A 57,671-nucleotide genomic window follows, 5' to 3' on the forward strand; every position below is an offset into this window, starting at 1 on the left:
CATCGGAAGAGAACCGAAAAATTGCAGAAGATTATTATGAACTCTTTTTAGCTACTACATCTTTACAGTTTGTGAAACGTTCCGCTCCGCAGAAAGCATTGGACAAGGTCAATAAACGGATAAAAGAAAAGCAATTCCGGAAATTGTATCTCTTTGTTCAAAGGGTTGCCGTCATCTTGCTGTTGCCTTTACTCGGTTTGTCTGGTTTTCTGCTGTTACAACCCAGGGAGGAAGTGCCTGTTTTTTACCTGGAAACCCGTATGACACCGGGAATGATCGGTTCGACCATATTGCCCGACGGCACAAAAGTATGGCTTAACTCCTCTTCTTATCTTAAATACCCAAACACATTTTCCGGTAATACCCGTGAAGTAACGCTCGACGGTGAAGCCTATTTCGAAGTAATAGGCAACGCCGAAAAGCCTTTTATTGTCCATTCGGGAAATTCTTCCGTCAATGTATTAGGTACCAAATTCAATATGGACGCTTACAGTAGCAACGGTTTTATAGCAACAACACTTATCGAGGGGTCCATCGAATTCTGTTACCCAAACGAAAACAACCTGTCGCACACTATAAAAATAGAACCTAACGAACAGGTTCGTTACGATAAGGAAACCATGCAGACCGAAGTCTGCGAAGCATATGTACCCAAAGATATTGCCTGGAAGAATGGTCAGATTATTTTAAAAGAGACTCCCCTCTCCGAGATCTTATGGATACTGAGCAAACGGTTTAACGTAGAGTTCATAATACAAAACCCCGCTTTTTATAAATATTCTTTCACCGGTGTTTTCACCAATCAGCAGATCGAACGTGTGCTGGAGCATTTCAAACGATCATCCGNACTATAAAAATAGAACCTAACGAACAGGTTCGTTACGATAAGGAAACCATGCAGACCGAAGTCTGCGAAGCATATGTACCCAAAGATATTGCCTGGAAGAATGGTCAGATTATTTTAAAAGAGACTCCCCTCTCCGAGATCTTATGGATACTGAGCAAACGGTTTAACGTAGAGTTCATAATACAAAACCCCGCTTTTTATAAATATTCTTTCACCGGTGTTTTCACCAATCAGCAGTTCGAACGTGTGCTGGAGCATTTCAAACGATCATCCGGCATACGATATAAAATGGATTACCAGCTCGATCAAGATGGAGAAATCATCAAAAGCCGGGTAGAACTATATTAATAATGTCTAACCTTAAAATCAAAAAGCTATCATGAGAATAAGAGATCCTTAAAACAAAAAACACACGAATAAATACGCCAATATTTATCCGTGTGGAAAAAAACGACTGCTTGTTGACAGCAAGCCATCATTATTGTTTACCTTTAAAACACTATAAATCTATGCGAAAAAGAAGTAATATCCAAACGAAAACACTTTTACGTATGAAAATAACTGCATTATTGCTAATCGCGACACTCACAGTAGTTAACGCGGCAAATACGTATAGCCAGACAATCACATTGTCTGTTGAAGCAAAGAATCAAAGCATTCAGACGATTTTGGAACAGATTGAATCCCAGTCGGATTTCAATTTCTTCTACAATACAAAGCAAGTGAATACGAATAAGCTGGTATCTATCCGTGCCAATCAAAAAAACGTATTCGAAGTATTGGAGGATCTATTCAAGAATACGGATATAAAATATGAAGTACTGGATAAGAATATTATCCTGACTCTAAAAAAAGAAACTGCATCCGACGCAGCTCCAGCCATCAATCAGGAGGGAAAAAGTGTCAACGGTGTGGTAGTAGACCAGAACGGCGAACCGGTTATCGGTGCTAATGTAATGGTGAAAGGTACAACAACGGGGTCTATCACAAGCGTAAACGGCGACTTCATTATCAGCAATGTACCTCAATCCGCTACCCTGGTTATCTCTTATATCGGTTATATAACAAAAGAAGTACCAGTCGGACAACAGCAATCGTTGAGGATCGTCCTGGCAGAAGACCTGCAGACACTGGACGAAGTAGTCGTTGTCGGTTACGGTACGATGAAAAAAAGCGATATCACGGGGGCTATCTCGTCCGTGAGCGAAGAGAAAATCGCTCGTCAAGCTGTGGCCAATGTTTCTAGTGCATTGCAAGGCCTGGCTACCGGTGTATCCGTTACTTCCAGTTCCGGATCTCCGGGTTCTGCCGCCACGATCCGTATCAGAGGTGTCGGTACGGTAAACGATGCGGAACCATTGTTCGTCGTGGACGGAATGCCCGTGACGGATATAAACTACCTGAACACGTCAGATATACAGTCTATGGAAGTGCTTAAAGATGCTTCCGCTTCCGCTATTTACGGTTCCCGTGGCGCGAACGGCGTCATCCTTATCACAACGAAAAAAGGAGCCGTAGGAAAAACCACTGTCACATTCGATGCATATTGGTCAATGAACAAGATATTGAATAACATCGATTTGATGTCAGGTCCGGAATGGTATGACTATCAGGAGCAGTTGAACGGCGTAAGGAGCGTTCCCATCGACTTAAGCCTTGTCGATCGTAACGTTTCCACCAACTGGATGGACGAGATCACGCATACAGCCTTTATGCATAACTACAGTGTCGGCATAAGCGGTGGTAAAGAGAACGACTATAAATTTAACCTGGGCTTGAATTATATCAATCAGGACGGTACGATCAAGAAATCCAACTATGAACGGTTCAGTGTCCGTCAAAGTACGGAAAAAACAGTGATTAAAGATCATTTGGTAGTGGGTACCAACGCATCGATCGCAAGATCTACCGATGCGAGTATTAACGAGCGCAACAGTAGCGATGTGTACGACGCCGATTATGGTGTCGTAAGTAACGCACTCCGCCTGGCCCCGGTAACTCCTGCCCAAAACGCGGACGGTTCGTATGGTTACTCTCCATATATAGACTACTATAACCCGTTGGCGAGCATCATGTATCGGGACAATAAACGAGAGAGACTTGCTTTCATCGGCAATATGTATGGTGAATGGCAGATTATAAAAGGATTGAAGTTCAAGAGCAGCTTCGGAGCGGAAATCAGAAGAGTCGACAATAAAACTTTCTCTCCTGTTTATCAGGTATCTTCTAGCCAGAAAAATTTAGAAAGCAGTTTATCGAAGTCGCAGACCAAAGGCTACTACTATACGTTCGAGAATACCCTTTCGTATGATAAGCAGTTTGCCGAAAAACACTCCATATCCGCTATCGTGGGGTATACCAACGAATGGGGTAAGCGGGAAAGCCTGAGTGTAAACGCGAGAGATCTTATCGGTGAGTCGGATAACCTGCACTATGTAGACGCTACACTGGATAAGAACAAAACCACGGCAAGCAATAGCGCTACCGAATATGGTCTGATGTCTTATCTGGGTCGCTTACACTACGATTACGATAACAAATACCTTGTCACAGCCACTTTCCGTCGAGACGGTTCCTCTAAATTCTCTTCCCAAAACCGCTGGGGTAACTTCCCCTCGTTCGCTTTGGGTTGGAGAATAGATAACGAAAAGTTCTTCCAGAGTCTGAACGCAAATTGGGTTTCTTCCTTGAAACTTCGTGCGGGCTGGGGACAGATCGGAAACCAGAATATCACCAATTATGTGGATCGCAGCTTGCTTTCATTGAACACATCATACGGTGCTTTATTCGGAGCGAGGGAGAATGAGACCTTGTATCAGGGGATTGCCGTGGCAAGATTGGGTAATTCGGATATCAAATGGGAAACCACGGAATCCCTTAATATCGGTCTTGACGCGAGCTTCTTTAACAGCCGGATGATTTTCAGCTTCGAGTATTATTACAAGACAACGAAGGACATGTTGCTCGCAGCTCCTATGCCTATCTATATGGGATATGCGAATAATACCTACACCAATATCGGTGAGGCAAACAACCGCGGTATCGAGTTGAATCTCGAATGGAGAGACAAGACCGAAAGCGGCTTCGAATACAGCGTGGGAATGAATATGTCGACCATACGCAACCGAATGACGAAACTGAACGGCGGTACGCCTATTTCCGACGGACCATTCCGAAACGGCACCATGTACCTCACCTACACGAATGAAGGTATGCCTATCGGCGCATTCTGGGGCTATAAGACAAATGGGCTTATCCAGACACAGGAGCAGTTGGATGCCGTTAAGCGGGCAGATTTCCAGCCTAATGCCGAATTAGGTGATGTATTGTTTGTAGACACGAACGGCGACGGTAAGTTAGACTCGAGCGACAGATGCATGATCGGTAATCCTATTCCGGATATCATATACGGTATCAATGTGGGTATGGCGTGGAAAGGCTTCGACCTCAATTTGCAGTTTGGCGGAACGATCGGTAATGAGATATTTAACGCGATGCGTTATTACACCTACTTCCCGAACGATATAACAAACAAGGATAGAGCGTTAATGAATTATTGGACGCCAACCAATACAAATACGAATATCCCTCGCCTGACGTCTACGGACTCAAACGATAACGACCGTTTCTCAGACATGTACGTGGAAAACGGCACTTATTTCCGATTGAGAAACGCCCAGCTGGGTTATACCCTACCCGCTTCTCTCACGCAGAAGATAAAACTACAAAAGGTACGTTTTTATGTAAGCGGTCAGAACCTGTTTACAATATCCGGTTACTCGGGTATGGATCCGGAAGTGGGTCAGTCCAGTTCTTTATCCAGAGGTATAGATTACGGTATCTATCCTCAGAACCGTTCATTCACCGGAGGTCTTAATGTTACATTCTAAATTTATAATGTTATGCTTAAAAACAAATATATCATAGGAATCGCACTCGCGATTTTAACAGGATTCAACAGTTGCGCGGATTTGGATTTGGCACCATTAGGTAGCCCGGAAGCTGGAAAGCTGACAGAAGAACGACAAGCATTCTTGCGTTTGACAGCTGTCTATTCCGGCATGAAAGATTTCCGTTACACATGGTCGATGCAATGTTTCGGAGACGTATTGTCGAACGACGCAACCTATAGCGGTTCTTCAAACGACGCTCAAACCTTTACATTGCTGGAGAATTATCAGTATCAGGCAGATCATACTGAGATTTTGAACAAATACCGGTATTCTTACCAGTGTATCAATAAAGCCAATTTATTTATACAGGACATGGAAACGGCCGACGATGCCATTTTCTCGACGTACAATAAAGAACAGATGATCGGTGAGGCCAAGTTTATCCGTGCCTATACCTATTTCGAACTCGTGAAAACATTTGGCGGTGTTCCTTGTTATACGGGAGTCCTGGATCTTGCCCATGAAAGACTCGGACGTTCGACTGTCGAGGAAGTATATGCTGTTATCGAGCAAGACTTGAACGATGCGGTTAGTGCTTTACCTAAGAAAAGTGAGATAACGAACTACGAAACAACCTATGCGGGAAGAATCACCAAAGGTGCGGCCATTGCCATGCAAACGCGTGTTTACCTGTATGCGAAAAAATACGATGAGGTAAAAAAGGCATTCGAGAATTTCCAAAAGGAATGCGGTAGCGAATATAGCTTAGTGAGCCCGGAAGAATACGCCTGGCAATTCTCCCTGAAGGGGGAACACTGTATCTCGTCTATCCTGGAAATAAATATGTATAATTCTCCAACTCAAAGTGGATACGGTGTAAATAACGGTAACCGTCACGTATTGATGTCCATGCCCCGAAATATGACTAACGGCTTCGGTTGCGCACAGCCTACTCAAGCTTTGGCGGACGCTTATGACGCGGAGGGGGATATCATACGAAAGAATACGACACTACTTTCCACGAAAGAGGCCATAGAGATCGAGACTGCGGCTAAAGGCAAGGTGGACCCCATTACAGACGACCGAACCGGCTGGTACAATCGCAAATTGTATCTTGCGCCCGGGGAAAGAGAGGAGAACAGGGGGAATAACCAACCAACAAACCTCAGGCTTATCCGCCTTGCAGAGGTATATTTGAACTATGCCGAGGCTTGTTATTTCAGCGGCGATATCGCTAATGCGCAAAAGTATCTGAACGAGGTAAGAAGTCATGTCAACCTGGCTCCTAAAAACAATGCAGGAGAGCAATTGTTTGAAGACATCATGAACGAACGTCATCTGGAGTTAGGATTGGAAGGTTTCCGGTTCTTTGACGTGGTACGTGTAGGATGGGGCGAGAAAGTCTTTAACGGAACCAAGAAAGCAGAATTTGGAGCTAAGACTCCTTTCAAAGCTGGTGCGGAAGTATTGCCCATACCTCAAACCGAGATTGACATTAGTGGAGGTTTAATAAAGAATTAATAAAGAAACAACAACTTACATAAATCATAACAGCATGAAAAGAAATCTATTATTGCTCGGTATCTGTCTCCTGGCCGTATCGTTCGTCGGAGAAGCCTTTGGACAGAAGAAAAAACCTCGTATCGGTATTGCCGGTATACAGATAGAAAACAGCGTGTTCGTCCCGAACAGGCAGCCGCTCGTAGGACATCCCGTAAGAATGCCGGACTATCTCAGTTCTGACTCCGCAATGGGACAGGCGGCCACTTGGCTTCCCACTCAAATTGGCTACGGCGGAGGAAGAGGCCCCGTGACAAAAGAGTCGTACGATGCATTTGTGGAAAAATCATTGGAGATGATCAAGGCCAATATGCCATACGATGCTTTCTGGTTTTATAACCACGGAGCTTGTAGCGTGGAAGGCGTGGCCGATCCTGAAGGTGAATTTATGGAAAAAGTACGCAGCCTTATCGGAAACGATGTCCTTGTCACGACAACGATGGATCTTCACGGCAACGCCTCCTGGCTGGTAGCCCTCAACAGCGACCTCATCACTACATACCGCAAGGCTCCCCACGATGATTCCCGCGAATCTCACCGTCGGGGCGTGGTCAACCTTCTCGAACGTATTGAATCAGGAAAAGGACGTCCGGCATACAAGGCATGGGTTGCTGTTCCTGTCCTGGTATCCGGCGAATGGTCGAGTACCCGCGTCGAGCCTGCGAAATCGCTGTACGCATTGGTTCCCGAGGTTGAAGCCATGCCCGGAGTGATAGATGCAGGTATATGGATCGGTTATGTTTGGGGAGACAACCCACGGAACCAGGGAGTCGTAATGGTTTACGGTGATAATGAAGAACAGGTAAAAGCCGGAGCGAAGAAACTCGCCCAAAAATTCTGGGATATCCGTAAGCAATTCTCGTTGGAGGCACCGGGATATTCGCTCGAAGAATGTATCGATTTGGCTGTAGCGAGTAAAAAGAAGCCTTTCTTTATCAGTGACATGGGAGATAATCCCGGCGGAGGAGGCTCAGGTGAGGTCACCTGGACTCTGGCGAGACTCTTGAAGCGTCCGGAATTCCAGACCGATAAAGGAAAGAGCGTTCTTTATTGTTCCATCCCGGGAGAAGAGGTGGTCGAGCAGGCACGTAAGGTAGGCGTAGGCGGACACGTAGAAGGCATGGTAGGTGCCATGGTAGATAATTCTTACGAAGGTCCCGTGAAATTGTCAGGTACCGTGGTTTATGTCAGCCCGGAAGAAGACAAGAGTGCGGAGTCCTGGAGACGTAAAAGGGATATCGCTATCGTAAAAACCGGAAGCATTTATGTGGTAGTAGGTACATCATCTCCCACTCCAAACCTGGAAGGTTCAGGAATCGATCCGAAGGAAATGGATATTGTAATGGTTAAACAAGGTTACCTTGTAAACCAATGGTACAATATACAAGCAGATTGGGTGATGGCCTTTACGCGCGGCGGAGTGGATCAGGACTTCAAGAAGCTTCCATATAAGAATATCGTGAGACCAATGTTTCCGATCGATCCTGACATGGCAGATCCGGAGTTGAGCGTTATCATGGTTCCTTCTGCTAAGCATTTCTATGGTAGATAAAGTATCAATATAGAAAAAGGTGAGCTTCAAATAGGAGCAATATTTGAGTCTTTTATGAGGCTCCGCCTCATGCCGCAGGCTCTCTTTTACCGTCTGCTTCAGCTGACGGATAGATGCTCCGGCTCTGCCGGATTCCTCTGTGGGTTTTAACCCCTTTGAATATATAAAGACTGTCTTGTTTTAAGGAGGCTGAAGCCCACAGAGGGAGAGGCTTTGCCTCCTGTCTTTTACATCCGTCGGTTAAAACCGACGGCAAAATAAAGCCTGCGGCACAAGGCGTTGCCTTGTAAAGAAAGATAGCTTATATCTGATAATAAATGAAGCATTCATATCTGGTGCATACTGAACCAAACAAAAAAAGGGACTGACTAACTCGAAATTGTTAGACAGTCCCTTTTTATTTTAGAATAACTTTCGGACTTATTTTACTTTACATTATATCCCGAAACAACGACCCTCGGTGTATTTCCCCGGGTATCTTCGTCTTTCCAATGGAAACGTACTTCTTTCTTTTCTCCGGGGAGAAGAGCGAAATAGTTGTCGGAATAGAAGATAGGCAGGAACTGCAGGCCATCTGTACCGCCAACCACATTAATGCGGATCATCAGAGCCGGAGTAGACGTCGTATTCTCGATAGTAGCTGTTGCCGTCCAGTTTCCGTCTGTTTCCTTATTGATTACAACATCCGATTTCAGGTCAACCTTCGGCAGGTTACGCAACTCCTGATAATTGTTTTCTTCCAGGCTTCTGTGATAGAAGTTATCAGAAACAATGCTACCGTTTTCAGACAAAGTCATTTTGATGAAATGAACCTTCGACAAGCCGGCCGGAAATTCCAGTTTGATACATTTGTTAGTCGTATCTTCGTTGCTGTCGATCGTCACCTCTTTCTCCCAGGCTACGGAAGCATCCATATTCAATACCTGCACTTTTGCCGTCAGACCTTTATGCGCACCGGCACTGTAATTGACCACTTCCACTTCGTCGGTTGCCGGATTCCACTGGATATGCAGCGGCTCGGAAGCCTTCTTGATAGCGAAGTAGGCAGCTGTCGGTTCGAAATAATAATCGTATGTCTGCCACACCATAGAAGGCCAGCAGGAATGACTCATCCACATCAGCAACCCTTTACGGTTCAGGCTGCGGGACTCGAACAAGCTGCGGTGACCGTCATAGTTCACCCACTGGGCCAATTCGGAAAATTCTTTGGCACTCCGGGGTTCGCCGTATCCCTTCGCGATGATCTCGTTGAAAGAAGTGGCACCCTGTGCTCCCTCGCGAGTATAGTCGTGCATACCCCACTGGTTGTCCTGCGGCCAAAGACCTTCCGGAGAGAAGGTACGGAGCATGCTTTCATACGTCAACACATTCGGCATACCGCGTTCGCTATGGAACTTATCATTGCCGGTCTTCAAGGTGAAGTATTCTTTTGCAGGAAGCATACGGTACGGGCCATGTCCGCTTACCACATCGTCGGCCGAGCTCGATATGTAATGTATACCGGAATGCTCGTCCTTGACAATCCGACGCAATGCCTTGTCGATCTGTTCAGGCGGGAAACCTTCGTTACGTCCGCAATAGATACCGATGGATGCATGGCTGCGGATACGTCTCACATAATCTTCCGCATTGGCGATAAACATTTCCGGATAATACGGATCAGGTCCGTCAGCCGGGTTCGCCAACCAGAAGTCCTGCCAGATCATGATACCGTGACGGTCGCAAGCCTCATACAGTTCCTCGTCGCCGATCATACCCACCCAGTTACGCATGATCGTAAAGTTCATATCGGCATGGTAAGCCACGGCGATATCATACTCACGGGCACGATAGTTCAGGTTAGACTCGCTGAAACCCCAGTTACCGCCACGTCCGATGAAACGACGACCGTTCACGAACAGGCTCAGGATCTGATTATCTTCATTGAAAGTCATCTGACGGATACCGACCTTGAAGTCTTTGGCATCCGACACCTTATCGTCTATCTTAAAGGTAAAGTTGGCATCATACAGGTTCGGTTCGCCATATCCTTTCGGCCACCACAAACGCGGGTTCTGCATATTCAGCTGCGGGAAATCCTTGGCGTCGAAAACGACCGCTTTCTCTTCCCCGGCAGCCAGCTCAACCGGTTGCCGGAACGTGATATCGCCCACTTTACCTTCCAACATTCCTTTTACGGCATTGGCGTCGTGGTTCTTCACGATCACTTCCGCCGTCAGTGTGGCAGAGGTCGTATCGGGCAATGGCAAAACAGACTGTACAAGCGGGTCGGCTACCGTCACCTTTCCGGTGGTCGTCAGGAACACATCGTTCCAGATACCGATATTACGTCCGCGCATCGTCGGGATCCAGTCCCAACCGATCGTAGCATGGAAGGTCGGATTGTCAGCCCCCAGGATACCCCCGTTAAAGTCTGTGCTCTGTGCATTCTTTTCTTTGATCGCACCGATATGTTCGTTCTTGATAATCTCTACGGCAACTACGTTCTTACCCGCAACGACCACATCCGTCACATCGAACTTGCCACGCATAAAAGCACCCTCAATACGGCCTATCTTCCGGCCGTTCACGTAGACGTTCGCTTTCCAGTTGATACCGTCGAAATTGAGGAACAGACGCTCCTGCTTAAAGTTTTCCGGCATTTCAAATTCGTCCCGATACCAGAAGTCGGAGTTGAAGAACGACTCGGATATCTGCAACTGGTTGTCGGCATAGTTCGGATCGGCGACAGCCCCGATATTCTTGTAACTGCTCAGGACAGTACCCGGTACAGTGGCAACGATCCAGTTTTCCGGCTGAAAATCCGGAGTAGATATCTTTTCACCTGCGACAGTCACTTCGGAAGCCCGTTGAAGTTTCCAATTACCTCCCGACAGGTTGATATTCCCTTGCGATACGGCCGGAGCGGCAACAGGTTGGGGAACCAATCCGCCTTTACCCATCACTTCCAGTTCGCTCAGGATATAACGGCTGTCGTTAGCCGGCTGTTGCATCAGGATACGTACGTAACGTGCTTTCTTGCTGCCACCCAACGCTATTTCATCTTTCAGGCTCTCGCCGCCGGGCAGTTCGGCTGCATCCGTCCACTGAACGGCATCATCGGAAACCTGTACTTTACCTTTAACGGCTTTATTGATCCAATGCAAGATAACCTTGTCAAATTCCGAGCGGCTACCCAGATCCACATACAACCATTCTTCCCCAGTCGTTGCACTCATCCAGGAACTGTTGAAGAACTGGGAAGGTTTCATTTCCACCAGACCGCCTTTATTATAAAAATCGGCAGCCATCAGCACCCAGCTGTGGGCTCCCGGCATCTTCAACGAAACACGGTAGTTGGAATAGGTAGCCTCCTTATCGAACGAAATCGTTTCATTCAGCTTGCGAACCGGCATGGAGATCTGTTCGGTCTGTTTGTTCGGGTCGGTGACCGGCACACGGAAACGTACTGCTTCACCCGGCAATCCTTTGCCGCTCAATCGTCCTACCTCCGTCCAGTTTTGTCCATCGTCGGAACCTTCGCAAATGATATCGAAACCGTCTTTTGCCAATTTATCGTCGTAAACGAGATTTCCTACCAACGACAATTTATCAACTGAACGGCTGTAATTCTTCAGCGCAAACTGAAACCAGGTATCGGCTCCTTCGAAGGTATTCCGTGAGTACGGGCCCTCGTCAATCATCCATTCGCGTTCACGCCGAGGAACTTCGCCAGCCGGAGTGGAGAGGATCAGATACTGCGGTTGCCCGTCGGTCACGATACCGTCGGTCGCCAACTGGGCCGTCAGATTATAATCGTGACTGGATGAGTTGAATGCCGAACGCCGGAGGGCGATATTCCGGTATGTACCCCGGTCAGGAACCAATTCCGGAGAAAAATCTTCCTTCGGATTACCGGGATACTGACCGATACCACGTGAATAATAGTCCGATCGCTCGAATGATTTGTCTGTCGCACCTGCTCCGCTGCATCCCCAGAGCAACAATGAGGCTACCATTACGCCACAAAGAGTGAGGGTACGAGAAACTGCTTGCTGTTCATTACATTTTTTCATTTATGAGAGTCTACTTAATTTGTATTTTTTGAATGATTCAATCCTTTCTGAAAAGAAGGCCAGGCAAATATACGCAAAAACTCCAAATTTTCACGCTAATGCCAATAAGTTAAGTGATAAGGAGGTAATGTGGTAATTATAGAAAAAGGTGAATCTATTTAGCGACGTTAATGCCCTGGAAGGGCTAACTGTGAATAACCCCCGGGACATAGACAACGACACTACATTCATATCTGATAAAAAGTGAATCTGTATCATTATTTTCCTTTACATGATAAAAATAGCATTAAAACCATTCACCGTTCACCTGTAATAATATAACATCATGTAAAACAGTGTGTAAGGTATCGCATTTCAGGGTGAATGGTTGCTCGAAAAGGTGAAGGGTTTATATAAACCCTTCACCTTCATCTTTTAAGGATTACTTATTATTACTACTTATGCTATTGAACACTAAGTGGAAAGTCAGGAGTAATTAAGCCGGATCTTATAGTTTGTTTGCTTAATGACCTGTGTCGGCAAGCTTACTGAGCATTGTCGTTAAGCTTTGCGACCTACGTCGTTAAGCTTAGCGATAGAGGTCCCTGGATTTATAAGTAATAACTAAAGGGTTAGTTTATAATAGGTTTGATGGTAATGGATCATGATAGGGGAGATACTTTTTAGTTGTCGGATAAATGGTTTCATAAGAAGGTGAAGGATATATTCCTTAATTTCGTTAGTGTATATCAATAGACAGAAAGAATTGAGTCTCGAATATAGAAAAAGGTGAGCTTCAAGTAGGAGCAATATTTGAGCCTTTTTTGCCGTCGGTTTTTAACCGACGATAGATTAAATGCTCCGGCTTTGCCGGATTCCTCTGTGGGTTTTAACCCCGTTAGACATATAATGGCAGTCCCTGTTTTAAAGGGGCTTAAGTCCACAAAGGAAGAGGCTTTGCCTCCTGTATTTTATATCCGTCAGCTGAAGCAAACGGCAAAAGAGAGCCTGCGGCATGAGGCTCCGCCTCATAAAAAAGGCTCAGTTTTTTCTAACAGCGAAACCCCGGCGGAGTGAACCGTCGGGGCTTGTTTTTGTCTGTTGTTGCTCTTCACAGAGATCGAACAGAAGAACTTTATTTCATTACTTTAGTATTAATACTGACCGCTTATTCGCCCTCGCGGGGTACTTAGTTCGATATCACCACGCAGTCAATTTAAATTTATTGATTATAATAGTTTCTTATTTTACGATTGCTTTTACAGCAACTTCACCTTCTACGGCAACAACTACTACACCTTGAGGTGCAGCGATTTCAGCGTTATCAGAAGAAATTACTGTATTAGCGATTGTCTGGCCAAGAATATTGCTGATAGCAACAGTCTTACCCTGAGCACCCTTGATAACGATCTTACCATCACCTGCAACTATCGATACTTCAGATGTAGAGACACCTTCGTTACCAACAGGAGATTCTGCTGCTTCAAGAGTAAATGACAATCCTGAATACGGAGAAATACCAGCCAAAGTCAATACACCATTTTCCTGAGCCAGGTATTTGCCGGATTTTGTATGCTGAATTTTATATTCACCCTTAGTAGATGTTACAGCAAATGCAAATATTGAATAGTTATCAGCGAATTTCAAAGTATCATTCTTTGCTCCATAAACCACCAGTGAATCCAAATCCTGACCATATTGTTTAGCTTTGATAAAGTTTACAGTAGAACCATCCTTACTTGACATGTAGAACAATTCGTCGTTAGCGATTTCTTCTTCAGTAAGTTTACCTGTCTGAGCTGTTGCAATATAGAATTCCGGTTTTTCTTCATTCTTCATAGAAGCAGTATCCAGATACATAGAGAAGTTTTCTTTAGTGAATGCATCTGCCGCTTTCAACTCTGTTTCTGCTTTCAAGACTCCACGCAACTGGCTGTCCATAGAGATTGCTAATGTCGGGTTGGCAGCAGAAGCAATTCTCTTATTAGCTGGTTTGTCAGATACATTTACGAATGCAGCGTCATCAGGCAATTCAACAGTGAAATACCCCATTGGAGCAGAAGTAAAATCAGTAACGATAATAGCAGAACCTGAACCAGCAACATTGATCTGGCCCATATAAGTACTGTCCACTTTGTAACAACTAAAGTTGCTGCCGACCAATGTCGTATCCGCAGGAATTAACTGATACTGTTTCTCGGTAGCTGTTGCTCTGAACAATATAGCTACTGCAATAGAGTCTTTATTCGATTTCCAGAATTCAGGTTTATCTTTATATGCATCCGGTTTGTTTGTTGTCTTGTCAAAGTCTACCAGTTCTCTCATGCCAAACGTTTTTGCTGTTCTATCATAAGCGAAAACAACATTTTCGTTTCCGGCAAGAGTCAGATAATATGCATTACGTTTCAATTCCTGGTTACCGTATGCTTTAGCATCATACTTTTTATCAGCACCTGACACACCGGTAACAGCTGTTCTTACATTGAACTCGACAGCATCCTGGGCATCAGCATCAGCAATCGACAACTTGGAATCACCTACAACATACAAATTATCACCACCAAATGTAGTGTTAAACTTCAGTTTAACAGCATAGTTCGCAACCTGATCATCAGTAAAGCTCAAATAACCAACTTTTTCATCGTCTGCCTTAACATCCATCTTTTTGATCAGATAAATATCGTCCGATCCGGATACCTTATATTCTCCATCCTTATCCGTTGCATAAATATAACTCTTTGCAACATCAGCAAACGGATTCAATCCATTTTCACGGTTAGCGATTTTATAGTATCCGCTTCTGCCTTTAATCGTAAATTGAGTAGCAGGAACCAATTCGCTTGCAACATTAGCAGTGTAGTCACATTTAACTTTTGTACCTGCAACATTCATATCAACCAAAATAGCTTCAGCAAACTTACCGTCTTTTTTCTGGATAGAATAGATACCGTCTTCTAATGTAGCCAGTTTACCCTGTGCAAAAGAAACATTTGCATACGTATCGGCTACAGCCTTAGCCAAGCTTGTTGAATCTACAATAGTGAATAAACCGGGATTACCTGTACCTGTTCTGGCAATTGCAAAGTAACCGATCGAGTCTTTATCTGTAGGGAATGCTTCCAAGTCTGAATAAGCCTTTCCCGCTTTCAACTCTCCAATAGTAGGAATCGAGTCGACCTTAACAGTTAAAACATCACCACCTGCTTTACTTACATTCTTATAAATATAGAAACGATAGTTAGCTGCGGCACGACCTGCAGCCACTTTGTCTGCCATATTAATAGAACCAGCAGTAGTACCAGTAGATTCTAGAATACTTGTTGCAGCTTCCTCAAAGTCCCAAACTTTACTGCTTGTGATGTCGGCAGTAGATGAAGTCCATTTACAAACAACAGAGTCTGCACTGATTTTCAGACCACGGCCACCAATAGAATCATTGAAAGCTGTACCGGTATTGAATACAGTATCTACAACAAGGAATACATTCTTATTCTGAAGTTCCTTACCATTCTTATCAACCTGTTTCTTATCAGCTGATCCATAAGCCTTTTTAGCTCCGTTTACACGCAAATAAACTCCTTTATCAACAGCTGACGCTCCATCGATCAAAGCCGGATAAGCAGTCAAAGTTGAACCATTGATATAATCAGCACTGCCGTCTGTAACCTGATCCAGGATATTCAGTTTGAAAGAACCGTTGCCGATCGCATTCAGTTCTTCAGCAGTCATGATTTTCTGTTCTGGCGTGAACAGATTTACAGCATTGTAACTTTTACCTGATTCCCATTTTACAAATTCAGCTTTAGTTCCGGCTGTAGAAGAAATATTCAGCACATACTTTACCTTGTCTGCATCGTAGCAAACCAAGTTTTTAGAATCATCTGCACCTTCAAATGTAAAAGAAGAAATAGCACCTTCTGTTGTTTCTGAAACAAGTTCTGCTGTAGCTTTGTCCTTGTTGTATTTAACAGCCAAAACAGCTCCGGTCAACTTGTTTGTAAACTTGAAAGATTTCACATTGTTCGTAATCACAATAGTAGGTTCCCACAAGGCAGAGTCCGTAGAAGTAACATACACGCTAGGATCAGTAGTTGACGATGCAATAGAGCGTGTCTCCAAATAAACTTTTTTATCATCGGTTCTGAATGACAAATAATTATCAGTAGAACCTAAATGATAATAGTTACCTTCTGCAGCCTTTTCCACAGAAACAGTTGCCGCCTTTACATCCTCAAAATGAAAAGCATTAGTGCTCTGGGCCATTGCTGTAGAAGAAAGTCCACCGGCTACCAAGGTGATAGCCATAAGAGTAGAAAATTTCTTGTTCATAATCTTTAATTTAATATTAATAATAGTGTTACTTAAAAGTCTTTTATTCAAAAGCAGGAATTTTAACCAAAGTCAAATGACTAGCTAAAACGTTCCTTTTTTCTAGTCATGCTTTTGGAGGGTATTTGACTTTATGCAAAAAAGAGACTATTTCATACAAACTTTGCTATACAGTTGATAAGAAAGCATATAGATTGGAAAAAATAATTTCTAAAAGAATTGCAGATTAAAAATTATGATATAACTTTGTTGACTAGAAAAAAGGAACGTTAAAATTAGTCACTCCATTTAGACCTATTACCCTTTATTATTCAACATATATACATTCTATTTACTTCTATTTAAATGACTTTAAAAACAAAAAGATCATATGTAATGTACGCATACGTACATTAGTTTTATTAGTTACTCACGACCAAAAAATCAAGAGATTTCACCCAAAAGGCAATTTAAGGAATAAAAAAAGGGTGATCCCTTTTAGAAAGGAACCACCCCGGAAAGATATTTGATATATTATCTTCTTACTGTAAGTCGGCCGCAGCAAGGATCTGGTCGACAGCCTGTATCAAGCCATCCGAGTTCTTACCGCCTGCTGTTGCGAAGTGAGCCTGGCCACCGCCACCACCCTGGATCAGCTTAGCTGCATCTTTCACCAATTTGCTTGCATCCAATCCGTCGGCTACCAGCGGTTCGCTCAGCATAACCATCAGCGCACATTTGGAACCGTCTTTTATACCGGCAACAAAGAACACTTTTTCATCCGTACAGCTTTCGCCCTTGATCTGGAATGCCAGGTCTTTGATGGCATCCACATTGGCTTCACCACGGAAGACAACCACTTTCACACCGTGGCGTACCACAGCTTTAGCGATCAGGTCTTTCTTCATGGAAGCTACTTTCTCTTTAATGTAGTCGCCTACCTGCTTTTTCAGTTCGGCATTCTCTTCAATAGACTTGCGGATGGTCTGAGCCAGGTTAGGCACGTTGTTGAACATAGCACGCAATTCGCGGAAAGAATCTTGCAGATGGTAGGTATATTCTTCAGCAGCTTCAGCCGTCACCGCTTCGATACGGCGAACACCTGCAGCAATCGAACTTTCTGCCACTACGCGTAAGGAGCCGATCATACCGGTTGCCGGGATATGCGTACCACCGCACAACTCGATAGAAGAACCGTATTTAACCACACGGACTTCTTCGCCGTACTTTTCACCGAACAGCGCCATAGCACCCAGGGCTTGTGCCTGAGCGATCGGCATATTGCGGTGTTCTTCCAATGGGAAGTTGGCACGGATCTTTTCGCTTACCAGCTTTTCTACCCGACGGATCTCTTCGTCGGTCACTTTCTGGAAGTGAGAGAAGTCGAAACGAAGAGCTTCGGGAGAAACGAAAGAACCTTTCTGTTCGACATGTGTACCCAGCACTTCACGCAAAGCTTCGTGCAATAAGTGGGTAGCCGAGTGGTTACATTCGCACTGGATACGTTTCTTTTCGTTAATCTTAGCAGTGAAAGTGGCCGTTACATCTTTCGGTAAACGAGTTACGAAATGTACCGGCAGGTTGTTTTCACGTTTGGTATCTACCACGTCCAGCTTTTCATCGTCAGCGATCAGCCATCCGGTATCACCTACCTGTCCACCCATTTCTGCGTAGAACGGAGTCTGATCCAGAACGACCTGGAAGAGTTCTTTATTCTTTTGTTTGATCTTACGGTAACGCAGGATCTCGGCTTCGCATTCGAACAGGTCGTAACCTACGAATTTGGCTTCACCTTCTTTCAGAACTACCCAGTCGCCGGTTTCGATAGCGGCAGCGTTGCGGGCACGTTCTTTCTGCTTCTGCATTTCAGCATTAAACTCTTCGATGTTTGCTTCCATGCCGTTTTCACGCAGGATCAGTTCAGTCAGGTCCAACGGGAATCCGAAAGTATCATATAATGTAAAGGCATCCACACCACTGATTACAGTCTTGCCTTCCGCCTTTGTTTCTTCCATCTTCTTATCCAATAGACGGATACCGGTTTCCAATGTACGCAGGAACGATTCCTCTTCTTCTTTGATTACCTTTTCGATCAATGTCTTCTGGGCAACCAGTTCGGGATAGGCATCTCCCATCGTTTCGATCAATACAGGAAGCAAAGCATACATAAAGGCTTCGCGGCGTCCGAGGAACGTATAACCGTAACGAACGGCACGACGCAGGATACGACGGATCACATAACCGGCTTTTGCATTCGATGGCAACTGACCGTCCGTGATAGAGAATGCTATTGTACGGATATGGTCGGCAATCACACGCATAGCAATATCCTGCTGCTTGTTTTCGCCATATTTAGTTCCGGTAGCGGCAGCGATCACCTGAATGATCGGCTGGAATACATCCGTATCATAGTTGGAAGTCTTGCCCTGCAATGACATACACAGACGTTCGAATCCCATACCGGTATCGATTACCTTGGCAGGCAGCGGTTCTAGCGAGCCGTCAGCCTTCCGGTTGAACTGCATGAACACCAGGTTCCAGATCTCGATCACCTGCGGATGATCTTTGTTGACCATTTCGGCACCGCTCTTAGCCGCACGTTCTTCGTCCGGACGCAAGTCGATATGGATTTCCGAGCAGGGGCCGCAAGGACCGGTATCACCCATTTCCCAGAAGTTATCATGTTTGTTACCGTTGATGATATGATCTTTCGGAAGGTACTGTTCCCAGTAGCCGGCAGCTTCATCGTCGCGCGACAGACCTTCGGCAGGGCTTCCTTCAAATACGGTTGCATATAAACGTTTCGGATCCAGTTTCAGAACATCTACCAGATATTCCCAGGCCCAATTGATTGCTTCTTTCTTGAAATAATCACCGAACGACCAGTTACCCAACATTTCAAACATGGTGTGGTGGTAGGTATCGTGTCCTACTTCTTCCAGGTCGTTATGCTTACCGCTCACACGAAGACATTTCTGTGAGTCCGCGACGCGAGGATATTTGATGGGTACATTACCCAGGATAATATCTTTAAACTGATTCATACCCGCATTGGTGAACATCAATGTAGGGTCCCCCTTCACTACCATCGGAGCAGACGGCACTATCTGGTGCTGCTTGGAAGCGAAGAACTCTTTAAACGATTCACGGATTTCTTTTGCTGTCAACATAATCTAATATATAGTTCTCGTTAATATTCTGAAAAACAATTTGCAAAAGTACTGCAAATTATTATTTTTGCACGTATCCAAGCTATAAAAATATTCAATGAAGCTGTTTAAAACAAGAAAAACATATTACTTATATAACCCTAGCACACTCAATTACGAGCGTGTCTACCCTTCCGCCAAAGATCGTTTCTTCATTGTGCTCCGTCATTTGAGCATAGGTGCGGCCATAGGGATCGGGGCTTTTTTCATTTTAATGTACACGATCGACTCGCCGGTAGAGTCGTTATTGAAGAAGGAAAACAAGCTGTTACAAACTCAATATGAGGTACTTTCGCTTCGCCTAACCAATGCCCTCGAAGTATTGGACGACATCCAGCAACGCGACGAGAACCTGTATCGTGCCATCTTCCAGGCAGAGTCCATTCCCGAATCGGTACGTAAATCTGGTTTCGGGGGAACCAACCGTTACGAACATCTGTTGAGCTTGCCTAACCCGGAACTGGTCGTTTCCACCACACAGAAGATGGATATGCTCTCGAAGCAGCTCTATATACAAAGCAACTCGTTGGAAGAGTTGATCAAGCTGGGTAAGAACCAGGAAGAACGTAGCCGTTGCATCCCTGCCATCCAGCCTATCTCCAATAAGGACCTGCGCCGTACGGCATCCGGTTATGGTGTGCGTATCGACCCGATATACAGAACTCCCCGCTTCCACTCGGGCATGGACTTCTCCGCCAAAGTGGGAACGGAAATTTATGCAACCGGTGACGGCGTCGTCACGTTTGCCGCCTGGAAACAGGGATACGGCAACTGTCTGATGATTGATCACGGCTACGGATTCCAGACATTATACGGCCACATGAGCAAGTTCAAGAAGCGCGTCGGACAGAAAGTGACCCGCGGCGAAGTGATTGGCGAAGTGGGTAATACAGGTAAATCTACCGGACCGCACCTGCATTACGAAGTGATAGTCCGGGGTAAACACGACAACCCGTCCAGATACTATTACATGGATCTTACACCTGAAGAATACGACCGTATGATCCAGATCGCAGAAAACCATGGACAGGTAATGGATTAAACATCTTTAAGACGATGGCATTAAATAAAGATAAAAATCTGAAGTTATATTTCTCCATCAGCGAGGTGGCGCAGATGTTCGACGTCAACGAGTCGACCCTGCGTTTCTGGGAGAAGGAATTCGATATTATCCGCCCGCGTAAAACGGCAAAAGGAACCCGTTTCTACAAACAGGAGGATATCGACGCCGTACGTCTGATCTTCCACCTGGTAAAAGAACGAGGTATGACACTGGCCGGTGCACGCCAGAAGCTAAAGGACAACAGGGAAACAACCATCCGCCAGGAAGAGATCGTCAACAAACTGAAACAAATCAAAGAAGAGTTGCTTTCGATGAAGGCTGCCTTTGACGCGCTCGACCCTTCGGAATTACCCCAGGAAGAGAAAATCTAAGTCAAACAATTAGCAGGTTACGAGAGAAAAACGTATCTTCGCCGACAATTTAAGAAAACAATAAATATGGAAATTACGGGAAAGATTATTGCCGTACTACCTGAACAGGGCGGCACAAGTAAAAACGGAAACGAGTGGAAAAAACAGGAGTACGTATTAGAAACACATGACCAATACCCTAAGAAAGTATGCTTCCAGATTTTCGGTGCCGACCGCATCGAACAGGCAGCTATTCAACCCGGAGAAGAATTGACAGTATCATTCGATATAGACAGCCGTGAGTATCAGGGACGTTGGTTCACTAACATCAATGCATGGAAAGTAGACCGTCCGATGGCCGGCGCACCCATGTCGGCTCCCGGAGCGATGACCCCGGATAACTTTGCACCGGCATCTGCCCCGACAGCACCTGCCGCTCCCGACTTCGGTCCGGCAAATCCGATCGACGACCTGCCGTTCTAATCACGGTAGCGTAACTATAACGCAGATTGGGCAGATAACGCAGATCTTAATTAGAATCTGCGATTATCTGCCCAATCTGCGTTACATATAGTTTGTATCCTACATCAGAACGGATACCCGATAGCCAGGTGCCAACCCGGCGTATAATTGGGTACGTTGAAATAGCCTTTCTTTGCTTCGTAAGGCACATGCAGGGGAACACCCATATCCAGGCGGATTACGATAAAGGTTAAGTCGTAACGTAATCCGACACCGGCATCCAGCGCCAGGTCTCTCAGGAAACGCCCCCATTTCAGCTGACCGCCAGGACGTTGCTTGTCTTCACGGATCAGCCAGATGTTACCCGTATCTATAAAAGCAGCACCATGCAGGTCACCCAGGATCGGAAAACGGTATTCGAGATTGGCCTCGAACTTCAGGTCGCCGGTCTGGTCGAGATAGCTGTACGTACTTTCGGGCGGAAGATAGCTACCCGGACCGATCGAACGAATCGTGAAGGCACGGAGGCTATTAGCCCCTCCGATATAGAATTGTTCGTTGTAAGGAGACACACGGGCATTTCCATAACTATAAATGGCTCCCGCCATAACGCGGCCAACCAGATGCTGGTTATGACCTATCTTATAGTTGTAACGGATTTCCGCCGTTCCTTTCACGAACTGGGCGAATTTATTTCCCAGCAAATGTTTTCCTTCTTCATTGAATTTCTTTCCGGCAATGGCATAACCCGCAGCCAGCAAATTACCCGCCTGCGAAACAGACAACTGAAACCAGGTATGATTCCGTTTGGAAGTGATCGGTGCATCGTCGTAGGTATAGGTATATCCCATCGCCGGCACGAACTGGTTCTCCAAACTCAACTTCAAGGCACGGTTGTCTTTCGTTATGCTGTCGAACTCGTGGGTCGTTGACTGAAGCAGGTTGTATGTCAGCTTGAACGGCGTGATCGAATGGTGGCTGGTAGCAGACGACTGGTAATCGTACGAAGCATTCCCACCGAAAGCCAGCATCTTGAAGAAGCGTGCCCGGTTCAGCTGGTCGACATACAGGCGGAAGGAGGTGCTCGAAGGATATAAGCCGTCCTTTTTCATCATACCGGGGAACAGCAATTGAGGGAATGTCAATGTTCCGCTCAGTCCCATTTCCCAACTATTGATAGCCGACTTGGAGCCGTCCACCCGTTTTCCGGTCTGCCATTCGTAAGAGCCGCGCAAACGCACACCGAACGTTTCACCTCCCCCGAACACATTCCGTTTAGTGACACTGAAGATAGCTCCCGGCCCCAGCTGATCGTTACTTTTGGAGGTCACGTTCACTTCCAACTCCCCGTCGAGCGGCAAGTCGTAGACGGTGTTGATCTTCAAGTCGAGGGTATCCTGTCGACGGGCCGTATCGCGCGGAGTATATTGCATTTCGGAATACCGGAAAATGCCCAGTCGCGAGTAACTATTCTGTGTCCGTTGCTGATTCTCCTGCGAATAGAGATCGCCGGAATGCAGACGCAGGCGGTTGTAAAGCACCGACGGACGTACCCGGAGTTTGCCTTCGTAATAAACCGTCATATCTTTATAGCGCACCGAATCGGTAGGCGGCTCATTGTTATAACCGTTCAACAGGACGGAGATTTCACCGATCTTCCACGGACGCAGGGCGGTACGCGGCAGGCCAGGTTTCGTCATGATGCGAAGTGCTACCTTGCCGGGATTCATGATGGTATCCGCCTGGTAGGTAATGAACTCGGGGCGGAAATAATAGAATCCGTTATTACGCAACAGGGAAGTAATGCGTTGCCGCTCGGCTTCCAGATTCGTCACACTGAAGTTTTCCCCTTTATGAAGCAGGCGTGCCGAAGGATTGCTTTGTATTAATGTATCCATCTGATGGCGCATCCTCACATAACGGATACTGTCGTAAGTATAAGGATGATTCATTTCTACCTGGTAAATGAGCTTGGCTTTCTTCGCATCCTTCAGATTGGTATCTACCTGGAAAGAGGTCGTTCCATTGAAATAGCCGTATTCTTTCAGCAGGTTTTGCGCTACTTTGATACGTATATCGGGATTCACCGTCGAGATAAAGACAGGCTTGGCGGCAAGTTTATTAAAGATCCATTTTCCTACCTTTCCTTTTTTATTCACGAAAGAGTTATAGACCCACAGACCGAACGGGAACGGTACACGGACAGATGAACTTCCCAATAATGCATTGTTGGGGGGATAGGCAAGAGCTCCCTCCACTTCAGCCAGGGCGTCTTCACCGACGGAGGTCTTATCTTCGTTGGTGACTTCTATCTTTTTAATGCCGGTATAAAGGACTTCACCTTCGGGCAGATTCTTAGTGGTCGAACAGGATGCCAACAAAAGTAAAAGAAACGAGAAGATGACACACCCCCTGCCCCGCTGTGTTATTGCTCTTCCGCTAAACAGTCTATATAGTATATTTCTCTTTTTCATCATTCCTCCTCATTAACCGGTTTAGGCCTATTTTTCTTAAAGTTGAACAACTCCCGCATGTGAAGCATCTTACGGCGCAGTACGATACCGACACCCGTTTCCGTGATCTCCCCTTCCAGCAGGCTTTCGTAGTTCTTGTCATGGAACAGTTTCACGTAGCGCGTTCCGCTGGCATCCAGTCGGTATTCGATCGAGACATTGTCGATAAAGGCCTGCGTCTGGTTGCTATTGCTGGCATTCTCACCCGTAGAGATACGGCCTCCCAACACGACACGGATACGGTCGTTCCAGAAACGTTTGGCAAAGCTGAAGTTATAGTCGGTACGCTGACCGCCATCCCCATTGCCGTTCTCGTCGTAGCTATCCATACCGAACGAGATATCGACCGTCTTCAAGGCACTTCCTGCAATATTACTGATCTCACTGTTCAGGAAGCTGTTCAGGGCTGCCCCCATGTTCAGGTTCTGTTTGCCACTGCTACTGTTCGCCAAGTACATACCGGTGATAATCATTCCGACGGCCAGTTTCGTACGTTCATCCTCGCCCATGCTACTCAGGGTTGTCTGCATCGCCTGGTCTTCGGGAGCCGTCAGGACGAACTGCAGGCCGAGGTTCTCCAGTTGTTGTTTGAGGGCGATACCTACATCGAAGTTGACCATACGGGAGCCGCTGCCTTCCGTCACATTGGTACGGATGCGTTCGGTAGCCGTCAGGCTCAGATACGGGTCCATCGGGTCACCGCTCCACTGCACGTAACTGCCGTCCTGTATATTGAACTCTTTCAGCGGGATGATCGGCAAAGCATATTTCACAATGCCACCCGAAAGCGTATAACGTCCGTTCAGGATCATTTCCCCCTGCGGGGTATATTGGAAAGAGAGATCACCACCCCCTTCGAGCTCTACCTTGCTGGAACGGTCGGGAGTGATGTCGGCATTCAAGCGTACGGACTGGTCGATACGGATTGTAAGCAGCATATCCATTCCTCCCAGCGGCAGCGGGGCTTCGGGACGACGACGGTTGACGAGCGTATCCTCGAAAGAGGTGAAAGTCACCAGGTCGGAAAGGCGGTCTTGTACGGTCAGCGGCGAATCCTTCATCACATAGGTTACATTCGTTCCACCCAGCAATTGCAGGCTACCACGCATCATCAGAGCATCGAGCGGCCCTTTTACGGTAGACGAGAGATTGACCAGCAGTTTACCGTAGACCATGCTTTCTTTGTTACGTTTTACATCGAGCAATTGCATATTATCGGCCTTTAGCTTCAGGTCAGCCGTCATTCGCGACAGGTTGTTGAAGTCGACCGTACCGTCTATCACGAACGGGTTCTTACCGGCAGCATGGATATGGTATTCGTCGAACATGATTTTGTTATCTTTCACCACGATCTTTTTGTCGTCTACCCGGAAGCTGGTTCCTACAGCCGTCACAAACATCGAGGTTGAATCCATCTCGATATATCCGTTCATTTCAGGGGCTTTACTACTACCCTTTATCGTCATGTTTCCTTCCAGTACACCATTTAACGAAGCCATATTATCCGGGATAAACGGGTTTACCATATCCAGCGGCAGATGTGTCACGTCGAATGTTCCGTCGAGATAATCTTCTTTTCCTATCTTGTAAAGAGCGGTAGCCGACATTACCTCCTTCTGGTCGCGCAGGAAGTGCATATCGACCTGATGCCTGTTATCCGGCAACGGCAGGTAAACCGTACTGAACATCAGTTCTCCTACCCGACCGCCTTCATAAATAAGGTTGTCTATATTCGCATCGAGCACCACCAGGAACGAGCTGTCGGAAGGCGCATATTGCATATCCGCACTCAGAATTCCCTGCATGGAAGGTATCTCCGTAAATGCTTTCGAAATCACATCGAGGTTGATCTGGCTCAGTTCGAGGTGCAGTTCCTCCATCTTCTCCTTTTCCGGTCGCGAATGTATCCACAAGGACATATTTTCCTCGCCCGACAACCGGAGATCGGCTGCAATATCTTTCTCATTCTTATAGAGGATATAATTATCCGGATTCAGCTTGAAAGGGCGAAAAGCCAGGATCGGATCGTCGGGGAACAAATGGAGATTGATCCCTTCTTTCACCTTATCCGCCCGCAGTCCGAGCAGGATACCGGTATCTCCGGCCCCATCCGTGTACAAAAGCTCTGCATCGGCAAACGTACTTCTTATCTTACCCTTCACTCCGGCAGTGAAAGGAGCTTGTTTACGGTATTTTGTTTTAATCACATCGGCACTATACAACAATCCGAGCGAGTCCTGGCGCACGGCGAAACTAATCGTATCGAGCCGCGTTGTATCACGCATCAGATCGTAGATACCCGCATCCATGCGGAAGCCTTCTTCCGGTGAAGAGAAAGCTTCCAGATTCAGGTTGTTGAAAGAGACATTAGCCTGTTGCAGGATGTTATAGATCGGGTTGTCTTTCCCCGCCGATATAGCCAGATGCATATCGGGAAGCAACGGACGGAAAGCAGGGATATTGATCATCGAGTCTTTCTCCAGTTGTTTGTTCAGGCCTTCCGATATCTTTGTGAACTTATCGGTCATTGTTTCGAGATCGGCATTTCCTGTCAATGTGATTCCCAGGTCGCCGGCATGGAACGAGACACGGGTCGTATCTTTCGTACTTTGAGCATGCAGGGTCAGGGTTTTGGGTTTATATTTTCCGGTAGTCGTAATCAGTTCCCAGTTACCCAGCGTGACGTCGACCAGGTTGTTCTTTCCCATATCGGTTTCCGCTTCCGCAAATAGTTGGAAAGAGGTAGCCAGCGAATCTTGCATCAGGTGCATACCATAGAGGTCGAAATTCTCGACATCGGCAATCAGCATGGCTTTGATCTCCTTTTTCAACAGGGTTGCATTCAGCGTCATATCCATCTTTGCCAGCGGATACTTACTCAGCAGGTCGAACTTGGCGAAGTTCTTTTCAAGCGATCCTGCCAGGTTGACGTCCGACACATTATAATTACCATAATGGATATCCGTAATCTGACCGTCCAACTTCGCCCAGGTAGACGCTTTGAACGGATCGAAACCTTTACCTTCGGCACGGATAGAGGCAGTCAGGCCGTAGAGGGAATCGAGCGGCATAAAGTGCAATGGTTCCAGGCTATCCACTTTCAGGTCGGCTTCGTAAGCCTCGTTAGCGGGGTTGAAGCGTCCTGTCAACAAGACCTTTCCTTTATCCTCCCGCAGAAGCAGGTCGGCCTGGTATTCGTTATTTTTCAAACCGGCTTCACCGGTCAGGGTAATACCGGAAGGGATATTGAAACGTTTCCGTTCCGCTTCCGGGAGCATGGCCAATACAAAATCGAGGTTCCCCGTTTTCGCTTTCAGTTCCAGTTTCCCTGAACGGCGCACACTGTCGGTAAGCGACTTCATCGTACCGGTCACATCCATACGGAAAGCCCCCGGCAACTCCCCTTTCAACTGGCGAAGCATCAGGGAGGACAGGTTACCTTCCACACCGGCTGTCAGCGAAACCGGTTTTTCCGGATAAGCCTTCTGAAAATCTTTCGGAAGTGCACCGGCGGCAATCATTACATCCTCCTTACCCACCGAAGCTGTGAGCAATACCCGCATATTGCCTTCCGGATTTTCTGCAAACGAACTCCAGGGAACCATCGCCAACAGGCGGATTTCCGATGAAGGAGTCTTCAACAGAAGTTGCGGTACATTGATAGTGGTGCTATCGCTATGAAGGCTTCCGGTCAGGGAAGAGATAGTCAATCCCGAACGGTCTTCGGCCGAGAGCTCGCGTATGCAGGCTTTTATATCCCGGCCCCCATAAAGAAGAGAGTCGAGCGAGATATTGACGTCACTCAAGGCGATATGAGAAGGGTCGAAGCCTTCTGTCGCATCCTGGTTGTTACCGTCATACCCCAAGGTCGATCCGGTCAGGGTAAACAGGCCGGCTTCATAACGCGAGGTACCCAGGTCGACTACACCGTCTTTCAGGTTGGCTTTATCGATATAGGTGGTCAGACGTAGCGAGTCGGCAGGCATCTGCATAGCGAAAGCCACCCGGTCGAGGTTTATCTTTTCGAGGTTTAATATCCAGTTTACGGGAGTTGAAGTGGTGTCGGCCTTGGTTGTCGTATCGTTCAACAACAAGGTGATAGCCGTATCGGAGAGGTCGACCGTATTCAGGGTGACCTTTTCTTTCGCCAGGTTGACACGGTCGGCTTTGGCATACAGGCGTCCCAGTACACCCTTTATCTCCATACCTTCGATAAATGTGCCGGAGTTTACCTTCACTCCCTCCAGGTCGATCGCATCTACCAATACCTCTTTCTTCAGTAAAGGCAGGGCGCGTACATTCACCGTCAGGCTTTTTAGGGTCAGGAGCGTATCGGCGGGCGAAGTCAGCACCTCCACTCCCTTCACCGTCAGGTTCAATGGGAAAGAGAGGCGTATTCGTTCTATTCCGATCTGCATTCCGGTAGCTTTACCGGCATAATAAGCCGCTTTCCTGACGGCAAAATTCTGAACAGGCGGTATATATAATAATACAGAGACCAACAAAACCAATACCACAGGTATCAGGCAGACGATCCCTATTCGTTTGATCCAAATCCTCATTTGCTATTATAGTGTATTCTTTTTATAATGATAACGGCTAAATACCCTGTTTTGTTTGAAAATTCATTAACAAAAATAGAAAAGAAAATCAAGAATAAAAAGTTCTGGCAGAAGAACATCCGGCACAAGCGTTATTTGCCTTCTATCTGCCGGATCACGGAATAAGCATCTTCGATCAAAGAAGAGGGATAATCATTTATTTCCAGGATACGGATCGCGTTGCGCTGATACAGGTTGCCGGACTTAAGTTTGTAGTCGAACGATAAGACATCATCGGTTATCTTCTCGCAGAAATGATACAGGTCATACTCGTTCTCCAGGAATCCTCCCAACTCCGTATCGTGGGTGGAGACGACCACGATGTTACAGGCCGTATTCAGATAGCTCAACACCGCCTTGGCCGCCGCAATCCGTTCGGTGGTATTGGTTCCTTTGAATATCTCATCCAATAGAAAAAGGTTGGTGTGTTCACTCTGCCCACAGGAAAGCATATCGCGGATCGACTCTACCTCCTTCAGATAAAAGCTTTTCCCATCCGCAAGGCTGTCGGAAAGCATCAGGGCTGCATGTATCATGACCGGCATTTTGAGCTTCATACGCCGGGCAAAGGCCATATGAAGTGTTTGAGCAGCCAGTATATTGACACCCAAAGTACGTATAAAGGTTGTCTTTCCCGACATATTCGACCCGGTGAAAAGGATGGAACGCCCTTCGATCCGGATCGTATTCGCCACACAGTTTTCGAGTAGAGGATGATACATCTCGTCCGCCTCAACCCGTAGCCCCGCCTCCGGTTGTTCCGGCAAGCTATAATAAGACAGGCTCTTCCGCAGGAAAACGACGGACGACAGGGTATCGACCAGCCCGATAAAGCGGAACACCGTTTCTATATCCCGATTCTTGTCTTTCAAGAGGGTTACGACTTTATTATAAGCGATCGGTTCCGCCAGGAAAAAGACCTTGACACATTCCATGATCGCCCAGAGGATCACAGCCAGGTCGCTGTCCATCTTCGACTCCATCCGCAGGTGACCACTGGCTTTCCGCAATGTTTCGAGCGACGACAATGCTTCCGGTACGCCCCCGGCAATCTCTGAAAAGAGCGGGTTCTTAGACTGTTTATCCGAAAGATTCAACAGACGTATCAATTGGGGGATCGAAGCTATATAATTCAGATTATTCGGTTTATTGCTATAATGGATAACGCCGTTCATCAGTATCGTTGCAATAAGGAGAAGCAGACAAGCGCCTGATTGATTCAGGTAGAACAACAATAGAAACAGGGTCGGCAGCAGGCCACAAATGCGAAACAGGATCTTTTTCCATACGGGAACGACCGGATGCCCCAACTCCATCAGCGGAGCAATACTGTACGCATCGGGAGCACTCAATACATGGAGGTCTTTTACAGCCTCGGCATGTAATCCGGGATTTGTCGCCAGACGGTTTATCAGAGGCTCGTTTTGTTCCACTTCATTCGCTCCGGCAGGAATAGTCCGCATAAGGTTATACAGATACTGCTGCCCGACGCGCGAAACGGTACGATCGGAAAACATAAACAGATCCTCAAATCCCAAATCGGCACAGGTCTGTTCCGACAACACGCCCAGCGCCCTTTGATGTTTATCGAAACGAAAAAAGGAAGAGATTTCAAAGAAGTTATAATCTTCTTTTTTCTCTTCTCCCTTATATTCCGGAGTTCGTTTCCATGGTTTCCATATATTCATAATTCGTATCTTTTAAGTCCTGGGTAAAAGTATATCATTTTAGCAGTTTCCTATTTCCATCATCCTCCAATATGCGCATTTGTTGAATGGCTATTTGATTCAGTTTAATAAGCCGCTCTCTCTGCGATATTCCCTGATCAATAAACACTGCATTGAGATTTTCCATATTAGACAAACAAATAAGTTCATTAATAGAAGCATAATCACGGATATTTCCTTTCTGTTCAGGATTTTGTTCCCTCCACATCTTTGCCGTCATACCAAACATTGCCACATTCAGAACATCAGCCTCGTTGGCATAGATAATACTGGACTGTTTAGGAGTGACCTCCTCAGGGATAAGATTCTGTTTGATTGCATCGGTGTGGATACGATAGTTTATCTTCGATAGTTCACGCTTGGCTGTCCAACCAAGCTGAGCTTGCTCATCGGTTTTTAATCGCTGAAATTCACGAATCAAATAAACTTTAAACTCCGGACTAATCCACATGGCAAACTCAAAAGCGATATCCTTGTGGGCATAAGTACCGCCATAGCGTCCCGTTTTTGCAATGATACCGATGGCATTAGTCTTTAGCATCCATTCCTTGGTACTAAGGCGATAGCTATTCAATCCGGCTTGACTTTTAATTATGTCGAATTCGACATAATTAAAAGCTGGGTTGTTCAATTTCTCCCAAACACCGAGGAATTCAACAGTATTTCTGTTCCTTAACCAATTGGAAAAGAAAAAATCTCCATCTTTCGCTTTTAGCATATCTGTGAGACTTATGTAATCCTCATCATTTACTTTTATTACCGATACAAAAGTATCTTTTACAGTTATTTTTGCCATAGAACTCCCTTCTTTTATGTATTGAGTCAAAAGTATACCTTTTTCAGTAATATTCAGTCGTTCACACTCTATTTAATCCATAAAAATGTGTACGTTTGTCAATTCAAAAAGAAAGAATTATAACATGTTGAACCTAGAACATCTCTGTACCGAAGTACAACACATAGCCCGTAAAGCAGGGGCTTTCCTGAAAGAGGAACGAGGTAAATTCGACCGCGGGCGGGTAGAAGAAAAAAGTGCCCACAACTATGTCTCGTATGTAGACAAAGAATCGGAGAAATGGCTGATCGCCCAACTCTCCGCCCTGCTCCCCGAAGCCGGTTTCATCGCCGAAGAGGGTAGCGGAAGCCTGACCGACGAGAATTATTGCTGGCTGGTAGATCCGCTGGACGGCACTTCCAATTATATCCACGACGTAGCTCCGTATTGTGTGAGCATCGCCTTGCGCAATAAAGAAGAGTTGCTGCTCGGCGTTGTCTACGAAGTCTGCCGTGACGAATGTTTCTATGCCTGGAAAGGCAGCAAGGCCTACCTCGATGGCAAAGAGATACATGTATCCGACGTGTCAGACCTCGACAAAGCTTTTATCGACCTGGGATTTCCTTATAACTCGGATGCCTACCGCCCGGTAGCCCTCCACCTGGTCGACAGGCTATACGGTTTTGCCGGAGGAACGCGCCTGATGGGAGCGGCAGCTGCCGAAGTCTGCTACATCGCAGCCGGACGGTTCGAAGCCCGTATCGAGGCTTATATCGGCCCCTGGGACATTGCCGCCGGTGCCCTGATCCTGATGCAGGCAGGTGGTAAAGTGACCGACTTCAGCGGGGGCGACAACTGGCAGTCGGGCGACGAAGTGCTTGCCACCAACGGGGCAATGCATGAAACGCTGATGCGGCTGATAAAAGAATAAAACGTTCGCTCCGCGGCAGACGTCCGCTTTTTTACCCTATAAGGAAACCCGTCTTACCTTATAGGGTAGACCTCAATACCGTATAGGGCGTACCTCGACACCTTATAGGGTATTGCAGGCTTTTTATTAACGCAATACTCTGTCGATCAGGAATTCAGCGGGGTTAAGGACAGAAAAGGAACTTACGGCACCTCCCCTTTTTCAGGCTGCATCCGGTTTGTTTTTCCGGTAGACACCGCGGGAGATACGGGAAAGATATTCCGGCTCCAACCGGGAGAGATAACGGCGTACGGCCCGCTCACCGATACCGGCCGGCTGGCAGTTCTCATAAGCGTCCGACAGGGTAAACTGATCGGGCAACTGCTCGAATACCTGACGGAAGCGGTCGGGGCAACACAATTCCCTGACACCCGGCAGTTCCTCCAGTTGCGTCATCAACAGACGACTGTGTTCCAGGCAAACTTCGGTTATAGCCATCGCCGCCCGGAAATGAGGCATATTGCAATACCGTTCGTCTACCCCATAATCGAGCGAAGCTGCATCGAGCGCCGTAAAGATCATACAGAGACGGAAGGCCATCAGTCCGTGGCGTTTCACCACCCCCAGGAAATACTCGCTGCCGAAAAGGTCGGTTTCCTTCAATAAGGCAGAGAAGCGGCTGTTCAACTCCTGCCACTGTGCCGGGGTAAGGCGTACTTTCAACGGACGGTCGCGCAACTTCAACGCTACCTCCAACAACTGCCCGGAAAGCGCCGACAGGTGACTGTCGAAATTTTCCTCCTCCCCTTCCGACGATACATCCTGCCAGATAGCTTCACTCCGGCAGGTGTAAAGCAATAAACGACTGGCCAACCCATTCTCCACGTTCGGCACCAGGCGGGTGAACTGTCCCGGTGTACCCGCCAGCAAAAGTGCCAGGCGCGGACGGTCGATACGGATCAGTTCGTTGTCGGTCTTTCGCGACGATGCCACGGGTTCGTGATGGAAGGCTTTACGCAACAGATCGTCGAACTGCCCGTAATCCTGGCGGGAGGCATTCACCAGGGTATCTATCTCGCTATCGGCCATCAACCCTCCGTAAGTGCCGTTCTCATAGAGGTGAACGAGTAGTTTCGCTTTCGTTATCTGGGTGGGGATAAAGAAACAGCAGGTCGATGCCTTCTGCGGGGCCTCCGCTACACAAACGGACTGCCCTTTCCGGTGAGCCGTCACCTTTTTCAGTTCCCATTCTTCAAGAGCCTGCAAGTATTCCTGTTCCTTACGTTTCGTCTCGATCTCGATCAGGGAAGCATAGTTGTCGGCCAGATGCCGCATGTCGTTGATACAGCCTTTCCCGTTGGCAGCCGGAGCCACTTCGATCGTAAAGAGGTGGGGATAGACCCGTTTCCGGTTATAAAGCCCCCATACCTTCGGCAGGCAACCGCTGACCACGGTGCAGGCTGCCAGAAAAGCCATGTCGCGCTCACGGCGGTCGGTATAGAAACGGATGGCCTGCCCCAAAAGGGGAGGCAGGTCGGCGATGACATCCTGCGGCAGGAAAGGGGTTCGCTCACGCAGTTCTTCGCCCGAAAGCGTGTCGGGTGCCGTAAGTTCCTTTTCTGTCCTTAAGGCTTCACGACGGGGAAGCTGATAGGATTTATCTCCCTGATAAGCAGAAGATAAAGCCTGACGTATCTCAGCTTCGGTAAAGTCGGAGGCTTGCAACAGGGGGATACACAACGCGGCTATTTCTTCCTGTCCGAAACCTTTGCGGCGAGCCTCGCACCCCAGACGGTAGACCGTATCGTTACGGTTACCCTCGGCAGGCGGATAACGTGCCAGCCAGTCCTGCACAAAGAGCTGGGCAGGAGAGATAGCCGTAACGTCGAACACCTCCGCTTCGGGATTATACCAGGCTTCGGGATCGTCGCTCACATAGCAGCACCGGCTGATATCCTTACATTTGCGGTCCGACGGCATACCCGCCAACTGTTCATAACAGGCAGCCACGGCAGCAAAAGCAACGTCATGCTTCTCCTGTCCGGTATCGACGGAAACAAACACCTTCAAGCCATCGCCTCCGGGACTGACAAAGAGGGCCAGGGTGTGTACATCGGCTTTGAAAAGGGCTTTTATACGAAGCAGGTCGCCCACATGGTCGAAGTCGAGCCCGACCACCCTGTTATAGTTTACAATCTGTGTCGCTTTATGCCCTCCACGGAACACCCCCGAAGGGGTGAAACCGGGCAACCGGGTTTTCAATTCACGGGCTTTCTCTTTATCACCGCTCTTTACCGCATTACGGTAAGCCAGTATTTCATGTGTCCAACGGCGGGTACGGATCAGGATAATGATTTCTTCGAGACTGCGGGGATCGGAGGCGGGCAAGTAGAGCTTGCGAAAGAAGGAAACTTGAGGTTGTGTATTCATAACGATAAGTTTTAAGGCATAAAGCCGGTTTTAAAATTACTACAAGGTAGACAATCCGGGAGAGGCGGCAAGGCATACAAAAAGACCGGCTCAGAACTGCCGAAACGGGGTGTGAGGGCCTTCGGGGCGGCCTTTACGATAGCGGCGGCTCAGAAAACCGGTCGTTTTGTATGGGAAACGGAAAGATTTATTATTTACCTATTTCGCGGTCTTCCAACCCCATGTAATAAAAGCGTTTCACCGCAGCGGGCGATACTTCGAACGTAAAGATATCGTTCATCAGGTGATACAGCCGTCCATCGCGTTCGTTGCCGGAATGTTCTTTCAATAACAGGGCGATATCTTTTACGGCGAAGGCTAAGGCTTTGTGCACTTTTGCCGGTATGTTTATCCGGTCTTCGGGAAAGATCACGCCGGCTCCCAGCCTTATACGCAGATAGTCTTTATACCTCGACAGCTTCCGTTCATTACTACGCGACAGTTTCCCGTCGCTCTCTTTCATCCGTCGCAACACATTGATCGCGTCCGACAGTTCATCCAGTGAGGATGATAGGTCGATAGGTTGTTCTTTTTTTTCATTTTATTTCATATTCAATTATTGTCAGAAATGAATGTAGCGTCGTTGGTAGGGGCGGTTCGCGAACCGCCCTTACAGGCGCCGTTGCCTTGTTGAAGGCAACGCCTTGTGCCGCAGGCTCTCTTTTGCCGTCGGTTTTTAACCGACGGATATAAAAGACAGGAGGCAAAGCCTCTTCCTTTGTGGGCTTAAGCCCCTTTATTAACCGGGCTTCTTTCCTATATGAAAGGGGTTAAAACCCACAGAGGATCCGGCAAAGCCGGAGCATTTAATCTATCCGTCGGTTAAAAACCGACGGCAAAAGAGAGCCTGCGGCATGAGGCTCCGCCTCATAAAAAAGACTCAAATATTGCTCCTACTTGAAGCTCACCCTTTTCTAACAACGAAACCCCGGAAGACGAATCCTCCGGGGCTTGTTTTTGTCTGTTGTTGCTCTTCACAGAGATCGAACAGAAGAACTTTATTTCATTACTTTAGTATTAATACTGACCGCTTGTTCACCCTCACGGGATACTTGATTCGATATCACCACGCAGTCAATTTAAATTTATTGATTATAAATAGTTTCTTATTTTACGATTGCTTTAACAGCGGCTTCACCTTCTACGGCTACTACAACTACACCGGCCGGTGCAGAGATTTCAGCCTTATCAGAAGAGATCACTGTGCTAGCAACAGTCTGACCAAGTACGTTGCTGATAACAACTTTCTTGCCCTGAGCACCGTTGATGATAACAGCACCTTCTTTTGCAATTACAGAGATTGAAGAAGCTGTGATATCTTCGTTGGCAACAGCCTGACCATCGTAGTTTTCTTCCATGTTGAATGTTTCACCATTGATGAAGTCTTTTTCTACTACAACTGTACCGTTGATCCATTTCAGATAACCGTTGTTGTTTGCTGTTTCTTCAATAGTTTCCTTTGTAGAAGCAGGACTATAGTCTTTGTAACGAGTCTGGATCTTGAATGAACCATCAGCATTATTGACATAACGGAAAGCAAACTTAGCGATGTTGAATTCCGGAGAGTCCATAGCCAACTTCACAACTTCGCCACCCTGACGAGTGATATACAGTGTATCGTTTGTATGAACACCTTCTACGAATGACAACTTAGCACGTTGTTCGCCGGCTTCAATACCGTTTACATACGGATTGCTGTGCAGGTGAGTAGCACCATATACATTAGCTGTGTCGATCAGGTTGATCAGGAAGCGACCTTTAACCAACGGAGTCTTAATTGCGTGAGGACAAACACCATGTTCCTCAATCCATGCAGGATCGTTATGTTCTACATCGTCCGGACAGTAAGTATCAGATGTCTTCGTAACATTTACACCCAGCAGATACTGGTAGCAAGTGTTTACAATACCGTTAGCATCTACACGGTTTACATAAGCTGTATCGACAAACAGACCCGGTTTTGCACCTGTTACGCTATTGTTTACATTCAGGAAGCTCAAAGTATCTTTCTCTACAACTGACTTAGCGTCGCGTTTTTCGAACAATGCTTCTGTAGAATATTCATCGCGATAGATTCTAACAATGTCGCCCCAGTCTTTAGCTACCTTGCGGTATTCAGGCTTGTCGTTCGGTTTTACTACCATCAACGAGTTGTTGTCTTTTGAATAAGCGTTCAGGTTATCCAAAGAACCCCACTGTTCGCTGTTTCCTACGAATACTTTGCTGGCACCTAATGATGTTGTTTTAGCATAAGTAGCAGGCTGAGCATCGATAGTCACTACATTGTAAGTTCCGTTCGGTTTCATCTTCAAAGCGAAACGCTGTGCGTTAGCTTCTACATCCTTGTATTCATCACAAGCATAGTAGTTCAGCTTGTTGCCTTTATACAATACATATTCAAGATTGCTGTTATTCTGGATCAAGTACGGAAGTACAGCCAATGTATCAGGAGTAACACCCATTGTACCATCGTTCTTCAAAGTAGCCAGCTCAGTAATAATCAATACTGTATCCACTTCATTCTTCAAATCACCCGGTTTCATATCCAGATACAGTTTCCAGTCTGTTCCACCTTCAGTAACAACACCCAGTTTATGAGTACCGTCGCTAGTATGGTTTTCAGCCCAGTAAGCTGTTACGTTACCTGTTTCGTTATGATACTGACCGATATTGAATACCTGATTTCTCAATGCATTCGGTTCAGTTCTCATGAAACCGTCATACTTAGTGATGTTCTTAACTTCTGTCAACGTGATCTTTTCACCAGCGTTAAGAGTTTCATCACCTACTGTAACATCTGCACTTACAGTATAAACATTAGCTGCATCACCTGATTTATGACGCAAAGTAATGCTTGCAACAGACTTCTTCGATTCACGGTTTGTCAATGTGAAACTGTTATTGTCCAGATCTGCAGTAGTGATAGCCCACTGAGATTCGGGAGAAGTTGCAGCAACAGATGAAGCAACCACGAATCCAGCTTTAGGAGCAGCTACAGGCTGATTGTTATCAACCATAGCCAACACGCGACCTACTTTGTATTTATCAGCCTCATCAAGATCGCTGCTCTTTGATGCAAATGCCACATTATAGAACTTACCCAACAATGTTTCAACCTTCACTACATCATCTGCACCCAGAGAAATAGAAGGTAATTCGCTTGCAGCAGCATCTTTTTTAACAGTCAGATAATTGTTATCGGAATAAGTTGCAATATATGCATTACCTACCACAGTAGTTCCATCCATAACAATCAGTGATTCCACCTCTGTCTTAGACAATTCAATTCTACCTGAACGAGAAGTGATCTGGTACTCAGAATACCAACCTGATTTACTATCTTTGTCTGCTTTTTTAACCCATACAAACTTAGCCTTTTCACCAGTAGAACCATCCCAACCAGTAGGATTCACCATTAAATAGTTAGCATCATCAGCAACAGTTCCACCAGCAGCCAACTTGTCAACGATCTCAATATTGTTTCCTGACGTTACAGCATACAATGTCTTGCCTGCCATAACATTTCCGTCAACAGTCTTGTCATTGTTTGCTTTAATTGTTAAGCTAAAGCCTTTATTGTAAATCGCATTCAGCTCAGCAGCGGTCTTGGCTACTGCAAGAGATTTGTAGATACCGAATTTAGCAGCAGTAGCAGCAGCCCCTGCTGTAAAGTTTGCTTGAAGAGATTGGGTAGCTACGCCATTTATTGTTAATGAAACAGCTCCCTGATAAGTATCATTTGCAACGAACTCTCTGGCACCATCTACAGCGAATTCATTTCCTGAATGTAGATTGATGAATTTGTATCTAACTTTACTATCAGTTCCTGAAACAGAAACAACTTTCCATAGATAATTAGCAACATTACCTGATGTTACTGCACTGGCGGCAGTTTGACCAAAAACAGGAGTACCTTTAGTTCCATCATCTTTTAATGTATTTGCTGTACCACCATCCCCTGAAATGAAGTAATACTCTCCATCAGTAATAGCTGTTTGCAAATGGCAATACTGATTACCAGAAGTTACTTTCAGGTCTTTGTTGAAAACACCAAATTCGAAAGTTGAACCACCTTCTGCAGCTACCAATGTTGCAATAGCACCAGCCGTCAGTTTTAGCTCCATATCAGCCGCCACAGCAGGATCGCTAGCATTAGCACCATCAGCACCAGTTACAACGATCTTATTACCGACCAATTTGAATTTAACAGCATCCGTAGCACCAGACGCTACTGTTAAGACTGCACTACTCCCCGTAGCTGCACTCAAATAGTTAGTTCCGTCTGTCAAGAAAAATTCTCCAGCTTCACCCGTACTTTCGAATGTCCATACATTTGTAAAATCAGTGATTGCGGCAGAAAGACCACTAGTACTATTTGCATTAGAAACTTGTAACAAGTCCCCCACTTTTCCGCTTGTCTCATCTCCTTCAACGATAGAGGATCCTATCAAATAACTTCCGCCGACCTTAGGACTAGTGATCTTCACCACCTCAGCGTCCAGCGTATTCCATGCACCGGCTGCCAAAAGAACAGCCACTAACGTAGAAAACTTTTTGTTCATAATTTAAAATTTAATATTAATAATAGTGTTACTAAAAACTCATTTACGCCCCGTCTTCAGGCAGGTAGGTTTTAGCAAATGACTAGCTAAAACGTTCCTTTTTTCTCGTCATTGTTTCCCGCCTTCGTTAAGTTTGTTTGGAAAACCCCTATTTTTGTACTACCTTTGCTATTCGATTGATAAGAAAGAACATAACAAAGCAAAAAAACTTAGGAAAAGAATTGCCTATTCAAAACTTATCAGTACTTTTGCTGACGAGAAAAAAGGAACGTTTTTTCTCGTCATTACGTAATATTCGTACTAATATATAATACAGTATATTAAACCCTATTTATACATATAAACAACATAGGTAAAAAGCCCTTACACAGCGCCGCTAACTAACTGATAATCAACAACGCATTTTTCACAGTTTTGAGTATATTGAGAAATCAGTTGCTTTTCAGCCCTTTTACAGTACCCTCTATACATTATTATATTATATATGCAGACTCTCCTGCAGCAACGGAGACAAATATCTCCGCTACCTCTTTTTCAAAGGGAAATACTCTCCGTTTACAGACAATCTCCCACCGTCCGTCTATTTTGTTTGTATCTGCCTGTATTGTCATTTAACTTCACAGACAAATCAACATAATATGGAAGAGAAATGAAAAAGAGAATGATTATTACAAGCCTATTTGCCTTCTGCCTTTTGGCTTCTGCCGGAGCACAGTCTCCCCGCGGACCTTTCCCCGGCAAACCGCACGGTTGCTGCTGTTGCAGCTGTAACCACCCAAGACCAGATCAAGCCCCTCCGCAAAGAGGAGAAGTTCCTTCTTTTATCACCGACAAACTGATCAAGAAGTTGGCTCTATCAGACGATCAGGTGACAAAACTCAAGGAAGAAGAGAAAGCTTTCATGGAGAAAATGCAACAGATGCGACCCGGCAGGGATGGCGAAGAGCAATTCTCTCCCGATGAAATGAGAGAGAAAATGGACACAATGATGAGCGAACACGACGCAGCAGTCAAAGAGATCCTCTCCGACGATCAATATAAAAAGTACCAGAAGTATATAAAAGAGAATCGTCCGAAAGGTCCGGGTAACGGCGGTCCCGGAGGACCTGGCGGACCAGGTGGGCCGGATGGACCTGGCGACGGATCCGATGGCGGACCCGATGGCGACTGGATGGAATAAAATACAAACCCTGTTGTCGGCAAAGTTCTACTTACCGGCAGCAGGGGCATTCAAGACATTTTTGAAGAAGACAGGCGACAAGTGAAAAAGGTTTCATCCCATGAAAAAAAACGCCCCAAAGCATTACTGTAAATAAAAAACTGCTATCTTTGTCCCGTTACCCACTTTTGGGTAACAGACCATTAAAACCATTAACATATGGAAAGATACGTAAATGTCATGCTCGATGCCGGCTTTAAGGCGGTCTTCGGGGTAAAACAAGTAGCCATTGACTTTATCAATGCCGCCCTCCAGGGTGAACGCCAGGTCAAAGACCTGACCTATCTCGACAAAGAAATCCAACCGGAAGTAGTAGAACAACGCACGGTGATCTTCGATCTCCTTTGCGAAGACGTGGACGGGAGCAAATTCGTCCTGGAGATGCAGAATTGCCCGCAACGCTACTTCTTTAACCGCGGATTCTATTATCTTTGTCGAATGGTCTCCCGTCAGGGACAGACCGGACGAGACTGGCAATACAGCCTGCTTCCCGTTTATGGTATCTACCTATTGAACTTCAGCCTGCCGGAATTACATAGCTGGCGAACAGATGTAATCCTGGCTGACGAGGCAACGGGTAAAACTTTTGGCGAAGTCAAACTGAAACAGATTTATCTGTCGTTCGACCTATTCAATTTAACGGAAGAGGAATGTAAGACTCCTCTTGAAAACACAGTTTATATATTGAAGAATATGAATTTATTTGATATGTCTCCATTCAAGGAGAAAGAGGATGCTTTCAGACGCTTGCTCGACGTGGCGAACCTCAATACCATGACCGATCATGAACGTGCTGTCTACGAAGAGAACCTGAAGATCTACCGCGACTGGCATGCTACGACGCAATATGCGGTGGAAGAGGCTGAGAAGAAAGGTAAAATGAAAGAACAGCGCCTTATCGCTGCAAACTTAAAAAAACAAGGGATTAATATCGAAACAATCGCCCAATGTACCGGATTGTCAGTGAAAGAGATTGACGAACTGTAATTTGTAATTGCATAATATATAAAATCAGCCAGGTTGTCTTAAAGCATAACAACCCGGCTGATTTTGTTTTTATCAGAAGCGAACTCTTTATATGTATTTATTTCTTGTGCTTGAACAACAACACTCCTAACAGAACAAGGAATGCCACAGCCATCATTGTCATTTCCAGCCAGTAATGGGAAGGTTCGACCCATATTTCGGTCAGGATGTCCCAACGTCCCAGGATCTCGACAAAAGTCCAGAAGATGATAACGGTAGGGATGGCGTAGCGGATGGCATAAGCCAGCTTCTTGATCTTCAGTAAACGAATAAACAGATAGATCGACCAGGCCAGCGAACCGAAAGCGATCAGCATCGTTACAGGGTGACGGTCGCCTAAGAACTCGTTATCGTAAGAGAAAAGCAATATCAGATAGCAGGTCCATAACAGAACATTCAGCTCCATAAAGGTTGTCATAGCTGCATTTCGAACGACCGGTTGAAGCTCTTCCACCGGCTGGCCGTAACGAATCTTACGCTGTATCCAGTTGAAGAAGTTACATCCCGAACGGGTACTAAAAATATAAAACAGCATAACGATCGCCCAGAAACCATACGAAGAGGGCATGATCAGATATTCCGGCTTCGTCACCACCTCACCGTTTTCAATGAGCGGCTGCACACCGAAACGGTTGGCAAAGTAGACATACCCGAACTCAATCCAGCCCGTCCATACAAACAGTCCACCGAACAGCCCCAGAAAAGTAGCCGAGCTCTCTTTGCGGGTGACAATACCGATCAGCAACATGATCAGACCTACCACTCCCAGCCCGAAAGCCGCAGGATAGAGAAGGTTATGACCCAACATTTTTTCCATCAGGATCATGGCGGCATGTCCTAACGGCATCGTGAAAAGAACGATCAGAAAGGACAGGATACCTGTCCAGGGTGAAGTCAGTTTCATTGATATACGTGTTTATTTTTATTGGTTCCAAAAGTAATAATAAATCTATTCAGGAACATAAATAATCTCCCCGTTTTCCATTTCGTAAGCAATACCCACTTTCTTTCCCTTCTTGCCCGACTTCTCCTGGCTTTCCGAAGGTTTGTACTTTGTGATGGTCTGACCTTCTTTCGTGATGATCTCCATATTCTCCTTACCGGGATTCTTCACCATCGTGTAATCCTCCTGCGAAAATATCTCCGTCATGTTGAACTTGGTAACCAATGCCACCATCAGGGCAACGGCAAAGACCATTGCCACGTCGAACAGATTCGACAACATTGCAACCGGATCATGGTCTTCGGCTGCATTCAGTATACGGCGGCGACTCATTCGTTTACGGCTTTAGAGGTTACTAACGTAGCTTTAGTTGCAGCAGGTTTCTCCCGGGAAAGTTCCGACAGGAAATCGAGATACACCAGGTCGGAAGTGAACCAACGCTGCTTCACCTGCAACAGGATAAAGCCGACTGCACCGGAGAACAATCCGAGTACGGTTGTAGCAAATGCTACCTGCATATTGTAGGCCATCGATGAAATATCACCGGTAGAAAGCCCCGCCAAAGCCGGCCCCATCGGGATCAGGGTTCCCATCAATCCGAGGATAGGACCGAATTTAACCAATACCTTATATTTTCCGAGTTCAGCATCTGCCGTTACTTCATATTCGGACAAGACGCGGTTGGCAACAGCTGTACTGTCAGTAGCCAATAATTGTCCGGCTGTTTGAGTAAACAAAGAATCCGGCTGTTCTTTCAATTCTTCCGAAAAAGTATGGATCGTGGAATGATCCAGCTGATCCATCCGCAAACGTAATTGTTTATCCTGTTTGATACGCTGGATATACTGACCGGCAAAGCCTCCCAGCATAATGACACTTTTAGCAAAGAAAAATAACAATCCTACAATAACGGGAACCAACAGCCCGTTCGAGATCCAGAATAATATATTTGATACTTGTTCCATAATGATACTTAGTGTTTCGTGTTTTTATGTTGTTTATAAATGCGGACAACATGTGTCCAGATATATCCAAGAAAGAAGATAGCCAGCAATACGCCCAATGTCCCCGCACATCCTACCCAGTCGACAGGAGAAGCATGGTTGTAAACAGTTGCCGACGGATGAAAGATCGTACAGCAGATAACGAGTACGCAGACAAAGAAGGTCAGGATCACGATCAGTTCGATCAACAGTTCTTTCTCTGCAATCAGTTTACGCATAAAGAAAGAGGCTAGGCCAAAGACTACGGTGACTCCTATTGCCAGTGCGATGCTTGTCTTCATAAAGTCGAATCCCGTCAATGTAAAGAATAAGGTAATATGAATATAATACAAAGCGGGGAAAACCAATAGGGACGGCATATACCGGAACAGCTTCGTGTACCAGCGGAAAGATTTGCCGTCTTCCCAGTCCTTTATACGGGCGATACAGAAATAACCGGACAGGAGCATATCCACCATCACCACGAGCGAAATGTTCATCATGGCCGACTGGGTAGACAATACCCGCTGCAACTCCAGCTTATTTACCTCCATCGCATACGGATGACAGAGCATCACAAAAGCGCCGAGCGAAAGGCTGAAGGCAAGCCTGTACCAGCGATTGGGCAACAGGCTTGTCATAAACAGGCTCTTCACGACTGCGAAAAGTGATAATAATAATAAGATATTATCCATTGTTATTTTCTCCTTTTATTCTTCCGGGTTCTCTTACGGATAAAGAATACAAGCAGGAAGATAACGACCAGCCAGAAGAAACTTATCAGAGCGAGACTGAACGACGACATATTCTCCGGCTTCACCGGCTCATTCGTCTGTACGCTCTTGTCTTTCTTTAGGACAACGCCTTTATCATCTCCTGAGATACTTTCGTTGCGGGCTGCTTCGACCTTTCCCTGATATTGTTTAGCCGATTCCGGCGACAATTGTTCGCCTATGAATATGCGCAACTTGGCATTATCACAAACGAAACCGCTACAACCGGCATCATATTTTTCTACCAACTCGGAATGGAGGGTAGCGATATTCTTCAACTGTTCAGGAGTCGCTTTCCAGTAACCTTTACGGGCGGTTTCCATCATAACGGCTGTCGCTTCCTGAAGGGCGGCGGGGTTCTCGCGCTCGAAGAAGTCTTTTACACCGACATTCAGTTTGTCGTTGACAAAGACTTCGTAATACTGATCCCAGATCTCATTGTCGATGGCTTTCGGCTTCATGACGTTCCAGCCGTATGTGTTACGGATGGTTTCCGACATGGCGTTGGCGGCAGAGGCTCCCTCCTTCATCTGTTCTTTCATGTAGACAGGATTAAATAGAGTCGAGCGGGTTTCGACACCGATAGCAGACTTCAGATCCTGTACACGGGCCTGGTGGCGGTTGCGCAGGTCGTTGAAGTAGGCATCCGGATCGTTACCTGTCACGTTGCGGACAGTCAGGCTGATACCTCCCATAAATTCATAGACATGGTCGAGACTGAGTGCGCCCCAGGTATTGCTCTGACGGGGTTGTACTACGGCTTCGGTATTTTGAAGCGCCGCTTCGAAGATACCCGGCTTGAAACTGCCGAAGTCTTTTTCATTACCGTAAGTGGCTCCCATATTGTTCAGGTAGACGTTGGATATCTCCGATTCGTTTTCCCATCGGTCGCCACTTTCTACCATAGAGGTGATACCGGTTCCGTACATGCCGTTGGCACCACCGAACACACGCTGGGTAGCATATTCGCGGGCCTCTTTCGGAGAGAAGCCTTTATCCAACAGGACGCGTTCGGCATCGTTACGGCCTTTGGCTACGTAGTTATCGTCACCATCACCGGCAGCGGCTGCCATATCCACTGCTTTCTGTATCAGGGTAAGGCGGGAGGATGCGACATCACGTAACTGGCCGGAAGTCTGTACGACGACATCCACACGAGGACGACCCAGGTCTTTAATATCGATCAGACGGATATCCAGTACCCGGTTGAACTGGTCGCGGATAGGCTCAACGCCTAACAGGTAAAGGATCTCACCGATCGTCGCTCCTTCGCTTTCGATGAAGCTGCCCGACCAAAGGGTGAAGCTGACCTTTTGAGGTGTTGCCCCGCCATGCGCTTTGGCATGTTCAGCTAACAGGATATTCGCCATTTCTTTTCCTTTCTCCCAGGCTGCGGGGGTCGGAGTGGCTTCAGCATTGATACCGTAAAGGTTACGTCCGGTAGGTAATACGTTGGGATCGGAGATCACATCGCCACCCGGACTGGGGGCTACGTAATGACCATTCAGTGCATTGATGAAGCCGTCCAGTTCCATCTGGGGACTGTTACGCAGGTATTCGCGGTAGTTATTTACGTTCTGGATAGCATGCTGGATATCTAAAACGGCGTTGGAGAACAGAACCTGTTCGCGGGTAACGGTATCCATCTGTTGGGAGGCTCCGCTAGTACCGTCGATTGGTTTGTGTTTCTTTCCCGTTGTATCTGCCGGCATACCTTTTGAGGTTGGCATATCCTTTGATGTCGGCATGTCCTTTTTAGCCGGCATACCGGCTGGCATCTGTTTTTTTGCATCGCCTGTCTGTTCGCCTTTCATTTTCTCTTCGAGCATCTTCTTCACGGAGTCGGGCATCTTTCCGGTTTTAGGGATACCGGCAGGATGGCCGTGTCCCATCTTCGGCTTCTTGCCGTCTTTGGCCTCTTCTGCCATCTTCGACATCATCATGGCCATCATCCGGTTCATCTTGGGTTCGGAAGCTTTCTTGATCATCTGAGCTTTTGCTACCGTTTCGGGAGAGACACCCAGCTGTGCCAGGAGAGCAGCATCGTTTGCCAGGGCAGGATTTGCCATCACCCGTGCAACGGCTTGTTGTGCTTTGCCCAGATAGTGTTCGTTGAAGAATGCTTTATTTTCGATTTGCTTGCGGGTTACTTTCTTCTGTACCTCATCGAGATTAGCCAGGCTGTATGCGATCGGCTCCGTGCACATCAGTTTTACGGAAGAAGCGATCTTCGATTCTTCGTATGGAACGCCCAACGTATATTGACCACCGACGATCTTTTCGGCACACAACTCTTCTGCGAAGTTCTCGATCTTCTCGATCTCAACGTCTGTATAGGCTTGTGTACGAATGCTGTCGAGTTGCAGGTCGCGGTGTAAACCCATGCCGATCGCTTTGTTCTTGATCTTCAGGTTCAGGGATTCGTCGCGCAAGTCGGTTGCGAGGTAACGCTTGATGTCGTTCAATAGATCGTCCACTTCACGACGAAGGCCGGTTTCGATAAAAGGCGGCGTGAGATGGGAGATCGTCGTGGCATAACTGCGGCGTTTGGCTATCAGACCTTCACCTACATCACTGATGGTATAGAGATAGAAATGCGGAAGCGAACCTACCAGGCGATCGGTCCAGTCGTCGGATGAGAGGGCGACCTGCTTGCCGGGAATAAATTCGAGGCTGCCGTGCGTACCGAAGTGGATCATGGCATCGGCCTTAAAATCTTTCTGCACCCAGAGGTAGGAGGCGATATAATGATGGGGAGGAATCTCATTCGAACCGTGAACGGCTGCGAAAGAGTTATCACCTGTGCCCTGTGTCGGCTGGGGAAGCAGTACCACGTTACCCAGGTCGATACGGGTAACGGCGATCTGTTCGATACCGTCCACTTCTTTCGTGTAGAAGTCACCCAGACCTCTTCCATGCTTGTTGACCAGTGTATCGAGCATAGCCGGAGTCAACAGGTCTTCCAGCCACGTACTGTATTGGGGAGAGGTTACCCAAGCCGGATAACCGGAGTTCAGGTACTTCTGAATATTGCCTTCGGCATAGGCATTAAACACCGGGCCCTGTTCGTTGATCAGGGCTTCGAAAGCCTTTTCCGTTGCAGGCAAAGCGGAGAGATCGTAGCCCTCCGCCTCCAGTTTCTTCAGGAAGTTATACAGGGAAGGAACTACTTCAAGGCCGGCAGCCGTCATGGCGTTCTTGCCCGGGCCTTTATAATAATAGATAGCTACCTTCTTATCTTTGTTCGGCAGGGTCTGCAGGCGCAGGTAGTTGGATACCATATCGGTGAACTGCGCCAGGCGACCGGGGATATTCTTAAAGAGATACAATCCGTCTTTATCGATAAACTGCGCATTGAGGGCAAACGGGGCAATGCCGCCATCCAGTTCGGGCATCACGATGCTCTGGCTCATAAAGCCGCCCGCCATACCGCGCTTGTCTGCCATCCAGTTGTCGTACGTATCGTTGATAGTGACCGGGCAGAACATCGGGACGTTATGCGCTTTCAGCCATTCCACAGCCTTCTCGCCCTGTCCCATCAACAAACGTCCGTGAGGCATATAAATAACAGCTGCCGGATCGATCTCTTCCAGCATCTTCAGACGACCGGCAAAACCGGACACAGGATACACATTCATATTCCGCTGTTCAAGGCTGACGATCAGGGAGTCGAGGTGATCTTTATTCGTATCGAACGGGCCTGCCATTCCAACGATAAGAGCTACTTTCGGTGCGTTCTCTTTATAGAAGCCTTTTTCTTTGTAATACTTCTCGAAATCGGCAACGGTTTCGAATACCCGTTCGTCGTCCAGATGGAACAGGACATCGGAGCTGATCTCCACCGGCTCTTGTATCTCTCCGGTAAAGGCGCTCTTGCCTGTCAGGTCCTTACGGATATAGTTGAACAAGCTACGGTAGTTAACGGAACCGCCGTTTGAAAGATAATCCGCCACCCGCTTGTTGCTGATGGAGTCGAGACTGCTGATATTGTTTACCGGATCGGTTACGGCTGTGGAGAAGACAGGTACATTCTTTTCCTTCAGCTTCTCCAGTACTGCACGATGTTCGTCTGTCATCCGGATACCCATACCGAAGATCAGGATCGCATCGTAGCGATTTAGTTTGTCGAAATCGTCGATCGACAATTGTTTCAGGTCGATAAAACCATTATCCAGGGATTTTGCCATTCGGGCAACCTGATAGTTGGGGAAGTTTACAAGAGCGACCTTTGTCGTGCCGGCCACCTTCACCCAGATCAGCCACGCGATCAATGCGAAAGCTACCAGTGCTCCTGTAATAATCAATTTCCGTTTCATTATTTATTGGTTTGTTGTTTGTTGAATTTTATCGGAATATTTCATCGATGTTTATGGACAGCCCGATCATACAGGTCGTACCCGGTGAGATCGGCGAATTGGAAGAATAATACTTCGGCTTATAATTAAAAATATTGTCCACGGTTACCTGAAGCAGGTAAGCACGATACAAACGTTGCGAGATCGTCATCTTCCAGGTCTGGTAACCGGGATAATGCACAGGCGTATAGGATGAACCTGTACTGCTCGCCTCATTCGTATCCAACTTGCCGAGGAAACGACCGTTTACCGCAACATTCAGATTATAATTCTTCTTCGACAGTTCGTAATTAATACCGAGTGTGGCCGAATGCGGACGGGTGGAAGATACATTTACACCATCCTGTTTCATATCTTCATGCACATAGGCATAAGCCGTTTTCACGGTGAAACCATACGGACATTTGACAGCCAGGTTGACATCCAGTCCGGCCAACTTCGACTTGTCGATGTTGGTATAGAAAGAAGTATCTTTATCAGCCGGAGTGGCTGCTGCCTGATAAAGAGAGGCAATCTTGTCGCTGATCTGATTGTAATATCCTACCACGGAGAGATTCACACGGTCGCGTGTATATTCGGCAGATAACGTTATATTATCACTGATTTCCGGCTTCAGGTCGGGATTGCCGTAAACGGTAAACCACCCCATGCCGCCCATATCCCAGTCCGTCCACATTTCTTTCAACGACGGGGCACGGAAGCCACGCGAATAAGAAGTACGGAACGTCATCGGTTTCAACTTATACATCAGCGAAACGTTCGGGCTGACATGCGCACCGAAAGAAGAATAATAGTCCATGCGTGCGCCATACACCAGGTTAAACTGCTCAGTGACATTGAAGTCGTGCTGTGCATAAAGGATATAATCTTCGATAGAATGTGCACCGCCGGAAAACTGATACGACATCAACTCGTCACGGAAATACTCCGCACCGCCTGTCAGCGTATTGCCGGGCGTGAAAGAATAGCTGTATTGTGCCCGTGCCGTTTGTTGCGTATTACGGTAATTCAATGAATCGACATCCTTCTTTTCGTAATAATCATATTTATTATACCGGTCGATCAGATAAGATACATCGAGATTCTGCTTGTCGGTAATCAGATAATTCATCCGCACGCTACCATTAAAGTTACGATAGCGGTCTTTCACCTTTTCATTATAGTTATCGACCTTACGGGTATAAAAACCGCCTTTCCCGGTGAAGACAATACGATCTGTCGCCTTCCATGTCAGTTTCTCGTTCACATTAATATCGTATCCCCCGTTGATCGCTGTTTCTTTACCGGTCGTATCCGTCAACAGATATGTATCCTTCTTTTTGTAGGTGAAAGATGTCAAGCTACTGACTTTATCTTTCTTCGCGCCGACAGTCGTTCCGTAACGCTGCTCGGCATAGCTCGCCTTGTCATTTTTGGCACCGAAGCCATACGAACCGTTCACGTTGACCGACCAGGGCTTGGAAGCCTCTTTCGTTATGATATTGACAACGCCGCCAATCGCGTTGGAACCATAAAGAGCCGAAGCCGCTCCTTTCACGATCTCGATCCGCTCGATGTTCTCTGCATTGAGGCGGTTGTAATCGACGTTGTTCAATGTCTCGCCTGCCATACGTTCGCCGTCGATCAGAAAGAGGACATACTTTCCGCTCATGCCCTGCATGTGGATAGCTGTCTGTCCGTCCATTTCGCGGGTAAACTCCAGGCCGGGTAATTCCGTTTCCAGCAGATCCTGTACGGTAACGGCATTAATCTTCTTTATGTCTTCGGATGTGATCACACGGGTGATGACAGGGGCGTCTTTCAGGAGCTTCGGGGTACGGGTAGCCGTCACTGTAACCTCATTCAGGTTCAGGGCATCTTCTTTGAGGCGGAAGTTTATCGTTGTGTCGTTATTCAGGAAGACACGCTGCTCGAAGGGGGCAAAGCCGGCGTATTTGACGATGAGATTATATTCACCCGGTTTTGTAATCTCCAGGCGGTAGTTCCCGTTCAAGTCGGAAGCCGTACCATGGGTCGTACCTTTTACCAGGATGTTGGCGTAGGGTAAGGTCTCGCCGTTCTCATCGGTAACACGACCGGAAACCTGCCGGGGCGTTTCACGCGCTGACAGGTTTCCGCATATCAGTATTGATGCAAGGATCAATAATGTTGTTTTCATATAAGAAAGGAGTATTCGTTATTTGAATGGGTAGACGTAATCGAATGTGATATGTCCTTTTACATTATCATCGTTTGTATAGTCGGTGAACTTGATCTTAGCATACTCACCCGATTTCAGCTTGATAACATAAACCACCCCGCTCATAGTATAAGAAGGAGGCATATTACTTAAATCGAGATTCATCCAACCAGTCAACACCTCATTCAGATCGGTAGTAGCATAGCCAATCTTGTTCTGCATCATACCGGAAGAATCAACCATCAGGCTATCCGTCTTGATATCTGCGGTATAGCCGCTGGAAGGGATAGCTGTAACTTTTGCCATATCACTTTCGGAAGTGGCAACAGCAGAAGCTCCGTTTGTTTTCACATCATAACGATGCAAAGCAAAATCCCAGTTGAAAGAAGTTTCATCTACACCGGCACGGGTTTCTACAATTCCTTTATAAGTTGCAACGAAAGGCATCGGCATGCCGGTCGGCTGGATAGTCATTACCAGATTGATGCTATCGCCGGCAATTCCACCTTTGCAGGCAACGTCCATACCGTTCACCACAATGGTTCCACCATTCAGAGCCCAGCATAAAGTATCGGCTGAGATCGTTGCACCGGCGGCAATGTCTCCCATCTGATAGTTACCAAAATTAAAGTCTTTTAAAAGCAGGCTGACCGAATCTGTTTCGAGACGACCGACTTCCAGCTTCAGATCTTCAACAGAACCATAATCTTTTCCCATTACAGTAATAGAAATGTCTCCGGAATACGTACCGGCTACCGGTTCTATCTCGTGAGTAACGGTTGCGCCATCGCTCAAGTTAAAATATACCCATTTATCGTAAGCTGTAGCGTCGAGTGTTGCGGTCTTTACCGTTTCTTCTGTCGGTTCTTCACCTCCACCACCATCATCATCACCGCCTCCTCCATTATCGACAGGATCATCATCGCCACAGGCGGAAAACATAGTCAGAGAGCCGACTAGCAGCATCGCTAATAAGTAAAAATTCTTTTTCATTGCGTTCTATTATTTAAAAGTAATATATTCCGACCGCAAAGTTCCGGGTTTCTGAAAGAATGTGAAATCCCTAAAAAGGGGTATAAAAAAGGGTGGGGTTACCTAGTTGTAGGTATTTTATGGAAAAGGGAGGGGGGAGAAATAATAAAGGGGTGTGTAATAAGTAATTACTATCAGTCATTACTAAAATATACACAAAAGTTCAACTCTAATAATAATTGGAACACTAACTTCTGATAAAAAGTGAATCTGTATCATTATTTTACTTTACATGATAAAATAGCATTAAAACCATTCACCGTTCACCTGCAACGATATAATATATTGTAAAACAGCGCATAAGGTATCGTATTTCAGGATGAATGGTTGCTCGAAAAGGTGAATGGTCTATATAAACCTTTCACCTTTATCTTTTAAGGATTACTTATTATTACTACTTATACTATTGAACACTAAGTGGAAAGTCAGGACTAATTAAGCCGGATCTCATAGTTTGTTAGCTTAATGACCTACGTCGGCAAGCTTACTGAGCATCGTCGTTAAGCTTTGCGACCTAGGTAGTTAAGCTTAACGACGGAGGTCCTTGGATTTATAAGTAATAACTAAAGGGTTAGTTTATAATAGGTTTGATGATAATGGATCATGATAGGGGAGTTAGTGTATATCAATAGATTCAAAACTGATAATAATTGAACTTCCGACTACCTACATATAGCTACTCCCACCCCCCTTTTGCCCCTCTTTTTTTACCTATAATCGGTGATTGATGCGCTTTCCTTTTCGCCCGACCTTTGCATCGGTTTTTAATAACGGTAAAAAAATTGAATACATTGAAAGCGATTGTAAGAGGATCGATGATCTTGCTTACCCTTGTTTTTGTTGCCCTGGCAGCAAAAGCACAGAAGGAAGCGATGATCTCGGGGAAGATATTATCTACGGAAAAAGAAATAGTTGATTTTGCAACAGTCTATCTCAAAGGCACAAACTACGGCGGTACAACGAATGAAGAAGGTATCTACCATCTGAAAGCACCCGCAGGGAATTATACACTGGTAGTATCCGCCATCGGCTATACGACCGTAGAGAAAGCAGTCCGGCTGATCGACGGCGAACGCACGAAACAAAACCTGACCATCTCACCGCAGGTAGAAGAACTGGATGAAGTTGTCGTCGTTTCCAACGGGATAAGTCGTTTGAAACGTTCCGCCTTCAACGCCATTGCGGTAGACACCAAAGAACTTCAGAACTCCACCAAGAGCCTGAGCGATGCCCTTTCGAAAGCGCCGGGGATGAAACTCCGTGAGTCGGGCGGTGTCGGATCGGATATGCAGCTGATGCTGGACGGTTTCAGCGGAAAACATGTGAAGGTGTTTATCGACGGCGTACCGCAGGAAGGGGTCGGCAATTCGTTTGCGCTGAACAATATCCCCGTCAACTTTGCCGAACGCATCGAAGTCTACAAAGGCGTTGTACCCGTCGGCTTCGGGACGGATGCCATCGGCGGCGTGGTTAATATTGTGACGAATAAAAAGCGCCGTAACTGGTTCCTCGATGCCTCCTATTCCTACGGATCGTTCAATACCCATAAATCGTATGTCAACTTCGGGCAGACGCTGGATAACGGTTTCACTTACGAGATCAACGCTTTCCAGAACTATTCGGACAACGATTATTACGTGGATGCCCCGGTGAAGGATTTCGAAACCGGACGGCTCGATACGGAAAATAAAGAACGCGTGAAACGTTTCAACGACACCTACCATAATGAAGCCGTGATCGGAAAGGTCGGCTTCGTCAACAAGAACTGGGCGGACCGCCTGCTATTGGGCTTCACCTATTCGAACATGTACCAGGAGATACAGACCGGCGTACGCCAGAATACGGTCTACGGCGAGAAGCACCGGAAAGGCCATTCGCTGATGCCGTCGCTCGAATACAACAAACGCGACCTGTTGACCAAAGGGCTCGACCTGGTTTTCACCGCCAATTACAATAAGAACCTGACGACCAACATCGACACCTCTGCCTACGAATATAACTGGCGCGGCGAGAAGCACCTGATGAATTCGCGTGGCGAGCAATCGTACCAGCATACACGGTCGGACAACAATAACTGGAATGGTACGGTAACGGTCAATTACCGTCTGGGCCGCGCCCATTCTTTCACTTTCAACAATGTACTGACCGCTTTCCGCCGTTCCAACACCTCGCTGTTGACCAACGAGGAACTGACGGATGCCATCGACAAGCAGACGCGCAAGAACATTGCCGGTCTGTCGTATCGACTGATGCCGTCGGAGCACTGGAACCTCTCCGTCTTCGGCAAGCATTACAACCAGTATGTAGCAGGTCCGATGGCGACCGACAATACGAGTTCCGAATATGTCCGCACTTCCCGTAGCGTCAGTTCCCTGGGATACGGTGCAGCAGGTACTTACTTCGTTCTGCCGGGATTGCAGGCAAAACTCTCCTACGAGAAAGCCTACCGCCTCCCCACCATCGAAGAGATGTTCGGTAACGAAGACCTCGAAATGGGTGACATCGGCATCAAACCGGAAAAAAGCGACAACGTGAACCTGAATATCAGCTACAACAAGACACTGGGCAAGCACGGCGTTTACGTCGAAGGGGGCCTGATCTACCGTAACACCAACGATTATATCCAGCGTAACATCACCGACCTGAGTGGCGGTAAGCAGGCTGCGAGCTACATCAACTACGGCAAAGTACTGACCAAAGGATACAACCTCTCCGCCCGTTACAGTTTCTCGAACTGGCTGAGCGTAGGAGGAAACTATACGCAAATGAACGTTCGCGACAACCAAAAAACGGCGATCGGCAGCAGCGCGGAAAACATCGCCTACAAAGAGCGTATGCCGAACCTGCCCTACCGTTTTGCCGACTCTGACGTGACGCTCTACTGGCGTAACCTCTGGAAGAAAGGCAATACATTGATCTTTACATACGACAATCAATATCTGCATAGTTTCACGTATTATTCCTCCATCATCGGATCGAATAAAGGTGAATATGTAGTCCCCAACCAGTTCTCTCACAATCTGACCTTGTCTTACAGCCTTCAGAACGGACGTTACAACATCTCGTTCGAATGCCGCAACTTCACCGACGAGAAGCTATACGACAATTTCAGCTTGCAGAAAGCGGGACGGGCATTCTACGGAAAGTTCCGTATCTACTTAGGCAATTAATTTCCAAATAAATAGTATAAATCAAATAATAAAACAAACATGAAGAAGAATTTCTTTTTAACAGGCCTGTTCGCAACCGCGATGGCCGGACTGACACTGACAGCGTGTGACGACGATCCGACTAACGGCGGAGGAAACGACGGCGGAGAAGAAGAAAACAATGCAGAATATGTAATCGCCGCCTCCGTTACGGCTTCCGGAAATACAACCAACGTATTGGTAACCTCCGAATCGCTGGACGAAGGCACAGTCACCACCAAAAACAACGGTGTCGTGAACGACGGTGCAACCTACTGGGTATTCTTTAAGAACCAATACCTCTACGCCCTCACTTACAACCAGGGTGAAGCCGGAGGCACCCGCTCTTATATCATGGAATCTCCAGGGGAATTAAAGAAACGTTCTGCCGAATTCAATGTAAAGCGTTTTACCTCCTACGGTATCTATGATAAATATATCATGACTTCCTCTACCGGCGACGGCCCGACAGACTGGAGTGACGAAAACGGTTACACTCCGAAAGTATTCCTGTTGTCTTACCTCGATCCCGCAGCTGAAACATTCACCACCAACGACACACAGAACAAAGCCTATTTGTCTGAAAACTTCCTGGGTAACGGTGAATATGTAACCCTGGCAGGTATCCTGGAACACAACAACAAGATTTACAGTGCCGCCATCCCGATGGGTCTGAGCCAGTACGGTACAAAAGACCAGGGCGGCAAATGGGTGAAAGCCGGCAACGAAGACCTGGTAAAAAAAGAATCGGGCGGTTCCAATAGTAGCGCATACAAGAAAGACGAATTGCAGTGGACACAATACCCGAACGAATGTTGGGTAGCCATCTTCGACGATGCCAACATGACCAGCAAGAAACTGATCAAGACAGACAGAATCAGCTATGCTGCCGGACGCTTCAAGTCTCAGTATTATCAAATGATCTGGGCAGCCGACAACGGTGATGTGTACGTATTCTCTCCGAGCTACGCCAAGACGATGACCGACGCCCGTCAGCAGACAACATTGCCTGCCGGTGTAGTACGCATCCCGAGTGGAAGCACTGACTTCGACGATTACTATTGCGACCTGGAAGCAATAACCAACGGTAACTCTTTCCTTCGCACCTGGCATATCACAGACGACTATTTCCTGTTGTTGATGTATGACAAACCATTCTCCAACGCTGATCGCGTAGCCAACCAGTTAGCTATCTTCAAAGCTGGCGACAAGAAGTTGACATACGTAACAGGTCTTCCTTCAACAGACACAATCAGCGGCTTCGGCGATGCTCCGTATGTTGAAAACGGCACTGCTTACGTAACAGTAACCTTCAACGAAGGCGGCGGCAACCCGGTTATCTACAAGATCGATCCGGCAACAGCCGCGGCAACAAAGGGTCTGACAATCGAAGCTACCCAGGTGAGCGGTGTCGGCAAACTGACAGTCGCTAAATAATAACGATTAAGATAAAAGATGATTCGTATTCACATCTTTCTTATACTCCTCCTGCTCCCGCTAACCATGCGGAGCCAGGAGGATATTTGTATAGGAAAGAAACATAGCCTTTACTCCACGGTCTTACAGGAAGAGCGAAACTACTGGGTACACCTGCCCGACAGCTACGGACGGGATACAACGCAGCATTACCAGGTGATCTACCTGCTCGACGGGGATGCATTCTTCCATTCGGTAGTCGGCATCAGCCGGACATTCACTACGGTCAAGGGTAGGCATCTTCCCCCGAGTATCATCGTCGGTGTACTGAACGTCGACCGTACGCGCGACCTGACACCTACCGCTTCGGCAGCAGGCAGGGACGGAAAGATTGCCCCTGATGCCGTTCCCCAAGGTGGCGGAAGCGAACTCTTCAGCCGCTTTCTGACGGAGGAGCTTCGCAATGTAATAGACAACAGCTATCGTACCAACGGAAAGAATATGTTGATAGGCCATTCCTATTCCGGATTGTTTACCCTCAACACATTCCTACATCATACCGACCTGTTCGACACCTACCTAGCTGTCGATCCAAGCCTGTGGTGGGATCGGGGCAAGTTGTCGGAAGAAGCTGCCTCGCTGATTGCAGGAAAGGATTTCACAGGGAAAAGCCTGTATATCGGTGTCGCTTCCAAGAAACGTACCGACCGGGTGGACATCCACCTCAACAAAGTAAACCACCTCCTGAAAGAGGTCTTGCCGCAGGCCGGAAACCTGCGTTTCTTTAGTAAATCATTCCCCGAAGAGAACCACGGAACAGTCGCTATTCCGGGAATATACGACGGGATCAAACAACTATATGGTAAATGAGAAAGTTATTTGCAAAGATACATTTATGGTTATCGATACCTTTTGGCATCATCATCGCGATTGTCTGCCTGACAGGTGCGATATTGGTATTTGAAACGGAGATATTGGAAGTGTGCTATCCTTCCCGCTATTTCGTCAAAGAGGTAAAAGGGGAACCGCTTACGCCTGCCGCCCTGCTCAGTTCGGCACGCCAACAATTGCCCGATTCCATCCAAATAAACGGCATCCGTGTTTCGCAGGACCCCAAACGTACCTGGCAGGTGGTATTGCCGGGCAAAAAAGCTGCCGCTTTCATCAACCCCTATACCGCAGAGATCACCGGCATCGACGACGGACAAGGTTTCTTTATGCAAATGATGCGCCTGCACCGCTGGCTGCTCGACTCCTACAAACGCGATGGCAGCTTCTCGTTAGGCAAAGCCGTTGTAGGCTACGCGACACTGGTAATGGCTATCATCCTGATAAGTGGCGTGGTGATCTGGTATCCCCGCAACAAGAAAGCCCTGAAGAACCGCCTAAAGATAAAAACCAAATCCGGCTGGTATCGTTTCTTCTACGACCTGCATGTCTCGGGAGGTTTCTACGCCACCCTGCTCCTGCTCGTCCTAACGCTGACGGGCTTAACCTGGTCTTTCGGCTGGTACCGCGATGCTTTCTATACCGTCTTCGGTGTCGAAACGACCCAACCGCAGGCACATGCTCCCGCTCCATCCGATTCCAAAGGGAAGTCTAAAGAAAGAGGTTCCCATGAAAGAGGTTCCAAAGAAAAGCCGTCCGGAGAAAAAAGGGAAGGTAACAAAGGCGGACACTCCTCGGAAAGAGAAAAGAAGAATCGTGCAGAAGCCGATTATA

The 57,671-nt window shown here is 46.8% G+C and carries 32 protein-coding genes (1 of these 32 only partly in view); 15 read left to right on the forward strand and 17 right to left on the reverse strand.

All coding sequences use genetic code 11. From position 1 onward, the window contains the following. Positions 1 to 272 precede the first annotated feature (272 nt). The 5 genes from BQ7394_RS26680 to BQ7394_RS20080 all read left to right on the forward strand — a co-directional run bounded on the left by BQ7394_RS26680 (position 273) and on the right by BQ7394_RS20080 (position 7,852). A complete protein-coding gene (locus BQ7394_RS26680; RefSeq protein ID WP_449406351.1) occupies positions 273 to 854 on the forward strand; it encodes a FecR family protein in 582 nt (193 codons plus the stop codon). A 41-nt stretch (positions 855 to 895) separates the two neighbouring features. After that, positions 896 to 1,195: a FecR domain-containing protein gene (locus BQ7394_RS20065; RefSeq protein ID WP_075559023.1), complete on the forward strand. Its 300-nt coding sequence runs from the start codon at positions 896 to 898 to the stop codon at positions 1,193 to 1,195. A gap of 203 nt (positions 1,196 to 1,398) precedes the next feature. Next, positions 1,399 to 4,737: a TonB-dependent receptor gene (locus tag BQ7394_RS20070; RefSeq protein ID WP_075559024.1), complete on the forward strand. Its 3,339-nt coding sequence runs from the start codon at positions 1,399 to 1,401 to the stop codon at positions 4,735 to 4,737. Between the two features lie 12 nt (positions 4,738 to 4,749). Next, positions 4,750 to 6,261, forward strand: coding sequence for a RagB/SusD family nutrient uptake outer membrane protein (locus BQ7394_RS20075; protein WP_075559025.1), 1,512 nt, complete (start codon positions 4,750 to 4,752; stop codon positions 6,259 to 6,261). Between the two features lie 34 nt (positions 6,262 to 6,295). Beyond that, positions 6,296 to 7,852 carry a M81 family metallopeptidase gene (locus tag BQ7394_RS20080; protein ID WP_075559026.1) on the forward strand — a complete coding sequence of 519 codons (1,557 nt, stop codon included), beginning with the start codon at positions 6,296 to 6,298 and terminating at the stop codon, positions 7,850 to 7,852. Positions 7,853 to 8,277: 425 nt separating this feature from the next. Here the strand turns inward: BQ7394_RS20080 and BQ7394_RS20085 are convergent, their stop codons facing one another. From BQ7394_RS20085 to alaS, 3 genes are all read right to left on the reverse strand, one after another. Next, positions 8,278 to 11,907 carry a glycosyl hydrolase 2 galactose-binding domain-containing protein gene (locus BQ7394_RS20085; RefSeq protein ID WP_075559027.1) on the reverse strand — a complete coding sequence of 1,210 codons (3,630 nt, stop codon included), beginning with the start codon at positions 11,905 to 11,907 and terminating at the stop codon, positions 8,278 to 8,280. A 1,221-nt stretch (positions 11,908 to 13,128) separates the two neighbouring features. Then, positions 13,129 to 16,215, reverse strand: a complete 3,087-nt coding sequence (locus BQ7394_RS26570) for a DUF6383 domain-containing protein (RefSeq protein WP_139317732.1) — start codon at positions 16,213 to 16,215, stop codon at positions 13,129 to 13,131. Positions 16,216 to 16,736: 521 nt separating this feature from the next. After that, positions 16,737 to 19,364 (reverse strand): alanine--tRNA ligase, encoded by a 2,628-nt coding sequence (alaS, locus tag BQ7394_RS20100; RefSeq protein ID WP_075559030.1) that lies wholly within the window; start codon positions 19,362 to 19,364, stop codon positions 16,737 to 16,739. 97 nt (positions 19,365 to 19,461) lie between these two features. On the opposite strand from alaS, the gene BQ7394_RS20105 reads away from it, so the two are divergent. The 3 genes from BQ7394_RS20105 to BQ7394_RS20115 all read left to right on the forward strand — a co-directional run bounded on the left by BQ7394_RS20105 (position 19,462) and on the right by BQ7394_RS20115 (position 21,299). Next, the gene (locus tag BQ7394_RS20105) at positions 19,462 to 20,445 is read left to right on the forward strand and encodes a M23 family metallopeptidase (RefSeq protein WP_075559031.1); all 984 of its coding nucleotides are present in this window, start codon (positions 19,462 to 19,464) and stop codon (positions 20,443 to 20,445) included. A 14-nt stretch (positions 20,446 to 20,459) separates the two neighbouring features. Next, positions 20,460 to 20,837: a MerR family transcriptional regulator gene (locus tag BQ7394_RS20110; protein WP_075559032.1), complete on the forward strand. Its 378-nt coding sequence runs from the start codon at positions 20,460 to 20,462 to the stop codon at positions 20,835 to 20,837. A gap of 66 nt (positions 20,838 to 20,903) precedes the next feature. Next, positions 20,904 to 21,299 (forward strand): DUF3127 domain-containing protein, encoded by a 396-nt coding sequence (locus tag BQ7394_RS20115; RefSeq protein WP_075559033.1) that lies wholly within the window; start codon positions 20,904 to 20,906, stop codon positions 21,297 to 21,299. A gap of 104 nt (positions 21,300 to 21,403) precedes the next feature. Here the strand turns inward: BQ7394_RS20115 and tamL are convergent, their stop codons facing one another. The 4 genes from tamL to BQ7394_RS20135 form a co-directional block, all read right to left on the reverse strand. Further along, a complete protein-coding gene (gene tamL, locus BQ7394_RS20120; RefSeq protein WP_082212240.1) occupies positions 21,404 to 23,752 on the reverse strand; it encodes a translocation and assembly module lipoprotein TamL in 2,349 nt (782 codons plus the stop codon). Beyond that, positions 23,752 to 28,353, reverse strand: coding sequence for a translocation/assembly module TamB domain-containing protein (locus tag BQ7394_RS20125; protein WP_075559034.1), 4,602 nt, complete (start codon positions 28,351 to 28,353; stop codon positions 23,752 to 23,754). The genes tamL and BQ7394_RS20125 overlap by 1 nt, the downstream gene beginning before the upstream one ends. A gap of 131 nt (positions 28,354 to 28,484) precedes the next feature. Beyond that, entirely contained in the window at positions 28,485 to 30,080 is a 1,596-nt protein-coding gene (locus tag BQ7394_RS20130; RefSeq protein ID WP_075559035.1) for a MutS-related protein, read from the reverse strand. A gap of 34 nt (positions 30,081 to 30,114) precedes the next feature. Then, the gene (locus tag BQ7394_RS20135) at positions 30,115 to 30,915 is read right to left on the reverse strand and encodes a KilA-N domain-containing protein (protein WP_075559036.1); all 801 of its coding nucleotides are present in this window, start codon (positions 30,913 to 30,915) and stop codon (positions 30,115 to 30,117) included. Between the two features lie 124 nt (positions 30,916 to 31,039). On the opposite strand from BQ7394_RS20135, the gene BQ7394_RS20140 reads away from it, so the two are divergent. Continuing rightward, positions 31,040 to 31,825, forward strand: a complete 786-nt coding sequence (locus BQ7394_RS20140) for an inositol monophosphatase family protein (protein ID WP_075559037.1) — start codon at positions 31,040 to 31,042, stop codon at positions 31,823 to 31,825. 201 nt (positions 31,826 to 32,026) lie between these two features. Here BQ7394_RS20140 and BQ7394_RS20145 read toward each other — a convergent pair whose 3' ends face one another. The 3 genes from BQ7394_RS20145 to BQ7394_RS20155 form a co-directional block, all read right to left on the reverse strand. After that, complete coding sequence (locus BQ7394_RS20145) at positions 32,027 to 34,234, reverse strand: DUF3987 domain-containing protein (protein WP_075559038.1); 2,208 nt, start codon at positions 34,232 to 34,234, stop codon at positions 32,027 to 32,029. Positions 34,235 to 34,424: 190 nt separating this feature from the next. Beyond that, positions 34,425 to 34,736 (reverse strand): hypothetical protein, encoded by a 312-nt coding sequence (locus tag BQ7394_RS20150; protein ID WP_075559039.1) that lies wholly within the window; start codon positions 34,734 to 34,736, stop codon positions 34,425 to 34,427. 643 nt (positions 34,737 to 35,379) lie between these two features. Then, complete coding sequence (locus BQ7394_RS20155; RefSeq protein ID WP_075559040.1) at positions 35,380 to 38,835, reverse strand: DUF6383 domain-containing protein; 3,456 nt, start codon at positions 38,833 to 38,835, stop codon at positions 35,380 to 35,382. A 649-nt stretch (positions 38,836 to 39,484) separates the two neighbouring features. Here BQ7394_RS20155 and BQ7394_RS26095 point away from each other — a divergent pair. Both BQ7394_RS26095 and BQ7394_RS20165 read left to right on the forward strand, forming a co-directional pair. Further along, positions 39,485 to 40,015 (forward strand): hypothetical protein, encoded by a 531-nt coding sequence (locus BQ7394_RS26095; RefSeq protein ID WP_210436537.1) that lies wholly within the window; start codon positions 39,485 to 39,487, stop codon positions 40,013 to 40,015. Positions 40,016 to 40,213: 198 nt separating this feature from the next. Then, the gene (locus tag BQ7394_RS20165) at positions 40,214 to 41,041 is read left to right on the forward strand and encodes an Rpn family recombination-promoting nuclease/putative transposase (RefSeq protein ID WP_075559042.1); all 828 of its coding nucleotides are present in this window, start codon (positions 40,214 to 40,216) and stop codon (positions 41,039 to 41,041) included. A 97-nt stretch (positions 41,042 to 41,138) separates the two neighbouring features. Here the strand turns inward: BQ7394_RS20165 and BQ7394_RS20170 are convergent, their stop codons facing one another. Genes BQ7394_RS20170 through BQ7394_RS20200 form a run of 7 tightly spaced genes read right to left on the reverse strand, consistent with a single transcriptional unit; the run spans position 41,139 to position 51,306 of the window. After that, positions 41,139 to 41,984: a hypothetical protein gene (locus BQ7394_RS20170; RefSeq protein WP_075559043.1), complete on the reverse strand. Its 846-nt coding sequence runs from the start codon at positions 41,982 to 41,984 to the stop codon at positions 41,139 to 41,141. 45 nt (positions 41,985 to 42,029) lie between these two features. After that, positions 42,030 to 42,356, reverse strand: a complete 327-nt coding sequence (locus BQ7394_RS20175) for a DUF2149 domain-containing protein (protein ID WP_075559044.1) — start codon at positions 42,354 to 42,356, stop codon at positions 42,030 to 42,032. Further along, positions 42,353 to 42,988 carry a MotA/TolQ/ExbB proton channel family protein gene (locus BQ7394_RS20180; protein ID WP_075559045.1) on the reverse strand — a complete coding sequence of 212 codons (636 nt, stop codon included), beginning with the start codon at positions 42,986 to 42,988 and terminating at the stop codon, positions 42,353 to 42,355. The genes BQ7394_RS20175 and BQ7394_RS20180 overlap by 4 nt, the downstream gene beginning before the upstream one ends. Before the next feature lie 8 nt (positions 42,989 to 42,996). Continuing rightward, positions 42,997 to 43,701, reverse strand: a complete 705-nt coding sequence (locus tag BQ7394_RS20185) for a hypothetical protein (RefSeq protein WP_075559046.1) — start codon at positions 43,699 to 43,701, stop codon at positions 42,997 to 42,999. 2 nt (positions 43,702 to 43,703) lie between these two features. Continuing rightward, entirely contained in the window at positions 43,704 to 48,095 is a 4,392-nt protein-coding gene (locus tag BQ7394_RS20190; RefSeq protein ID WP_075559047.1) for a cobaltochelatase subunit CobN, read from the reverse strand. Positions 48,096 to 48,123: 28 nt separating this feature from the next. After that, complete coding sequence (locus BQ7394_RS20195; RefSeq protein ID WP_075559048.1) at positions 48,124 to 50,292, reverse strand: TonB-dependent receptor; 2,169 nt, start codon at positions 50,290 to 50,292, stop codon at positions 48,124 to 48,126. A gap of 18 nt (positions 50,293 to 50,310) precedes the next feature. Further along, positions 50,311 to 51,306 (reverse strand): HmuY family protein, encoded by a 996-nt coding sequence (locus BQ7394_RS20200; RefSeq protein ID WP_075559049.1) that lies wholly within the window; start codon positions 51,304 to 51,306, stop codon positions 50,311 to 50,313. A gap of 911 nt (positions 51,307 to 52,217) precedes the next feature. Between BQ7394_RS20200 and BQ7394_RS20205 the strand changes: the two genes are divergently transcribed. The 4 genes in view from BQ7394_RS20205 to BQ7394_RS20220 are tightly spaced (at most 39 nt apart) and all read left to right on the forward strand, a layout consistent with a single transcriptional unit that may run on beyond the window. After that, positions 52,218 to 54,515 carry a TonB-dependent receptor gene (locus BQ7394_RS20205; protein WP_374048137.1) on the forward strand — a complete coding sequence of 766 codons (2,298 nt, stop codon included), beginning with the start codon at positions 52,218 to 52,220 and terminating at the stop codon, positions 54,513 to 54,515. A 39-nt stretch (positions 54,516 to 54,554) separates the two neighbouring features. Further along, entirely contained in the window at positions 54,555 to 55,970 is a 1,416-nt protein-coding gene (locus BQ7394_RS20210; RefSeq protein ID WP_075559051.1) for a DUF4374 domain-containing protein, read from the forward strand. Between the two features lie 18 nt (positions 55,971 to 55,988). Further along, on the forward strand, positions 55,989 to 56,819 hold the full coding sequence (locus BQ7394_RS20215; RefSeq protein ID WP_075559052.1) for an alpha/beta hydrolase: 831 nt from the start codon (positions 55,989 to 55,991) through the stop codon (positions 56,817 to 56,819). After that, positions 56,816 to 57,671, forward strand: the 5' portion of a protein-coding gene (locus tag BQ7394_RS20220) for a PepSY-associated TM helix domain-containing protein (protein ID WP_075559053.1). It continues 347 nt past the right edge of the window; the window shows 856 of its 1,203 coding nt (coding positions 1-856); its start codon is at positions 56,816 to 56,818; its stop codon lies off the right edge, out of view. Before BQ7394_RS20215 ends, BQ7394_RS20220 begins: the two co-directional genes overlap by 4 nt.

The organism is Parabacteroides timonensis (assembly GCF_900128505.1).
In the GTDB taxonomy this organism is placed as follows: domain Bacteria; phylum Bacteroidota; class Bacteroidia; order Bacteroidales; family Tannerellaceae; genus Parabacteroides; species Parabacteroides timonensis.

Bases quoted from the DNA above. Each gene is read 5' to 3' on its own strand.
- BQ7394_RS20065 (WP_075559023.1), top strand. From the start codon at position 896: ATGCAGACCGAAGTCTGCGAAGCATATGTACCCAAAGATATTGCCTGG.
- BQ7394_RS20070 (WP_075559024.1), top strand. From the start codon at position 1,399: ATGAAAATAACTGCATTATTGCTAATCGCGACACTCACAGTAGTTAAC.
- BQ7394_RS20075 (WP_075559025.1), top strand. From the start codon at position 4,750: ATGCTTAAAAACAAATATATCATAGGAATCGCACTCGCGATTTTAACA.
- BQ7394_RS20080 (WP_075559026.1), top strand. From the start codon at position 6,296: ATGAAAAGAAATCTATTATTGCTCGGTATCTGTCTCCTGGCCGTATCG.
- BQ7394_RS20085 (WP_075559027.1), bottom strand. From the start codon at position 11,907: ATGAAAAAATGTAATGAACAGCAAGCAGTTTCTCGTACCCTCACTCTT.
- BQ7394_RS26570 (WP_139317732.1), bottom strand. From the start codon at position 16,215: ATGAACAAGAAATTTTCTACTCTTATGGCTATCACCTTGGTAGCCGGT.
- alaS (WP_075559030.1), bottom strand. From the start codon at position 19,364: ATGTTGACAGCAAAAGAAATCCGTGAATCGTTTAAAGAGTTCTTCGCT.
- BQ7394_RS20105 (WP_075559031.1), top strand. From the start codon at position 19,462: ATGAAGCTGTTTAAAACAAGAAAAACATATTACTTATATAACCCTAGC.
- BQ7394_RS20110 (WP_075559032.1), top strand. From the start codon at position 20,460: ATGGCATTAAATAAAGATAAAAATCTGAAGTTATATTTCTCCATCAGC.
- BQ7394_RS20115 (WP_075559033.1), top strand. From the start codon at position 20,904: ATGGAAATTACGGGAAAGATTATTGCCGTACTACCTGAACAGGGCGGC.
- tamL (WP_082212240.1), bottom strand. From the start codon at position 23,752: ATGAAAAAGAGAAATATACTATATAGACTGTTTAGCGGAAGAGCAATA.
- BQ7394_RS20125 (WP_075559034.1), bottom strand. From the start codon at position 28,353: ATGAGGATTTGGATCAAACGAATAGGGATCGTCTGCCTGATACCTGTG.
- BQ7394_RS20130 (WP_075559035.1), bottom strand. From the start codon at position 30,080: ATGAATATATGGAAACCATGGAAACGAACTCCGGAATATAAGGGAGAA.
- BQ7394_RS20135 (WP_075559036.1), bottom strand. From the start codon at position 30,915: ATGGCAAAAATAACTGTAAAAGATACTTTTGTATCGGTAATAAAAGTA.
- BQ7394_RS20140 (WP_075559037.1), top strand. From the start codon at position 31,040: ATGTTGAACCTAGAACATCTCTGTACCGAAGTACAACACATAGCCCGT.
- BQ7394_RS20145 (WP_075559038.1), bottom strand. From the start codon at position 34,234: ATGAATACACAACCTCAAGTTTCCTTCTTTCGCAAGCTCTACTTGCCC.
- BQ7394_RS20150 (WP_075559039.1), bottom strand. From the start codon at position 34,736: ATGAAAGAGAGCGACGGGAAACTGTCGCGTAGTAATGAACGGAAGCTG.
- BQ7394_RS20155 (WP_075559040.1), bottom strand. From the start codon at position 38,835: ATGAACAAAAAGTTTTCTACGTTAGTGGCTGTTCTTTTGGCAGCCGGT.
- BQ7394_RS26095 (WP_210436537.1), top strand. From the start codon at position 39,485: ATGAAAAAGAGAATGATTATTACAAGCCTATTTGCCTTCTGCCTTTTG.
- BQ7394_RS20165 (WP_075559042.1), top strand. From the start codon at position 40,214: ATGGAAAGATACGTAAATGTCATGCTCGATGCCGGCTTTAAGGCGGTC.
- BQ7394_RS20170 (WP_075559043.1), bottom strand. From the start codon at position 41,984: ATGAAACTGACTTCACCCTGGACAGGTATCCTGTCCTTTCTGATCGTT.
- BQ7394_RS20175 (WP_075559044.1), bottom strand. From the start codon at position 42,356: ATGAGTCGCCGCCGTATACTGAATGCAGCCGAAGACCATGATCCGGTT.
- BQ7394_RS20180 (WP_075559045.1), bottom strand. From the start codon at position 42,988: ATGGAACAAGTATCAAATATATTATTCTGGATCTCGAACGGGCTGTTG.
- BQ7394_RS20185 (WP_075559046.1), bottom strand. From the start codon at position 43,701: ATGGATAATATCTTATTATTATTATCACTTTTCGCAGTCGTGAAGAGC.
- BQ7394_RS20190 (WP_075559047.1), bottom strand. From the start codon at position 48,095: ATGAAACGGAAATTGATTATTACAGGAGCACTGGTAGCTTTCGCATTG.
- BQ7394_RS20195 (WP_075559048.1), bottom strand. From the start codon at position 50,292: ATGAAAACAACATTATTGATCCTTGCATCAATACTGATATGCGGAAAC.
- BQ7394_RS20200 (WP_075559049.1), bottom strand. From the start codon at position 51,306: ATGAAAAAGAATTTTTACTTATTAGCGATGCTGCTAGTCGGCTCTCTG.
- BQ7394_RS20205 (WP_374048137.1), top strand. From the start codon at position 52,218: ATGATCTCGGGGAAGATATTATCTACGGAAAAAGAAATAGTTGATTTT.
- BQ7394_RS20210 (WP_075559051.1), top strand. From the start codon at position 54,555: ATGAAGAAGAATTTCTTTTTAACAGGCCTGTTCGCAACCGCGATGGCC.
- BQ7394_RS20215 (WP_075559052.1), top strand. From the start codon at position 55,989: ATGATTCGTATTCACATCTTTCTTATACTCCTCCTGCTCCCGCTAACC.